This window comes from Achromobacter sp. GD03932, assembly GCF_029839485.1.
GTDB classification, from domain to species: domain Bacteria; phylum Pseudomonadota; class Gammaproteobacteria; order Burkholderiales; family Burkholderiaceae_B; genus Achromobacter; species Achromobacter bronchisepticus_A.
The window spans coordinates 1-56,618 of sequence record NZ_JAOCAT010000036.1 but is presented as its reverse complement, the minus strand read 5'-3'; the positions used below and the strand labels follow the sequence as shown (position 1 = coordinate 56,618).

At 68.1% G+C, this 56,618-nt stretch carries 53 protein-coding genes and 1 pseudogene (1 of these 54 running past the window's edge); 43 read left to right on the top strand and 11 right to left on the bottom strand.

The genetic code is table 11. The features are described from left to right. From N5C88_RS26910 to N5C88_RS26875, 8 genes are all read left to right on the top strand, one after another. Positions 1-151 carry the end of a formate dehydrogenase subunit gamma gene (locus N5C88_RS26910; protein ID WP_059377930.1) on the top strand. It extends 407 nt beyond the left edge of the window, so 151 of the gene's 558 nt are visible here — the last part of the coding sequence; its start codon lies beyond the left edge, outside the window; the stop codon is at positions 149-151. Beyond that, positions 148-1,719 (top strand): NADH-quinone oxidoreductase subunit NuoF, encoded by a 1,572-nt coding sequence (locus tag N5C88_RS26905; RefSeq protein WP_118933771.1) that lies wholly within the window; start codon positions 148-150, stop codon positions 1,717-1,719. The genes N5C88_RS26910 and N5C88_RS26905 overlap by 4 nt, the downstream gene beginning before the upstream one ends. A 13-nt stretch (positions 1,720-1,732) precedes the next feature. Continuing rightward, entirely contained in the window at positions 1,733-4,609 is a 2,877-nt protein-coding gene (fdhF, locus tag N5C88_RS26900; RefSeq protein WP_059377926.1) for a formate dehydrogenase subunit alpha, read from the top strand. A gap of 29 nt (positions 4,610-4,638) precedes the next feature. Next, positions 4,639-5,460, top strand: coding sequence for a formate dehydrogenase accessory sulfurtransferase FdhD (gene fdhD, locus N5C88_RS26895; protein ID WP_280016582.1), 822 nt, complete (start codon positions 4,639-4,641; stop codon positions 5,458-5,460). Positions 5,461-5,478: 18 nt separating this feature from the next. Then, positions 5,479-5,736: a formate dehydrogenase subunit delta gene (locus N5C88_RS26890; protein WP_118933773.1), complete on the top strand. Its 258-nt coding sequence runs from the start codon at positions 5,479-5,481 to the stop codon at positions 5,734-5,736. Positions 5,737-5,846: 110 nt separating this feature from the next. Further along, positions 5,847-7,514, top strand: coding sequence for an OFA family MFS transporter (locus N5C88_RS26885; RefSeq protein ID WP_059377919.1), 1,668 nt, complete (start codon positions 5,847-5,849; stop codon positions 7,512-7,514). 116 nt (positions 7,515-7,630) lie between these two features. Further along, entirely contained in the window at positions 7,631-8,749 is a 1,119-nt protein-coding gene (locus N5C88_RS26880; protein ID WP_251881058.1) for a class I SAM-dependent methyltransferase, read from the top strand. A 179-nt stretch (positions 8,750-8,928) separates the two neighbouring features. Further along, positions 8,929-9,594 carry a DUF1629 domain-containing protein gene (locus N5C88_RS26875; RefSeq protein WP_347881411.1) on the top strand — a complete coding sequence of 222 codons (666 nt, stop codon included), beginning with the start codon at positions 8,929-8,931 and terminating at the stop codon, positions 9,592-9,594. A 152-nt stretch (positions 9,595-9,746) separates the two neighbouring features. Here the strand turns inward: N5C88_RS26875 and N5C88_RS26870 are convergent, their stop codons facing one another. From N5C88_RS26870 to N5C88_RS26860, 3 genes are read right to left on the bottom strand one after another with little or no spacing between them, the layout of a single operon-like run. Then, on the bottom strand, positions 9,747-10,433 hold the full coding sequence (locus N5C88_RS26870) for a DUF1345 domain-containing protein (RefSeq protein WP_118933776.1): 687 nt from the start codon (positions 10,431-10,433) through the stop codon (positions 9,747-9,749). Between the two features lie 33 nt (positions 10,434-10,466). Beyond that, positions 10,467-10,991 (bottom strand): chromate transporter, encoded by a 525-nt coding sequence (locus N5C88_RS26865; RefSeq protein ID WP_059377909.1) that lies wholly within the window; start codon positions 10,989-10,991, stop codon positions 10,467-10,469. Next, positions 10,988-11,563: a chromate transporter gene (locus N5C88_RS26860; protein ID WP_187524047.1), complete on the bottom strand. Its 576-nt coding sequence runs from the start codon at positions 11,561-11,563 to the stop codon at positions 10,988-10,990. Before N5C88_RS26860 ends, N5C88_RS26865 begins: the two co-directional genes overlap by 4 nt. Positions 11,564-11,691: 128 nt before the next feature. On the opposite strand from N5C88_RS26860, the gene N5C88_RS26855 reads away from it, so the two are divergent. From N5C88_RS26855 to N5C88_RS26840, 4 genes are all read left to right on the top strand, one after another. Next, positions 11,692-12,612, top strand: a complete 921-nt coding sequence (locus tag N5C88_RS26855; protein ID WP_251881052.1) for a LysR substrate-binding domain-containing protein — start codon at positions 11,692-11,694, stop codon at positions 12,610-12,612. A gap of 46 nt (positions 12,613-12,658) precedes the next feature. Continuing rightward, complete coding sequence (gene murI, locus N5C88_RS26850) at positions 12,659-13,462, top strand: glutamate racemase (protein ID WP_251881050.1); 804 nt, start codon at positions 12,659-12,661, stop codon at positions 13,460-13,462. A gap of 141 nt (positions 13,463-13,603) precedes the next feature. Beyond that, positions 13,604-14,029 (top strand): universal stress protein, encoded by a 426-nt coding sequence (locus N5C88_RS26845; RefSeq protein ID WP_251881048.1) that lies wholly within the window; start codon positions 13,604-13,606, stop codon positions 14,027-14,029. Between the two features lie 16 nt (positions 14,030-14,045). Next, a complete protein-coding gene (locus N5C88_RS26840; RefSeq protein WP_059377897.1) occupies positions 14,046-14,474 on the top strand; it encodes a universal stress protein in 429 nt (142 codons plus the stop codon). A 16-nt stretch (positions 14,475-14,490) separates the two neighbouring features. Here the strand turns inward: N5C88_RS26840 and N5C88_RS26835 are convergent, their stop codons facing one another. The 3 genes from N5C88_RS26835 to N5C88_RS26825 are packed head-to-tail and all read right to left on the bottom strand — an operon-like array spanning position 14,491 to position 16,819. Continuing rightward, positions 14,491-15,861 (bottom strand): sensor histidine kinase, encoded by a 1,371-nt coding sequence (locus N5C88_RS26835; RefSeq protein ID WP_280016580.1) that lies wholly within the window; start codon positions 15,859-15,861, stop codon positions 14,491-14,493. Next, positions 15,858-16,520, bottom strand: coding sequence for a response regulator transcription factor (locus tag N5C88_RS26830; RefSeq protein WP_059377893.1), 663 nt, complete (start codon positions 16,518-16,520; stop codon positions 15,858-15,860). The genes N5C88_RS26835 and N5C88_RS26830 overlap by 4 nt, the downstream gene beginning before the upstream one ends. Then, a complete protein-coding gene (locus N5C88_RS26825) occupies positions 16,520-16,819 on the bottom strand; it encodes a PepSY domain-containing protein (RefSeq protein ID WP_280016585.1) in 300 nt (99 codons plus the stop codon). Before N5C88_RS26825 ends, N5C88_RS26830 begins: the two co-directional genes overlap by 1 nt. A gap of 220 nt (positions 16,820-17,039) precedes the next feature. On the opposite strand from N5C88_RS26825, the gene N5C88_RS26820 reads away from it, so the two are divergent. The 6 genes from N5C88_RS26820 (at position 17,040) to N5C88_RS26795 (ending at position 23,944) form a co-directional block, all read left to right on the top strand. Next, the gene (locus N5C88_RS26820; protein WP_059377886.1) at positions 17,040-17,351 is read left to right on the top strand and encodes a PepSY domain-containing protein; all 312 of its coding nucleotides are present in this window, start codon (positions 17,040-17,042) and stop codon (positions 17,349-17,351) included. A 74-nt stretch (positions 17,352-17,425) separates the two neighbouring features. Next, positions 17,426-18,769, top strand: a complete 1,344-nt coding sequence (locus N5C88_RS26815; RefSeq protein ID WP_059377883.1) for a ferric reductase-like transmembrane domain-containing protein — start codon at positions 17,426-17,428, stop codon at positions 18,767-18,769. 63 nt (positions 18,770-18,832) lie between these two features. Further along, complete coding sequence (locus N5C88_RS26810; RefSeq protein ID WP_280016579.1) at positions 18,833-20,167, top strand: sorbosone dehydrogenase family protein; 1,335 nt, start codon at positions 18,833-18,835, stop codon at positions 20,165-20,167. Between the two features lie 19 nt (positions 20,168-20,186). Beyond that, a complete protein-coding gene (locus N5C88_RS26805) occupies positions 20,187-20,891 on the top strand; it encodes an SDR family oxidoreductase (protein WP_280016578.1) in 705 nt (234 codons plus the stop codon). Positions 20,892-20,990: 99 nt separating this feature from the next. Next, a complete protein-coding gene (locus tag N5C88_RS26800) occupies positions 20,991-22,556 on the top strand; it encodes a DUF1800 domain-containing protein (RefSeq protein WP_280016577.1) in 1,566 nt (521 codons plus the stop codon). Next, positions 22,553-23,944 (top strand): DUF1501 domain-containing protein, encoded by a 1,392-nt coding sequence (locus tag N5C88_RS26795; protein WP_118933782.1) that lies wholly within the window; start codon positions 22,553-22,555, stop codon positions 23,942-23,944. Before N5C88_RS26800 ends, N5C88_RS26795 begins: the two co-directional genes overlap by 4 nt. Before the next feature lie 22 nt (positions 23,945-23,966). Here the strand turns inward: N5C88_RS26795 and N5C88_RS26790 are convergent, their stop codons facing one another. Then, positions 23,967-25,604: an acyl-CoA synthetase gene (locus tag N5C88_RS26790; protein ID WP_280016576.1), complete on the bottom strand. Its 1,638-nt coding sequence runs from the start codon at positions 25,602-25,604 to the stop codon at positions 23,967-23,969. Between the two features lie 36 nt (positions 25,605-25,640). After that, a complete protein-coding gene (locus N5C88_RS26785) occupies positions 25,641-26,930 on the bottom strand; it encodes a hypothetical protein (protein WP_280016575.1) in 1,290 nt (429 codons plus the stop codon). Between the two features lie 101 nt (positions 26,931-27,031). Here N5C88_RS26785 and N5C88_RS26780 point away from each other — a divergent pair, with 101 nt between their 5' ends. From N5C88_RS26780 to N5C88_RS26700, 17 genes are all read left to right on the top strand, one after another. Then, entirely contained in the window at positions 27,032-27,877 is an 846-nt protein-coding gene (locus N5C88_RS26780) for a GntR family transcriptional regulator (RefSeq protein WP_059377868.1), read from the top strand. Positions 27,878-27,950: 73 nt separating this feature from the next. Then, positions 27,951-29,132: an ABC transporter substrate-binding protein gene (locus N5C88_RS26775; RefSeq protein ID WP_059377866.1), complete on the top strand. Its 1,182-nt coding sequence runs from the start codon at positions 27,951-27,953 to the stop codon at positions 29,130-29,132. A 66-nt stretch (positions 29,133-29,198) separates the two neighbouring features. Next, positions 29,199-30,128, top strand: coding sequence for a ferritin-like domain-containing protein (locus N5C88_RS26770; protein WP_059377863.1), 930 nt, complete (start codon positions 29,199-29,201; stop codon positions 30,126-30,128). A 15-nt stretch (positions 30,129-30,143) separates the two neighbouring features. Continuing rightward, entirely contained in the window at positions 30,144-31,049 is a 906-nt protein-coding gene (locus tag N5C88_RS26765; protein ID WP_280016574.1) for a hypothetical protein, read from the top strand. A 26-nt stretch (positions 31,050-31,075) separates the two neighbouring features. Continuing rightward, positions 31,076-31,954 carry a branched-chain amino acid ABC transporter permease gene (locus N5C88_RS26760; protein WP_251881025.1) on the top strand — a complete coding sequence of 293 codons (879 nt, stop codon included), beginning with the start codon at positions 31,076-31,078 and terminating at the stop codon, positions 31,952-31,954. Between the two features lie 11 nt (positions 31,955-31,965). After that, positions 31,966-32,982: a branched-chain amino acid ABC transporter permease gene (locus N5C88_RS26755; RefSeq protein WP_059377856.1), complete on the top strand. Its 1,017-nt coding sequence runs from the start codon at positions 31,966-31,968 to the stop codon at positions 32,980-32,982. Continuing rightward, positions 32,975-33,754, top strand: a complete 780-nt coding sequence (locus N5C88_RS26750) for an ABC transporter ATP-binding protein (protein ID WP_059377849.1) — start codon at positions 32,975-32,977, stop codon at positions 33,752-33,754. Before N5C88_RS26755 ends, N5C88_RS26750 begins: the two co-directional genes overlap by 8 nt. Beyond that, positions 33,747-34,460 (top strand): ABC transporter ATP-binding protein, encoded by a 714-nt coding sequence (locus N5C88_RS26745; protein ID WP_059377847.1) that lies wholly within the window; start codon positions 33,747-33,749, stop codon positions 34,458-34,460. Before N5C88_RS26750 ends, N5C88_RS26745 begins: the two co-directional genes overlap by 8 nt. Positions 34,461-34,478: 18 nt before the next feature. Further along, positions 34,479-35,348: an alpha/beta hydrolase gene (locus N5C88_RS26740; protein WP_059377845.1), complete on the top strand. Its 870-nt coding sequence runs from the start codon at positions 34,479-34,481 to the stop codon at positions 35,346-35,348. Positions 35,349-35,367: 19 nt separating this feature from the next. Next, positions 35,368-35,760 carry a RidA family protein gene (locus tag N5C88_RS26735; protein ID WP_088142360.1) on the top strand — a complete coding sequence of 131 codons (393 nt, stop codon included), beginning with the start codon at positions 35,368-35,370 and terminating at the stop codon, positions 35,758-35,760. Between the two features lie 34 nt (positions 35,761-35,794). After that, on the top strand, positions 35,795-36,556 hold the full coding sequence (locus N5C88_RS26730) for an SDR family NAD(P)-dependent oxidoreductase (RefSeq protein ID WP_280016573.1): 762 nt from the start codon (positions 35,795-35,797) through the stop codon (positions 36,554-36,556). 14 nt (positions 36,557-36,570) lie between these two features. Further along, complete coding sequence (locus tag N5C88_RS26725) at positions 36,571-37,794, top strand: acyl-CoA dehydrogenase family protein (protein ID WP_118933790.1); 1,224 nt, start codon at positions 36,571-36,573, stop codon at positions 37,792-37,794. Next, on the top strand, positions 37,791-38,834 hold the full coding sequence (locus tag N5C88_RS26720) for a phosphotransferase (RefSeq protein ID WP_280016572.1): 1,044 nt from the start codon (positions 37,791-37,793) through the stop codon (positions 38,832-38,834). The genes N5C88_RS26725 and N5C88_RS26720 overlap by 4 nt, the downstream gene beginning before the upstream one ends. A 165-nt stretch (positions 38,835-38,999) precedes the next feature. Beyond that, positions 39,000-39,464: a GNAT family N-acetyltransferase gene (locus N5C88_RS26715; protein WP_054451612.1), complete on the top strand. Its 465-nt coding sequence runs from the start codon at positions 39,000-39,002 to the stop codon at positions 39,462-39,464. Positions 39,465-39,564: 100 nt separating this feature from the next. Next, a complete protein-coding gene (locus N5C88_RS26710) occupies positions 39,565-39,933 on the top strand; it encodes a hypothetical protein (protein WP_059377825.1) in 369 nt (122 codons plus the stop codon). A gap of 30 nt (positions 39,934-39,963) precedes the next feature. Then, a complete protein-coding gene (locus N5C88_RS26705) occupies positions 39,964-40,476 on the top strand; it encodes an RNA polymerase sigma factor (RefSeq protein ID WP_118933792.1) in 513 nt (170 codons plus the stop codon). Position 40,477: 1 nt separating this feature from the next. Then, the gene (locus N5C88_RS26700; RefSeq protein WP_059377819.1) at positions 40,478-41,293 is read left to right on the top strand and encodes an anti-sigma factor; all 816 of its coding nucleotides are present in this window, start codon (positions 40,478-40,480) and stop codon (positions 41,291-41,293) included. Here the strand turns inward: N5C88_RS26700 and N5C88_RS26695 are convergent. Genes N5C88_RS26695 through atzF form a run of 3 tightly spaced genes read right to left on the bottom strand, consistent with a single transcriptional unit; the run spans position 41,290 to position 47,539 of the window. Further along, a complete protein-coding gene (locus N5C88_RS26695) occupies positions 41,290-42,039 on the bottom strand; it encodes a GntR family transcriptional regulator (RefSeq protein WP_251881016.1) in 750 nt (249 codons plus the stop codon). The genes N5C88_RS26700 and N5C88_RS26695 overlap by 4 nt on opposite strands. 2 nt (positions 42,040-42,041) lie before the next feature. Beyond that, positions 42,042-45,674 carry an urea carboxylase gene (gene uca / locus N5C88_RS26690; protein WP_280016571.1) on the bottom strand — a complete coding sequence of 1,211 codons (3,633 nt, stop codon included), beginning with the start codon at positions 45,672-45,674 and terminating at the stop codon, positions 42,042-42,044. Between the two features lie 44 nt (positions 45,675-45,718). Further along, positions 45,719-47,539, bottom strand: coding sequence for an allophanate hydrolase (gene atzF / locus N5C88_RS26685; RefSeq protein WP_280016570.1), 1,821 nt, complete (start codon positions 47,537-47,539; stop codon positions 45,719-45,721). A gap of 368 nt (positions 47,540-47,907) precedes the next feature. Between atzF and urtA the strand changes: the two genes are divergently transcribed. The 8 genes and pseudogenes from urtA to N5C88_RS26645 all read left to right on the top strand — a co-directional run. Continuing rightward, complete coding sequence (urtA, locus tag N5C88_RS26680; RefSeq protein WP_059377801.1) at positions 47,908-49,161, top strand: urea ABC transporter substrate-binding protein; 1,254 nt, start codon at positions 47,908-47,910, stop codon at positions 49,159-49,161. A gap of 20 nt (positions 49,162-49,181) precedes the next feature. After that, positions 49,182-50,813 (top strand): urea ABC transporter permease subunit UrtB, encoded by a 1,632-nt coding sequence (gene urtB / locus N5C88_RS26675; protein ID WP_059377790.1) that lies wholly within the window; start codon positions 49,182-49,184, stop codon positions 50,811-50,813. Further along, positions 50,810-51,937: an urea ABC transporter permease subunit UrtC gene (gene urtC / locus N5C88_RS26670; RefSeq protein ID WP_118935109.1), complete on the top strand. Its 1,128-nt coding sequence runs from the start codon at positions 50,810-50,812 to the stop codon at positions 51,935-51,937. Before urtB ends, urtC begins: the two co-directional genes overlap by 4 nt. Next, positions 51,934-52,773 (top strand): urea ABC transporter ATP-binding protein UrtD, encoded by an 840-nt coding sequence (urtD, locus tag N5C88_RS26665; RefSeq protein ID WP_059377787.1) that lies wholly within the window; start codon positions 51,934-51,936, stop codon positions 52,771-52,773. The genes urtC and urtD overlap by 4 nt, the downstream gene beginning before the upstream one ends. A 1-nt stretch (position 52,774) precedes the next feature. After that, positions 52,775-53,473, top strand: coding sequence for an urea ABC transporter ATP-binding subunit UrtE (urtE, locus tag N5C88_RS26660; protein ID WP_059377784.1), 699 nt, complete (start codon positions 52,775-52,777; stop codon positions 53,471-53,473). 75 nt (positions 53,474-53,548) lie between these two features. Then, a complete protein-coding gene (locus N5C88_RS26655; protein ID WP_251881010.1) occupies positions 53,549-53,962 on the top strand; it encodes a DUF2946 domain-containing protein in 414 nt (137 codons plus the stop codon). A gap of 187 nt (positions 53,963-54,149) precedes the next feature. Beyond that, on the top strand, positions 54,150-56,351 hold the full coding sequence (locus N5C88_RS26650; RefSeq protein WP_059377781.1) for a TonB-dependent receptor: 2,202 nt from the start codon (positions 54,150-54,152) through the stop codon (positions 56,349-56,351). Positions 56,352-56,374: 23 nt separating this feature from the next. After that, positions 56,375-56,618 (top strand): annotated as a pseudogene (locus N5C88_RS26645) (PepSY domain-containing protein); the annotation flags it as partial.

Sequence of the window (56,618 nt, the reverse complement as noted above, 5' to 3'; positions counted from 1 at the left end):
CAAGAACGGCGATTTCACCCTGGAACCGGTGTATTGCCTGGGCCTGTGCGCCCAGTCGCCGGCGGTGATGATCGACGGCCTGCCCCATGCCCGCGTCACGCCGGAAAAACTGGACCGCCTGCTGGCCCGCACGCTGGAGGGTCAATCATGAGTTCCCCCATCGTCATCTACGTGCCGCGCGACGCCGCGGCGCTGGCCATGGACGCCGACACGGTGGCGCGCGACATCGAACGCGCCGCCGACGCCCGCGGCCTGTCGGTGCAGATCGTGCGCAATGGCTCGCGCGGGCTGCTGTGGCTGGAACCCATGGTCGAAATCACTACCCCGCAGGGCCGCGTCGCCTACGGGCCGGTGCAGCCCGAGGACGTCGCCGCGCTGTTCGACGCCGGCTGGCTAAGTGGCGGCGAGCATCCGCTGCGCCTGGGCCTGACCGAAGAAATCCCCTACCTGAAGCACCAGGAACGCCTGACCTTCGCCCGCGTCGGCGTGACCGATCCGCTGTCCCTGCAGGACTACGCCGCCCATGGCGGCCTGCAGGGTCTGCAACGCGCCCTGGCCATGGAGCCGGGGCAGATCGTCGACGAAATGGTGGCCTCGGGCCTGCGCGGCCGCGGCGGCGCGGCATTCCCGACCGGCATCAAGTGGAAGACGGTGGCAGGCACCCCCGGCGACCAGAAGTACATCGTCTGCAACGCCGACGAGGGCGACTCCGGCACCTTCGCCGACCGCCTGCTGATGGAAGGCGACCCCTATGTGCTGATCGAAGGCATGACCATTGCCGGCCTGGCGGTGGGCGCCACCTACGGCTATATCTACGTCCGCTCGGAATATCCGCAAGCCATCGACACCCTGGAAGCCGCCATCGCGCGGGCGCGCAGCGTGGGCTGGCTGGGCGATGACGTGCACGGCAGCGGCCGCCGCTTCGACATGGAAGTGCGCAAGGGCGCGGGCGCCTACATCTGCGGCGAGGAAACCTCGCTGCTGGAAAGCATCGAGGGCAAGCGCGGCGTGGTCCGCGCCAAGCCGCCGCTGCCGGCGATCTCCGGCCTGTTCGGCAAGCCCACGGTCATCAACAACGTGATTTCGCTGGCCACCGTACCCATCATCCTGGCCAAGGGCGCGGCCTATTACCGCGACTACGGCGTGGGGCGCTCGCACGGCACACTGCCGTTCCAGCTGGCCGGCAACCTCAAGCACGGCGGCCTGGTCGAGAAGGCCTTCGGCCTGAGCCTGCGCGACCTGCTCTACGGCTTCGGCGGCGGCAGCGCTTCCGGCCGGCCGCTGCGCGCGGTGCAGGTGGGCGGCCCGCTGGGCGCCTACCTGCCGGAATCGCAATGGGACGTGCCGCTGGACTACGAAGCCTACATCCAGATATCCGCCATGGTCGGCCACGGCGGGCTGGTGGCCTTCGACGACACCGTGGACATGGCGCGCATGGCGCGTTACGCGATGGAGTTCTGCGCCATCGAATCCTGCGGCAAATGCACGCCCTGCCGCATCGGCTCCACCCGCGGCGTGGAAACCATAGACAAGATCGTCGCGGGCGGCCCCGGCCGCGAGCAGCAGGTGCATCTGCTGCGCGACCTGTGCGACACGATGCTGGGCGGATCGCTGTGCGCGCTGGGGGGCATGGCGCCCTACCCGGTGCTGTCCGCGCTGAACCACTTCCCGCAGGACTTCGGCATCGAGTCCTCCCAGTCTGCCGCGCACGCGGCCTGAACCCGAGACCGACATGCTAGAAACCGTCATCAAGCGCGATCGCGACCTGGGCACGCCGGCGCGCGAGTCCGCCGTAACCGTCACCCTGACCATAGACGGCCAGGAAATCACGGTGCCCGAAGGCACCTCGCTGATGCGCGCGGCCGCCGAGGCCGGCATCAACATTCCCAAGCTGTGCGCCACCGACAGCCTGGAGCCCTTCGGTTCGTGCCGGCTGTGCCTGGTCCAGATCGAAGGCCGCCGCGGCTATCCCGCGTCGTGCACCACCCCGGCCGAGAACGGCATGGTGGTCTACACCGAAACCCCCAAGCTGCACGACCTGCGCCGCGGCGTGATGGAGCTGTACATCTCCGACCACCCGCTGGACTGCCTGACCTGCCCGGCCAACGGCGACTGCGAACTGCAGGACATGGCCGGCGTGGTGGGCCTGCGCAACGTGCGCTACGGCTACGACGGCGCCAACCACCTGAAGAGCGAAAAGGACGAGTCCAATCCGTACTTCACCTATGACGCCTCCAAGTGCATCGTCTGCAACCGCTGCGTGCGTGCCTGCGAGGAAACGCAGGGCACCTTCGCCCTGACGATCTCCGGCAAGGGCTTCGAATCGCGCGTGTCGCCGGGGCAGGACCAGCCCTTCCTGGATAGCGAATGCGTGTCTTGCGGCGCCTGCGTGCAGGCCTGTCCGACCTCCACCCTGCAGGAAAAGACCGTCATCATGATGGGCCAGGCCGAACACTCGGTCGTGACCACCTGCGCCTACTGCGGCGTGGGCTGCGGCTTCAAGGCCGAGATGAAGGGCCAGGAAGTGGTGCGCATGGTGCCCTGGAAGGACGGCCAGGCCAACCGCGGCCATTCCTGCGTCAAGGGCCGCTTCGCCTGGGGCTACGCCACGCACAAGGAACGCGTGCTCAAGCCCATGATCCGCAAGCACATCACCGACTCCTGGAAGGAAGTGTCCTGGGACGAGGCGATCAACTATGCGGCCTCCGAATTCCGCCGCATCCAGGGCCAGTACGGCCGCGATGCGGTCGGCGGCATCACCTCCTCGCGCTGCACCAACGAAGAAACCTGGCTGGTGCAAAAGCTGGTACGCGCCGCCTTCGGCACCAACAACGTCGACACCTGCGCGCGGGTCTGCCACTCGCCCACCGGTTACGGCCTGAAGCAGACGCTGGGCGAATCCGCCGGCACCCAGACCTTCGATTCCGTCATGCACACCGACGTGGTCATCGTGATGGGCGCCAACCCCAGCAGCGGCCATCCGGTGTTCGCCTCGCGCCTGAAGCGCCGCCTGCGCCAGGGCGCGCGCCTGATCGTGATCGATCCGCGCCGCATCGAACTGGTCAGTTCGCCGCACATCAAGGCCGACTTCCACCTGCAGGTGCGCCCCGGCACCAACACCGCCCTGCTGTCCTCGTTGGCTCACGTGATCGCCACCGAAAACCTGATCGCCGAGGACTTCGTGGCCGAGCGCTGCGAAGCCAAGGCCTTCAAGGAATGGCGTGACTTCGTCTCGCTGCCTGAGAACTCGCCGGAAGCCATGGAAGAAATCACCGGCGTGCCGGCGCAGGCCGTGCGCGGCGCGGCGCGCCTGTATGCCACCGGCGGCAACGGCTCGATCTACTACGGCCTGGGCGTGACCGAACACAGCCAGGGCTCCACCACCGTCATGGCCATCGCCAACCTGGCCATGGCCACCGGCAATATCGGCCGCGAAGGCGTGGGCGTGAACCCGCTGCGCGGGCAGAACAACGTGCAGGGCTCGTGCGACATGGGCTCGTTCCCGCATGAGCTGCCGGGTTACCGCCACATTTCCGACAACACGGTGCGCGCGCAGTTCGAGCAGGACTGGGGCGTGACCCTGCAGCCGGAACCCGGCCTGCGCATCCCCAACATGTTCGAGGCCGCGCTGGGCGGTTCGTTCAAGGGCCTGTACTGCCAGGGCGAGGACATCGTGCAGTCGGACCCCAACACGCAGCACGTGGCGGCGTCCCTTGCTGCCATGGAATGCATCGTGGTGCAGGACCTGTTCCTGAACGAAACCGCCAAGTACGCCCACGTGTTCCTGCCCGGCTCCTCGTTCCTGGAAAAAGACGGCACCTTCACCAACGCCGAACGCCGCATCTCGCGCGTGCGCAAGGTGATGGAACCCAAGAACGGCAAGTCCGACTGGGAAGTGACGGTGGCGCTGTCCAACGCGCTGGGCTACCCCATGAATTACAAGCATCCCAGCGAGATCATGGACGAGATCGCGCGCCTGACGCCGACCTTCACCGGCGTCAGCTATGAAAAGCTGGACAAGCAGGGCAGCCTGCAATGGCCCTGCAACGACGAAGCGCCCGATGGCACGCCCATCATGCACATCGACGAATTCGTGCGCGGCAAGGGCAAGTTCATGATCACCAAGTACGTGCCCACGGACGAGCGCAGCACGCGCCGCTTCCCGCTGCTGCTGACCACGGGCCGCATCCTGTCGCAGTACAACGTGGGCGCGCAGACCCGGCGCACGCCCAACGTCATGTGGCATGGCGAGGACGTGCTGGAACTGCATCCGCAGGACGCCGAGGACCGCGGCGTGAAGGATGGCGACTGGGTCGGCATCCAGAGCCGCGCGGGCGAGACCGTGTTGCGGGCCACGCTGACCGACCGGGTGCAGCCGGGCGTGGTATACACCACCTTCCATTTCCCCGAGTCCGGCGCCAACGTCGTCACCACCGACAGCTCCGACTGGGCCACCAACTGCCCCGAGTACAAGGTGACGGCCGTGCAGGTCACGCGCGTGTCCCAGCCTTCGGAGTGGCAGCGCCAGTGGTCGCGCTTTGCAGACATCCAGCAAAAGCTGCTGCGCGAGCGTTCGCGCGAAAGCGAGGCGGCGCTGACCGGGAAATAACCCTCAGCCCGAACCGCCAGGACGCCGCCATGCCCACGCCCCCGCCTTCCCGCCCCGACTGCACGCAGGTACAGGTCACCCGCGTGCGGGGCGGCGCCCTGGTCCCCGGGGTCGAAGCCGACTCCGTGGCCGAGGAAACGCCGGTCGCGCTGGAGTTCAACGGCATCAGCCACGCCACCATGCTGGCCACGCCGGCCGACCTGGAAGACTTCGCGGTGGGCTTCGCGCTGTCCGAGGGTATCATCGACGGCGTCAGCGACGTGCGCGGCATCGACCTGCTGCCGCAATGCGACGGCATCGTGGTCCAGCTGGAAATTTCCACCGCCTGTGAAGTGCGGCTGAAGTCGCGCCGCCGGGCCATGGCCGGGCGCACCGGCTGCGGCCTGTGCGGCGTGGAGACGCTACCCGAAGTGCTGCGGCCGGTGGCGCCCGTCACCAACGGCTCGCCCGTGCGCATCCAGGCCGTGCTGGCCGCCATGCGCGAAATGCGGGCGCGCCAGGCGCTGCACGAAATCACCGGCGCCACCCACGCCGCGGGCTGGGCCGGCGCCGACGGTACGGTCGCGCTGGTGCGCGAGGACGTGGGGCGCCATAATGCTCTGGACAAGCTGGTCGGCGCCCTGGCGCGCCAGGCCATGCATGCCGGCGACGGCATCGTCGTGGTGTCCAGCCGTGCCAGTTTCGAAATGGTGCAGAAAACCGCGGCGGCCGGCGTGGCCGTGCTGGCCTCGGTGTCCGCGCCCACGGCGCTCGCCATCCGCCTGGCCCAGGACGCCAATGTCAGCCTGCTGGGCTTTCTGCGCGGCGACGACGCCACGCTGTACACCCACCCATCACGCATCACCCCCTGAACTGGACCTGACCCAAGCATGGAAATCGGCAATCTGATCCGCATGGCCAACCGCATCGGCCAATTCTTCGAAGCCATGCCCGACCGGCCCGAGGCCCTGGAAGGCGTGGCCAACCATATCCACAAGTTCTGGGAGCCGCGCATGCGCAATGAGCTTCTGAACTTTCTCGAAAGAAGTCCGGACGGCAATGCTGGCGAGGAACGCCTGCACCCGCTGGTGCTGGAAGCGGTCACGCAGAACCGGCAGCGCCTCACGCCGCTCGCCCGTGTGGCGTAACGCCATAGCGCCCGGCAAGACGACAGAAACACCACAAGAGAAAAAGGCGGCGGGACCGGCCGGATGCCGGACCACGCATGCCAATGAGCGGCGCCAAAAGAGGAGACAACATGCAAAGCACTGCCACGCTGGACCTGCCCGGTTCAAAGCCGGGTTTTTTCGATAAGGAACGCACCATCGCCGGCCCGGGCTTCTCGCGCTGGCTGGTTCCCCCTGCCGCCCTTGCCATCCACCTGTGCATCGGCATGGCCTATGGCTTCTCGGTGTTCTGGCTGCCGCTGTCCAAGGTGGTGGGCGGCGCCAAGCCGCTGGCCTGCCCCGCGGACATGAGCCTCGTCGCCGAGCTGTTCGCCACCAATTGCGACTGGAAGATTTCGACCATGGGGTGGATGTACACCCTGTTCTTCGTGCTGCTGGGCTGCTCGGCCGCGCTGTGGGGCGGCTGGCTGGAACGCGCGGGCCCGCGCAAGGCGGGCGTGGTGTCGGCCCTGTGCTGGTGCGGCGGCCTGGTCATCTCCGCCATGGGCGTGTACCTGCACCAGATGTGGATGCTATGGCTGGGCTCGGGCGTCATCGGCGGCATCGGCCTGGGGCTGGGCTACATCTCGCCCGTGAGCACGCTGATCAAGTGGTTCCCCGACCGCCGCGGCATGGCCACGGGCATGGCCATCATGGGCTTTGGCGGTGGCGCCATGATAGGCGCGCCGCTGGCCGACCTGCTGATGCGCCACTTTGCCACGCCTGAATCGCCGGGCGTCTGGCAGACCTTCCTGACCATGGCAGCGGTGTACTTCGTCTTCATGATGTCGGGCGCGCTGGGCTACCGCGTGCCGCCGACCGGCTGGAAGCCCGAGGGCTGGACCGCGCCGGCCAAGCATGCCGGCAACGCCATGATCACCAAGGGCCACGTCCATGTGCAGCGCGTCTGGGGCGTGCCGCAGTTCTGGCTGGTGTGGTGGGCGCTGTGCCTGAACGTCACGGCCGGCATCGGCATCCTGGGCATGGCCTCGCCGCTGCTGCAGGAAGTGTTCGGCGGCGGCCTGATCAACCAGCCTGAGCTGGGTTACTCGCAGCTGGACAAGAACCAGCTGGCGGCCATCGCCGCCATCGCCGCCGGCTTCACCGGCCTGCTTAGCCTGTTCAATATCGGCGGCCGCTTCTTCTGGGCCAGCCTGTCCGACAAGCTGGGCCGCAAGACCACCTACTTCATCTTCTTCGTGCTGGGTTTCGCGCTGTATTCGGCCATCCCCTGGACCGCGCACATCGGCGCGCTGGCTCTGTTCGTGGCCGCTTTCTGCATCATCCTGTCTATGTACGGCGGCGGCTTCTCCACCGTGCCGGCGTACCTGGCCGACCTGTTCGGCACGCAGATGGTGGGCGCCATCCATGGCCGGCTGCTGACGGCCTGGTCGGCGGCGGGCATCTTCGGGCCGGTGCTGGTGAACTACATCCGCGAATACCAGCTGTCCATCGGCGTGCCGCGCGCCCAGGTGTACGACATCACCATGTACATCCTGGCGGGCATGCTGGTGCTGGGTTTCCTGTGCAACCTGGCGATCCGGCCCGTGAATCCCAAGTACTTCATGAATGACGAAGAACTGGCGCGCGAGAAGGCGCTGGCCCACGAACGCGCGGTCGCCACGGAAACGCACGGGGTCGGAACATCCGCGTTCCGCACGCCGGCGGCGCTGGTGGTGTTCGCCTGGGCCTGCGTGGGTATCCCCCTGGCCTGGGGCATCTGGATCACGCTGCAGAAGGCGGTGGTGCTGTTCCACTGAGCCAGGCGGGTGCCGCGACGGGGCGCGAAGCTGCTACATTGGCAGCCCGCGCCCCTTCTTTTTGCTTTCTCCATGACCACCCTGCCCCGCGCGCCCCGCCTTGCTGGAGCGACACGTTGACCGTCCCTGAAATCCGCTGGGAAGAAAACCAGACCCCGCACGCCGCCCGCTGGCGCTCCGAATCCGGCGCCGCGCCGCCCAAGCGCGTGGTGGTGGCGGACGACACCATGACCGCCGACATGGCCTACCGCCAGGCCTGCGAAGGCGTCGGCCTGCTGTGGCGCGGCGATTTCCAGAATGCGCGGCAATTGCTGCAAGCCATCACGCGGCGGGTCGACAAGCGTCCCCGCAAACCCGTGGACAGCCTGCTGGACGCCTTCAACCAGCACCGCCAGATCCAGTCGCAGCGCGCCCGCATCCTGGGCATGCTGCTGATTCCGTTCGACGCCGGTCACGGCATTCCGCTGCGCCGCGCGCCCGACGCGCGCCTGGCCTGCGAGGAAGCCCACGGTCCCGCCGCCGAGCCCTACGTCGCGTCGCTGCGCGAACTGCTGGGCCTGATCGGCGCCTTCGAATGGCGCAAGAAAGGCGTGGAGATTCCCGCACTGAATGCCCGCATCCATCCGCACTACGGCGTGTTCTCGCCGCTGCGCGGCGAGTACGTTGACCTGGTGGCACGCACCCCGATGCCGCGCGGCAGCGTGGCCTTCGACATCGGCACCGGCACCGGCGTGCTGGCTGCCGTGATCGCGCGCCGCGGCGGCAAGCGCGTCATCGCCACCGACATGGATCCGCGCGCGCTGGCCTGCGCCCGTGAAAACCTGGAGCGCCTGGGCCTGTCCAAGCAGGTCGACGTCGAACAGACCGACCTGTTCCCCGAAGGCCGGGTGTCGCTGATCGTCTGCAACCCGCCCTGGCTGCCCGCCCGCCCCAGCTCGCCCGTGGAGCATGCCGTCTACGACCCCGACAGCCGCATGCTGCGCGGCTTCCTGAATGGACTGGCGGCGCATCTGACGCCCAACGGCGAAGGCTGGCTGATCCTGTCGGACCTGGCCGAGCATCTGGGCCTGCGCAGCCGCGAAGCGCTGCTGGAGATGATCAGCCAGGCCGGCTTGCGCGTGATCGAGCGCATCGACACGCGTCCCACTCACGGCCGCGCGCAAGACGCGAGCGACCCGCTGCATGCGGCGCGTTCGAAGGAAGTCACGTCCTTGTGGCGCCTGGGCGCGGCCTGACGCGGCCCGGCCTGACGCAAGACCCAGGGGCGCGGCCCCAGCGCGTGCTATGAACTTTGGAGTAGGTCGGCAGCATTTCCCAGCATCGGCATGCTGAAGACCACTTCGACGGAACTTGTGGCTGCGCCCAAGCCCCGCCAGCATCGGCTCAACCGCATTCCCGTTCTGCCCCCGCATCCGTGATGGAAGCCACCGTGACCGAACCGACCGCCATTGAAGTTTCAGCCGAAGCCGCATCTCATAAGGGCGAATTTTTCCTGATCGACGCCAGCTTCTTGGGAAACGGCAGGGTTCCCGGCATCGAGATCGCCAACGAAGAGAAGCTGATCGATCCGGGGACGAACGTCGTCTCGCGTCCTGATGGAATGCCGGATCAGTATCCGGAGCGTCCCCGCCTGGTTCATGTACCGGAGAAGGGCGGAATGCCACGCGATCTGGAAGAGCTCGCTGGCATATGGATTGTGTCGGAGCCGTTGAAGCAACTGTTTGAGCAGTTGGACGCCGAGGCGTTTGCATTTGTGGCATGCGACTTCAGCCTTGCTGACGGCAGCCCCGCCCCTCAGTACTACCTAGGCAATGTGCTGCGCAGACTCGATGCCCTGGATGAAGCCTCTTCTCGCGTGAGGATCAAGCTCGACCACAATTATCAGACCGGCGAGGGCGAGAAACTTTATAGCCTCGTCGGCGGAGCCAGCTTGGTGTTCAAACAGGATGTTGTGGGAGATGCCCATATCTTCCGCCAGGATCGCATGGGAGCACCTCCCATCTGCGACCGCGCGATGTTTGACGCATTGAGTGCGGCCAACTTCTCCGGCGTACGGCTGCGCGATGTAGCCGATATTTAGAGCGTGTTATGAACTGTGGAGCAGGTTGGCAGCATTTCCCGGCATCAGCATGCTGAAGACCACGAACCGAAGCCCCGCCAGTCTGTTGGCTAAGGGCGGCAGGCTGTCACCCAACTACGGTCGGGCGATCGCGGCAAAGTTCATGACACGCTCTAGGCCCGCCCCGCCGCCACGTTGACGCTGATGGCGATGATGAAGACGTTGAAGAAAAAGGCGATGACGCTGTGCGTCAGCGCCGTGCGGCGCAGGCGCCGGTTCACGATCTGCACGTCCGACACCTGGAACGTCATGCCCAGCACCAGCGCGAAATAGGCGAAGTCCCAGTAGTCCGGATCTTCCGTGCCGGGAAAATCCAGCCCCTTGTGCATGGCGTTGCGATGACCGTAATAGCCATGCGCGTAGTGCAGGGCGAAGATCATGTTCATGTAGAGCCACGACAGGATGATGGTCGCGGCGGCCGCCAGCATGGCCAGCACGCTGCCCACGCCGCTCTCCCCCCGCAGCTCCACCCACAGCGCCATCATCACCATGCAGGACAGCGCCACGCTGCTCCACAGCACGCCGGTGCGCCCCACGTCCTGCTGCTGCGCATGCTGGCGCATGGCCGCCGCGCTGGTTCGGCCGAACACTCGCGCCGTCATCAGCAGGAACACCAGCGCCCCCGCATCGAATCCCAGCAATAGCGCCAGGACCCATGGCACGCCCAGGGCGTACAGCCCGCCCGCCGTGACCAGCAGCAGCGCCGCACACCCGACCAGGCGCCGATGCGCATGGAAGAACGGCAGGGCGGCGCCGGCAGCGGAATCGTCCTCGGGCTCGAAATCCTTGAGCGGCGGCATGCGGCGCTCCTTTTGGTGTGAGCAGCCCTAACGCTAACCGATGCCGAGCAAACCGACCAGTGCGCCGCCGAACAGCAGCCACAGCGGATGGATGCGGGTGAGGCTGCCCAGCAGCGCCACCACAGCGGTAATGACGCCCAGCAGCCAGGTATGCACCGAGGCCTCGGTGATGAGCGCCGCGCTGGCCGCCACCAAGCCCACCGTCATCGGGAAGATGCCCGCCTGAATGACGCCGCGCCAGGGACGGTCCTTGAAGCGTTCCCACAGGCCCAGCGCGATCACGGTAATGATGGACGACGGGCCGAACTTGGCGATGGTGGTGACCAGCATGCCCAGGCCGCCCGCCACATGCCAGCCGACCAGCGTGACCACCATCAGGTTGGGGCCCGGGGCCGCCTGTCCCAGGGCGAACAGCGCGGAGAAATCCGCCGCGCTCATCCAGCCGTGCACTTCCACCACCTGGCGCTGCATCTCGGGCAGGATGGTATTGCCCCCGCCGAACGCCAGCACGGACAGCTCGGAAAAGATCAGGGCCAGGGCGATCAATGTATGGATCATCGACGTTGCCTCCAGACCATCAGGATGCTCAGCGGCGTCAGCACCGCCATGGTGGGCAGAAGCGGAATGCGCAGCACGGCGATGGCGATGAAGCAGGCCGTGGCCACCACGCCGGCCAGCCAGTCGCGGCGCTTGACCACCGGCAACCCGATCTTCACCGCCATGGAAATCAACAAGCCCGCGGCGGCGGCGGCCAGCCCGGCAAACAGGTGCTGGATGTGGGGATCGTTCTGGAAGCGGTCGTACACCATGCCCAGCAGCACCACGATGGCGGACGGCGCCAGGATCAGGCCCATCAGCGCCGCGAACGCGCCGCGCGGGCCGCGGAACTTCATGCCCAGCGCCACCGACAGGTTGATGATATTGCCGCCGGGCAGGAACTGGCACAGGCCCAGCAGGTCGGTGAACTCGGCGCCGCTGAGCCAGCGGTGCTTTTCGACGACCATGCGGCGCGCCAGCGGCAAGGCGCCGCCGAATGCCGTCAGGCCGAGCATCAGGAAGCCATAGAACAATTGCCCGCAAGTGGGCGCGGGCCGCAAATCGGCCTCGGAGATGGAAGGTGCCGCGTTCATCATTTTCATGCCGGCGCCGGGGAAGCGGCGCGGAGTGGGACCGGGGGAAGGACAACGAGATTGCAGCCTACTCTCCGCCTTGGATAATGTCTAATATATGACTAACTATATATTCATATCGGCTGAATATGGCATCCGTAGATTTAAGACTGCTGCGCTACTTCCTGGCCGTGGCCGAGGAATCCCATCTGACCAAGGCCGCGGCGCGGCTGGGCATCCGCCAGCCCCCGCTCAGCCAGCAGATCCGCGTACTGGAGCAGGAGCTGGGGGTGACGCTGTTCCACCGTCTGCCGCGCGGCATGGAGCTGACCGAAAGCGGCCGCGCGCTGCTGGACGACGCGCGCAACATCGTGGCCCTGGTGGACCAGGCCGTGGAAGGCGTGCGGCGCGTGTCGCAGGGCGAGGCTGGACGCCTGACCGTGGGCTTCACCGGATCGGCGGCCTTCCATCCCTTTGTGCCCTCCGTCATCCGACGCTTCCGCGAAGCGGCGCCCAACGTGCGGCTGGTGCTGGAGGAAAGCAGCACCGGCGAACTCATGGAGGGCGTGGCCGCGGGCCGCGTGGACGTCGCCTTCATCCGCGGCCCCTATGGCCTGGACCCCGGCGTGGTGGTGGAAACCGTGCTGGAGGAACCCATGCTGGCTGCGTTTCCGGCCGACCACCCGGCCGTCAAGGGCCGTGCGCGCAAGCGCATTGCGCTGGCCGAACTGGCCGATGAATCCCTGATCCTCTACCGCCGCCACAGCGGGCCGGGCCTGTACGACGCCATCATCGCCGCCTGCGGCGCCGCCGGCTTCAGCCCGCGCGTGGCGCAAGAAGCGCCGCGCATGCTGTCCACCCTGAGCCTGGTCGCGGCCGGCCTGGGCGTGTCGCTGGTGCCGGCGTCGCTACGCCGCGTGAACATCGAAGGCGTGGCCTACGTCAACCTGGCCCATCCGGCGGAACTGCGCGCGCCGCTGAACCTGATCTGGCGCGACGAAGCGCTCTCCGGCGCAGCCCGCAAACTGATCGGCGAGGCGCGGCGGCAGCGCGAGGAATCCCTGGTCTGAGCGCGCGGCGCTACACTGCCCGGCACCCGCACTCCGCATTGCAGCCATGACTCCAGATTCACCCATAGGCATCTACGACTCCGGCGTCGGCGGCCTGAGCGTGCTGCGCGCCATCCGCGACGCCCTGCCCCACGAATCCCTGCTGTACGTAGCCGACTCCGCCCACGTGCCCTATGGCGAAAAAACGCAGGACTACGTCGAGCAGCGCGCCAGCACGATCGCCGATTACTTCGTGTCGCGCCAGGCCAAGGCCATGGTGGTGGCCTGCAATACGGCCACCGCGGCCGCCATCGCCCAGTTGCGCCTACGCCATCCGCAGCTGATCATCATCGGCGTGGAGCCGGCCATCAAGCCCGCCGCGCACCTGACCACGAGCGGCGTGGTCGGCGTGTTCGCCACCACCGGCACCCTGGCCAGCCCCAAATTCGCCGCCCTGGTCCAGCGCGAGGCGCCCGAAGTCCGCATCCTGTTCAGGCCTTGCCCCGAGTGGGTGCGGCTGGTGGAGCAAGGCGTGCTCAGCGGCCCCCAGGCCGAGGCCGCGGTGCGCGCGCCCGTGGCGGAATTGCGCGGGGCCGGCGCCGACGTGCTGGTGCTGGGCTGCACCCACTTTCCCTTCCTGCGCGACGCGATCCAGGCGGCCGCCGGCGCCGATGTGCCGTTGCTGGAAACGGGCGCCCCGGTGGCGCGCCGGCTGCGCCACCAGCTGCAGGAGCGCGGCCTGCTGCGCGCCGGCGGCCCGGGCGGACTGCGGCTGGAGACCAGCGGCTCGGCCGAGGCGCTGGGCGCGCTGGCCGTCCGCCTGCTCGGGCAGGCTGCCGACGCGCACGTCCTGGAGCCGCGCTGGCGCTGACTTTGCGTCGGGTCCGCCGCCCGGCGGCGCGGGCTGATTGCGCCTGGTTTGATCCCGCGCATGACGCCCCTGTCCGAATCGGCGAATAATTCGGATACAGTGGACTACAACGCCGCCCGCGGCGCACACAAGGAGACGCTCATGAAACGCATCCTGATTCCCGTGGACGGCTCGCAGCCCGCCGTCCATGCGGTCCAAGCCCTGCTCGACGCCCGCAGCTACGATCCCGTCGAACGCGTGGAGCTCCTGACGGTCCAGATCCCCCTGAAAGCCGGCAAGATCGGCCGCGGCCTGTCGCAGGCCGAGATCGACGCCTATCACGAGGAAGAAGGCCGCAACGCGCTGCAAGCCGCCAGCGAATTGCTGACCCGGGCCGGCGTGCCCTTCCAGACCCACATCGAAGTAGGCGCCGCCGCCGAGACCATCGTGCGCGTGGCCGACGAATCCGACGCGGATGAAATCTACATGGGCTCGCGCGGGCTGGGCTCGGTGTCGTCCTGGTTCCTGGGCTCGGTCGCGACCCGCGTCCTGCATCTGACGGAGTTGCCCGTCACCCTGGTCAAGTAACCGTCAAGGAGCATCCATGCTGAACATCCTGGTCCCTGTCGACGGCTCCGACAACGCCAACCGCGCCGTCCTGTACGCCCGCCAGCTCGCCCAAGGCGCTGGCGCCGCGCGCATCCATCTGCTCAACGTCCAGACGCCCGTGCAAGGCCGCGCCGGCCTGTCGCGCCTGATCACGCAGGACATGATCGACGAGTTCTACCTGCGCGAAGGCCAGGAAGCCGCGGACGAGGCGCGCAAGCTGCTGGATGTGACCGGCGCCGACTACACCAGCCACGTGGCATTTGGCCATACGGCCACGGAAATCGCCGGATACGCCCACGATCATGGCTGCGTCCGCATCGTCATGGGCACGCGCGGCAATGGCTCGCTGACGAACATCCTGATCGGCTCGGTCGCCAATCAGGTGCTGCAACTGGCCGAAGTGCCGGTCACGCTGGTCAAGTAAGTCCCGGACGCCGGCCTCAGGCGGCCGGCAGCCATAACGACACCCTCAAGCCGCCCAGCGGCGAGCGCTCGGCGCGCGCCTGGCCGCCATAGGTGCTGGCCAGGTCGCGCACGATATCCAGGCCCAGGCCCGATCCGGGACGCTGTTCATCCATGCGCACGCCGCGCAGGAAGATGCGTTCGCGCTCGTCGTCGGCAATGCCGGGGCCGTCATCGTCGATCTGGATGAGCAACTGACCCGGCCCGGCGGCGCTGGCGCTCACCTGCACGTGGCGCTCGGCCCATTTGCAGGCATTGTCCAGCAGGTTGCCGACCATCTCCTGCAGATCCTGTTCTTCGCCGCGGAACACCAGGCCGTCGGCGAACGCCGGCATTTCCAGTTGCAGTCCGCGCTGCGCATACAAGCGCTGCATGACCCGCAGCAGCCCCTCGATGGGCTTGCGCAGCGGCGTGCGGCTGTCTGCCGCGCCGGACGCGGCGGCGGCGCGGGCGCGCGCCAGGTGATAGTCGATCTGGCGGCGCGCCATGCCGACCTGCTCCTGCACCAGCGCCGCCAGCGGCCCTTCCTCGCGCGCCGCGGCATTGCCCAGGATCGTCAGCGGCGTTTTCACCGCGTGCGCCAGATTGCCGGCCTGCGTGCGCGCGCGCTGCACCATGTCGGCATTGACGGCCAGGACGCGGTTGAAGTCGTCGACCAGCGGCTGGATTTCGCTGGGAAAACGGCCTTCGATGCGCACGCTGGCGCCCCCTTGCTGCCCGGCGAGCTGCCGCCTGAGCTTGGCCAGCGGCCGCAACCCGACCAGGACCTGGACCACGGCCGCCAGCGTCAAGCCTGCCGCCAGCGCACCCAGCGAAATCAACAGCATATGGTTGAAACGTTCGATCGGCTCGGCCAACACCTGGCTGTCGGCCGCCACGATCAGGCGCAGCGGCGCTGCCTCGGTCTCGGCCGGTTCCAACGTGCGCGTCAGGGCCGTCAGGCTATGCTTTTCCGGCCCCGCGATTTCATACGCCCCGTCGGCGCTGTCCGCGGCGGGCAGCGCCAGCACCTGGTCCCAGAGCGACCGCGAGCGCGCCGCGCCCACGGCCACCGCGCGGCCCTGTTCGTCGAGCCGGTCGATCTGCCAGTACAGGCCGGACAGCGGCTGTTCCAGCCGCGGGTCGCTCAAGGGCGGCGACACCACCAGGCGGCCATCCGGGCTGGTGTTTACCGCGGCTGTCAGCTGGTTCAGGTGCAGGGTCAGTTCGGCGCGCAATTGTTCGGTGATGTGCTGGCGGAACAGGCTGCCCAGGCCCCATCCGGCCAGCACCACCGTGACCAGGATCCAGGCCAGCGTGCCGGCAAGCAAGCGCCAGCGCAGCGAGCCCGGCGCGCGCTGCGGCATCATGCGCCGCCGGCCAGGCGGTAGCCCAGGCCGCGCACGGTTTCGATGGTGTCGGGCGGCAGTTTCTTGCGCAGCCGCGCGATGAACACATCGATGGTGTTGGAATCGCGGTCGTGGTCCTGGGCGTAGACATGCTCGGTCAGCTCGCTGCGCGAAATCACTTCGCCCGCGCGCTGCATCAGCACGGCCAGCACTTTGAATTCATGGCTGGTAAGGGACAGCGCCTGCCCGTCCACCGTGACCTTGGCCAGGCGCGTGTCCAGCATCAGCGGGCCGCAGCGCCATTGCGCGCTGGCGTGGCTGCTGGAGCGGCGCAAGAGCGCCCGCACCCGCGCCAGCAGCTCTTCCATGTGGAAGGGCTTGGTCAGGTAATCGTCCGCGCCGGCATCGATGCCGGCAACCTTCTCGTGCCAGTTATCGCGCGCCGTGAGGATCAGCACCGGCATGCCCTGGCCGCCGGCTCGCCACTGCTTGAGCACCGTCAGGCCGTCCATCACCGGCAGGCCCAGGTCCAGCACCACCACGTCGTAGGCCTCGACCGCGCCCATGTACTGGGCCGTTCCGCCGTCCGCGGCGGTGTCGACGGTATAGCCGGCCTGGCGCAAGGCGTCGGCCAGTTGCGTCGCCAGCGTCGGTTCGTCTTCCACCACGAGTATGCGCATCAGTGCTTGTCCCGGAATTGGATGTCGCGCCCCTTCACGCCCAGCACCTTGCCGTCGCGCGCGTCGATCTTCAGCTTGACCAGCCGGCCGCCGCTCTGCAGCAGCCGGATCTCGTAGATGAACTCGCCGTCGTCCTCTTCGAATTCGACCTTGACCACCTGCCCCGGATAATCGCGCTCGACGATGTCCAGCACCGAGCGCAGGGGCAGCACCTTGCCGGCCTGCAAGGCCTGGCGCGCCTGTTCATGGTCGCTTTCATCGGCCAGCCCCACGTTGGGGCCCGCGGCCAGCGCCAGCATCAGCGCGCCGCAGGACAGCCAGATTCGGGTACGCGTTGCTCGGGTCATGTTTCCTTTCGCAATTCGGAGTTCGCCATGAGCGGCGATTGTCCGCCCATTTATAGCGCCTGGAAAATGAACGGCACGTGAACGGCAGCTTCAGAATTGGTTCATCCGCACACCCGAATAATGCGGTCATGGTCGCCATTCCGGCAACCCGCAACAACCTAGGAGCCATTCCATGACCGCAATCCGCAACACTCTGGCCGCCCTGGCGCTTGGCGCCGCAACCCTGACCGGCGCCGCCGCCGTGCACGCCCAGACGCCCGCCCCGGCGCCGGTCCAGCCCGCCGCCACGGCGCCCGCCAACGCGACGCTGACCGTGCGCCAGATCTACGACACGCTGACCGCCGCCGGCTATCGCAACATCACGGAGATCGAGCTCGAGCACGGCCGCTACGACGTCAAGGCCGACAACGCCCAAGGCCAGCGCGTGAAGCTGCGGGTCGATGCCCAGAGCGGTGCCGTCCTGCGCAGCCGCATCAAGGACTGAAGCGCCGGCGCCCGCGCGCCTTCCCACGCTCCGCCCGCATCCGGCGGGCCGAGCGCCCCAACACGGATGCCATCATGAAACCGATAGGAACCGGCGCCGCCGTAGGCGGCTTCTTGCTAGTCCTCACCCTGGCCTGGGGCCTGGACGCGTTCATCCTGCAGCCGCCGGCCGCCGGCGCCTGGTACTGGGTGGCGCGCCAGCAAGGCCTCTACCTCACCGGCGTCTGGTCCATCGGCCTGATGGCCTTGATCATGCTGCTGGCGCTGCGGCCCGCGTGGCTGGAGCGTCCGCTGGGCGGCATGGACAAGATCTACCGGCTGCATAAATGGGCCGGCATCCTCGCCGTGTCAGCAGGCGCCGCGCATTGGTTGCTGAAGCTGGCCAGCGGCCCGTTGAAAAGCCTGGCGGACGCGGGCAACCGCCCCGCCCGCGACGTCGTGCTGACGCTCTTTGAAAGCTCGCGCGGCCTGGCCAAGGACCTGGGCGAATGGTCGATCTACCTGCTGCTCGCGATGCTCGCAATCACCTTGTGGCGGCGCTTTCCCTACCGCGGATGGCGTCTCCTGCACCGCGCAATGCCTGTGCTGTTCCTGGCGTTGGCGTTCCACACGGCGGCGCTGGCGCCCGCGCGCTACTGGAGCGGCCCCGTCGGCCTGCTGCTGATTCCGCTGCTGGTCGCCGGTTCCTACGCCGCGCTGGTGGCGCTGCTGGGACGCGTGGGCAGCGGCCGCCGCGCGCAAGGCAGGATCGTGTCGCTGACGCACCAGCCAGGCGGCATCCTGGAGGTCAGCTGCGAACTCGACGGCAATTGGCAGCCGCACCAGGCGGGACAGTTCGCCTTCGTCACGTTCGACCGCAAGGAAGGCGCCCATCCCTACACCATCGCCAGCGCCCCGCATCAGGGCGAACGCCGCGTCACGTTCCAGATCAAGGCGCTGGGCGATTACACCCGCAGCCTGGCGCGCACGCTGCGCATCGGCCAGCCGGTAACTGTCGAAGGCCCATACGGGCGCTTTCAATTGACCCCGGACGCGGCCTCGACGTCGCAGGTCTGGGTGGCGGGCGGTATCGGTGTCACGCCGTTTCTCGCATGGTTGGAGGCGCTGCAGGACCGGCAGGCCCCGACGCCGCGCGTGTGGCTGCACTACTGCGTGCGCGACGCTGCAACCGATCCCTTCGTGCCGTTGCTCAAGGAACGCTGCGCAGCGCTGGACGGTGTGACGCTCGCCATCCACAGCGGGCGCGACGGCGACACGCTGACGGCCGGTACGCTGGCGCAGGGCGAGGTGGCCGCGGGCCGCGTCGCCGACGTCTGGTTCTGCGGGCCCGCCGGCCTGGCCGACGCGCTCAGGCGCGGCCTGCGCAAGCTGGGCGCCCAGCCCGTGCGCTGGCATCAGGAAGCGTTCCAGATGCGCTGATCGCCCCAGGGTCCGCGGAGGTCCAAGCGTATGATGGACCTCACCGCCCCCGGAACATGCATCATGCCCACACCCCGCATCCTGCTGGCCGCCGTGATGGCCGCCGCCACGCTCAACGCCTGCGGCGAAATGGCCACGCTGCCGGTCGAAGCCGGCATGGGTCCGTCGCCCCAGCTGCCCGCCCCCAATCCCACCGCCATCCCCACCGTGAAGACCGCCAAGGCCGTCGGCTGGCCCGCGGGTGCGCATCCGGTGGCCGCCAGCGGCCTGGCGGTGACGCAGTTCGCCAGCGGCCTGGACCACCCACGCTGGCTGTACGTGCTGCCCAACGGCGACGTGCTGGTGGCCGAGACCAACGCGCCGCCCAAGCCCGAATCGGCTTCCGGCGGCTTCAAGGCCTGGGTCGCCGGCCTGGTGATGAAACGCGCCGGCGCCCGGACCCCGAGCGCAAACCGCATCACCCTGCTGCGCGATGCCGACCACGACGGCGTCGCCGAAACGCGCAGCGTCTTGCTCGACGGCCTGAACTCGCCCTTCGGCATGGCCTTGATCGGCAACCAGCTGTATGTCGCCAATGCCGACGCCGTGCTGCGCTTTCCCTACGAAAACGGCCAAGAACGCATCAGCGCCCCCGGCGTCAAGGTCACCGACCTGCCGGCGGGCCTGAATCATCACTGGACCAAGAACCTGCTGGCCAGCCCCGACGGCCGCAAACTGTATGTGTCCGTGGGATCCAACAGCAATGTTGGCGAAAACGGCATGGACATCGAAGAGGGCCGCGCCGCCATCTGGGAAATCGACGTGGCCAGCGGCAACAAGCGCCTGTACGCCACCGGTCTGCGCAACCCCGTGGGCATGGCCTGGGCGCCCGACGGCAAGACGCTGTGGACGGCCGTCAACGAGCGCGACGAACTGGGCAGCGACCTGGTGCCCGACTACATGACCTCGGTGCGGGACGGCGGCTTCTACGGCTGGCCCTACAGCTATTTCGGCCAACACGTCGACACCCGGGTCCAGCCGCCGCGCCCCGACCTGGTGGCGCGCGCCATCGTGCCCGACTACGCGCTGGGTCCGCACACCGCCTCGCTGGGGCTGGCCTGGTCGGGCGGGTCGCGCCTGCCCGCGCCCTACACGGACGGCATGTTCGTGGGCCAGCACGGCTCATGGAACCGCGATCCGCGCAGCGGCTACAAGGTCATCTTCGTGCCCTTTCGCGACGGCAAGCCCGACGGGCCGGCGCGCGACGTGCTGACGGGCTTTCTGAACGAAAGCGGCGAAGCCCAGGGCCGGCCGGTAGGGGTGGCGATAGACCGCCAGGGTGGCCTGCTGACCGCCGACGACGTCGGCAATGTGGTGTGGCGGGTCGCTCCCGCTTCTACAATGGCCGCTCCCAAATAATTCAAGACCAGGAGTGAGCATGAGCACGGAAAAAGTGGCGATCGTCACCGCCGGCGGCAGCGGCATGGGCGCGGCGGCGGCGCGCAAACTGGCGGCCGACGGCTGGCGCGTGGCCATCCTGTCCTCCTCCGGCAAGGGCGCAGCCCTGGCGCAGGAACTGGGCGGCCTGGGCGTCACGGGGTCCAACCGCTCGCCCGAGGACCTGGCGCGGCTGGTGGACGCCACCCAGCAGAAATGGGGCAGGATCGATGCCGTGGTCAACAGCGCCGGCCACGGCCCCAAGGGCCCGCTGCTGGAGATCAGCGACGAGGACTGGCACCTGGGCATGGAGTTCTATCTGCTGAACGTGGTGCGCATCACGCGCCTGGTCGCGCCGGTGATGAAACAGCAGAAGTCCGGCGCCATCGTCAATATTTCGACCTACGCCACCTTCGAACCCGAAGCGCTGTTCCCGACGTCGGGCGTGTTCCGCGCCGGGCTGGCCGCCTTCACCAAGGTGTTCGCCGACGAGTACGCCGCACACAATGTGCGGATGAACAACGTGCTGCCCGGCTTCATCGACAGCCTGCCGGAAAAGGAAGACCGCCGCGCGCGTATTCCGATGGGCCGCTACGGCACCGCCGAAGAAGTCGCCGACCTGATCGCGTTCCTCGCTTCCGACGCTTCTTCCTACATCACCGGCCAGAACATCCGCATCGACGGCGGCATCACGCGTTCGGTCTGAAGCTCATGCTTTAGGACTAGTCTCTCGTCCGAATGACGGTATTGAAGCCCGCCCGGGGCTTCAGTACCGTAGGTTTTCGCATTCGACGAGGTGCCGCGCATGTCCGCTACGCCGTCAGCGGCTGCGCCGCAGTCCGCCGATACTTCCCCTGCAAAACCGACCCCGGGCCAGGCTTCCCGCTTCCTGGCGCAGGCCACGTTCGGCCCCACGCCCGCCGACATCGACGCCGTGGTGCGCGACGGCTACGCGGCCTGGCTGGACGCGCAGCTGGCCATGCCGCCGTCGCAGACCCATTTCGACTGGCTGCTGCAGCAGCGCAAGAACACCGAGGAATTCAAGGGCAACGGCATCAACGCGCCGCTGGAATCCACGCTGTGGCGCAAGTTCATCTCCGCCCCGGATCAGGTCCGCACGCGGGTGGCGTTCGCGCTGTCGGAGATCTTCGTGGTGGGCGTATCGTCCATCACCGCGTCCTGGCCGCTGTTCGGCGCCGCGGGTTTCATGGACCTGCTGGCGGAACATGCCCTGGGCAATTACCGGCAGCTACTGACGGCCGTCACCCAAAACCTGTCGATGGGCTGCATGCTGACCTATCGCGGCAACCGCAAGGAAGATCCCAAGACCGGCCGTCATCCGGACGAGAACTACGCCCGCGAGGTCATGCAGTTGTTCAGCATCGGCCTGTTGGAGCTGGAGGCGGACGGGTCCGTCCGGATGGTCAACGGCGCACCCGTCGAGACCTACACCAACGCCGACGTGCAGGGACTGGCCAAGGTGTTCACCGGCTGGGACATCAACGGCCCGGAAACCGACGTCGAATTCCACCGGCGCCCCATGGCCCTGAACAACGCGCTGCACTCGCTGGCTGAAAAGCGCTTTCTGGGCGCGGTGGTGCCGGCGGGGACCGACGGCCACCTGTCGCTCAAGCGCGCCATGGAGGTGATCTGCGCCCATCCCAACGTGGGGCCCTTCATCGGCACGCAGTTGATCCAGCGGCTGGTCACCAGCAATCCCAGCCGCGCCTATGTCGCGCGCGTGTCGGCCGCCTTCGACGACGACGGCAGCGGCACGCGCGGCAACCTGAAAGCCGTGGTGCGCGCCGTCCTGCTGGACCCCGAGGCGCGCAATCCGGACCTGGCCGCGCCCGGCTGGGGCAAGGTGCGCGAGCCCATCGTGCGCTTCGCGGCCTGGGCGCGCGCCTTCGGCGCCACCTCCAACAGCGGCGCCTGGGCCATGCCGGACACCACCGACAACACGATCCGGCTGGCCCAGAGCCCGATGCGGTCGGCCAGCGTCTTCAATTTCTTCCGCCCGCGCTACGTGCCGCCGGTGACCGAGCTGGCGCGCCGGCATCTGGTCGCGCCGGAACTGCAGATCACCGACGAAACCAGCATTGCCGGCTACCTGAATTTCCTGGCCATCTATGTGGACCGGGGCTGGGAGGATCTGCAGACGCCCTACGCCGCCGAGATCGCGCTGGCGCAGGATCCGGCCGCCCTGGTGGCGCGGGTGGCGCTGCTGCTGGCGGGCGATGCCTATTCCGCCGAGACCGCCGGCAGCATCGCGCGCGCCGTGGCCACGATACCCGCGGGCCGGCCGCGCGACCGCGTGCGCGCCGCCATCATGCTGGTGGCCGCCAGCCCCGAATACCTGGTGCAGAAATGAAGAATTCCCGCCACGACGCGCAAACCAGCCGCCGCGAATTCCTGCTGCGCGCCTGCGCGCTGGGCGCCACGGGCGCCGCCGCACCGCTGGCGCTGAACCTGGCGGCCCTGGGCGCGGCCGCGGCGCAATCGGCGCCGGCCTCCTCGTACAAGGCGCTGGTCTGCGTGTTCCTGTACGGCGGCAACGACCCCTACAACTCGCTGGTGCCCTATGACACGGCCGCCTACAAGGCCTACGCCCAGGCGCGCACCGACATCGCCTTGCCGCGCAACACCCTGCAGGCCACGGCGCTGCGCGGCAAGGAGCCCGCGCCCGGCGGCGCCCAGTTCGCGCTGGCGCCATCGCTGGCGCCGCTCAAGCCCTTGTATGAAAGCGGCGACATGGCGGTGCTGCTGAACATAGGCCCGCTGGTTGTACCCACATCCAAGCAGGAATACATAGGCGCGCGTGTCCCCCTGCCGCCCAAGCTGTTCTCGCACAACGACCAGCAGTCGTACTGGCAGGCGCTGGCGCCGGAAGGCGCGGCGTCGGGCTGGGCCGGAAGGCTGACCGATCTGTTCGCCGACGCCAACGCGCAGCGCACCTTCACGGGCATCACCGCGGGCGGCAGCAGCGTGCTGCTGGCCGGACGCAAGATCGCCGGATACCGCGTAGGCATCCACGGCTCCACGCAGATAGACCTGCTGGGCCGCGACATGTATGGATCCAGCGCCTGCACGGCCTTGCTGCGCCAGCTGATCACGCAGCCGCGCGAACACCTGATGGAGCGCGAGATGTCGCGCATCGCCGCCCAGTCGATCGACGCCGACGGCCGCCTGCGCGCAGCGCTCGCGGACGTGGCCGTGCCGGGCGACTTCTCGTCGCCCCTGGCGCAACAGCTGAAGATCGTCGCCCGCATCATCGCGGCCAGGCAGGCGCTGGGCGCGCGCCGCCAGGTTTTCTTCGTCTCGCAAAATGGCTACGACAACCACTCCGGCCTGAACGACACCCACCCGGCGTTGCTGAAGGAACTGGGCCAGGCACTGGCCGCGTTCCAGCAGGCCTTGTCCGCGATAGGAGTGGCGGACCAGGTGACCACCTTCACCGCCTCCGAGTTCGGCCGCACCCTGGGTTCCAACGGCAACGGCTCCGACCATGGCTGGGGCTCGCACCACTTCGTGCTGGGCGGGGCGGTCAAGGGCGGACGCTACTACGGCAACCACCCCGAAATCGCCCTGGACGGCCCCGGCTTCGTCGACAACGGCCGCCTCTTGCCGACCCTGGCCGTGGATCAGCTCGGCGCGTCACTGGGCGGCTGGTTCGGCGCCAGCCGCGAGGACCTGGGGCTGGTGTTCCCGAACCTGCGGCGCTTTGATGCGCATGCGCTGGATTTGCTGCAGCGCGCGTAAAGCCGCGCCGGCGGCGACGAATTCACAGCTGTCGCGCCTGTTCGCGCAGCAGATACTTCTGGATCTTGCCCGTGGCGGTCTTGGGCAACGGGCCGAACACGAAAGTGCGCGGCACCTTGAAGCCGGCCAGGCGGCCCCGGCAGAAACTGGCCAGCTCCTCCGCCGTCGCGGCGCCGCCCTCCTTCAGCGTGACGAAGGCGCAAGGCGTCTCGCCCCACTTGGCATCCGGCCGCGCCACCACGGCGGCTTCCAGTACGGCGGGATGCGCGTACAACGCATCCTCGACCTCGACGGTCGATATGTTCTCGCCGCCTGATATCACGATGTCCTTGGCGCGGTCCTTGATCTGCATGTAGCCGTCGGGGTGCACCACGCCCAGATCGCCGGTGTGAAACCAGCCGCCCTCGAAGGCCTCGGCCGTGGCCTGCGGATTCTTCAGATAGCCCTTCATGAGCGTATTGCCGCGCATCATGATCTCGCCCACGGTAACGCCGTCCGGCGGCACCGGTTCCATCGTGGCGGGATCCAGCACGCGGACCTGTTCCATCGTGTGCTTGCGCACGCCGATGCGGGCCTTGAGCGCCGCCTGTTCATCCAGCGGCAGGTCGCTCCAGGCTTCATGCCAGGCGCAACTGATCGACGGACCGTAGCTCTCCGTGAGGCCGTACAGGTGCGTGACGTCTATGCCCAGTTCGTCCATCGCCGCGATGACGGCGGCCGGAGGCGGAGAGCCGCCGGTGAGCACCTGCACCGGCCGGATCGCGCGCCGCTTGATTTCGGGCGGGCTGTTGATGAGCATGCCCAGCACCACCGGCGCCGCGCAGAAATAATCGACCCCATGCGCCTGGATGGCGTCGAAGATGGCGCCGGCCTCGACCCGCCGCAGGCAGACATTGGTTCCCGCCAGCAGCGCGATGGTCCAGGGAAAGCTCCAGCCGTTGCAGTGGAACATCGGCAGGGTCCAGAGGTACACGGCATGCTGGCGCATATCGCAGGCCAAGGCGTTGCCCATCGCATTCAGATAGGCGCCGCGATGGTGGTACAGCACGCCCTTGGGGCTGCCAGTGGTGCCGGAGGTGTAGTTCAGGCACAGCGATTGCCATTCGTCCTCCGGCCACGCAAATTCGGCCGCCGCGTCGCCCATCTCCAGCAGCGCTTCGTAGTTCATTTCGCCGATCGGCTCGCCCGGCCCGCCGTATTCGGGATCGTCGATATCCACCACGCGGATCCGCCTGCGGGTCTTGGCCAGCGCCTGCGCCATGACGGGCGCGTACTCGCGGTCCGTCAGCAGCACCGCCGCCGCGCCATGCTCCAGGATGAAGGACAGCGTCTCCGCGTCCAGCCGGGTGTTCAGGGCGTTGAGCACCGCGCCCGCCATGGCGACGCCGAAATGGGCCTCGTACAGCGCCGGGATGTTGGGCGCCATCACGGCCACCGTATCGCCGGGCCGCACGCCCAGGCGCGCCAGCCCGCTGGCCAGGCGGCGGCAGCGCGCATAGGTTTCGCGCCAGCTCTGGCGCAGCGCGCCGTGGACGATGGCGGTGCGTTCCGGATAGACCTTCGCCGCGCGCTCGATGAAGGTCAGCGGCGAAAGCGCCAGATGGTTGGCGCTGTTGCGTTCGATATCCTGCGCATGATGGTCGTGGGTGTCGGCGGGCATCGGAGTCTCACAGAAGCGAAACGCTCACCGCGCCCTTCAGGCGTCGGCTAGCGGGGTCAGGCCGCGCAGCGTCGCGCGCAGCAGGGAATCGCTCAGGTCCGCGTCCGCCTGCATCAAGCGCTGCAGCAGGCGGTCGGGACTGTCGCCGGAAGTTTCCAGATGCCAGCCATACAGGTGCAGCCCGTTCAGCACATAGGCATCGTCCAGGCCCTCCAGCACGGCATGCCGGCGCGGCGCGCGCGCGGACGGCGGCAAGGCGTTGTCGGCGCAGTCCGCGACCAGGATGGACGTGGGCCGGGAAAAGTAATCCGCCACCCGCACGCGGGCTTCTTCCAGCCGGCGCAGCGCCGCGGCGTCCAGCGGCTCGTCCGCCAGGCGCACTTTGAGCAGCAGGTTGCGCTGGTCGAGTTCGACGATGTGCAGGTCTTTCTCTACCCAGTCCGCATGCACTGGCGCGCTCTTGCGGCGGAAGACTTCCGCTGCCGCCAGCCCCGCTCCCAGGCCTTCGCCGGCAAGCAGCTGCTTGAAGAAGTCCCGTTCGGCCATGGCGCGGTCCAGTTCCTGCAATTCCAGGTCGAGCGCATGGCGCTCGCGCAGGCATTGCGCGCGGCGGGCGTGCAATTGCTCGTCTGCCGGGCCGCGCTGCAGGTCCAGCCACCCCGCCAGACGCACGCCGCTGCGCTGGCCCAGGCGTTCGATGCAGCGGCGCAACTCCTGCAGGAACAGCGCCGAGCCGGCCTCGTCCTGCGCCAGATCCGGGGCCAGCGCCGGGAGCAGCAGCAGGCGGCCAGGCGGTTCGCTGGCATAGCTCGCCAGCGTCATGCCCTGGCCATCCTCGAGGATGCTTGCGCCCGGCGCCTCGGCCAGTGTCGCGCAGGGCTGGAAACAGCGCGCGGCTTCGGTGAAGAGCGTGCGGAAAGGCTCGCCCGCCTGCCGCGGCAGCGCATCGCCATCTATCGGCTGGCTGCGCACCGTCCGCGGCCAGAGCGGATCGGACCAGTCGTAGGAAAGGATGTCCTGCAAGGTGTGCACGCCCACCGTGCGCGGCGCGGGCACCAGCACCGCCAGCGTGCCGCCCGCGGCCAGCAGGCGCTTGAATTGCTCGCGCCAGTGGCGGCTGGTGGCCAGCAGCCATTCCGACGCGCCCACGCCCAGCACCGGCGGATCGGCGCGTTCGCAGGCCGCCTCCAGCACGGGGTACAGGCCGGCGGGATTCCATATGAGCACGTCCGCCCGGTCCAGCGAGGCGGGCTGATCAAAGGACAGAACGGCATCCAGGCTATGCGGCGCAAGCGCCAGCGCAAGGTCGAGCGTAGAAATATTCATATCGCTAATCCGTACTTGACTTTCGAAATCAATATATCATAAAGTCTAGTTAACTAGACAAATATACAAATCCTATATACATATTCCGGAAACCAGCTGTCATGTCCACTCTTACGAACGTCCGCAGCGAGTCCCCCGTCTCCAGCAGCCCCGTGGCGCTGGACCGCGACTCCCCTCTGCCGCTCTATGTGCAGATCAAGCGGCGCGTGCTGATGATGATCCTGAACTGGCAGCAGGAAAGCGACCGCTTCCACACCGATCACGAACTGAGCGAACAATTCAACGTCAGCCGCATGACGGTGCGCCAGGCGATCCAGGAACTGGTGGACGAAGGCTATCTGCGGCGGGTGCGCGGCTCCGGCACCTTTGTCTGCGCCCCCAAGATCGACGAGCAGTTCAGCCCGGCCATGGATTTCATCGACCAATGGTCCGCCCATGGCCGCCCCCTCAGCCTGCGGGTGCTGCATTGCGCGCAGGAACCTGCCTCGGCCGCCGTGGCGCGCGAACTGGACGTGGCGCCCGGCACGCCGGTCTGGAGCATCCTGCGCCTGCGCACGGTCCAGCAGGTGCCGATCTCGATCGACTACCGCTATGTGCGCACCGACCGCATCCCGCACATCGACGCCCGCCAGGCCGAAGCCGGCTCCCTGCTGGAGCTGATCGGCCGTCAGGTCGAGCTGGCCTACGGCAACCTCAAGATCGAGGGCGGCGCGGTGCAGGCCGAACATGCCGATTACCTCAGTCTCTTGCCCGGCGATCCGGTCCTGACGCGGCACCTGGTGTATTTCGATAAACAGGACCGGCCGGTCATGTCCGGCCTGTCGCATTACCGCGCGGACCAGGTCCGGTACTCGGTGCGCGTGCCGCTGCTGAACGGCGCAGGCAAGACGGACCAGGTGTCGGACTCGCTCGAGTTCCGCAATCCACCCGGCGCGACGGAGAACTAGACCGCCGACGTTTTCGCTGTTCGTGGAAGTTGCTGCACCCCTCTAATCCCGCATCAGGCACAGGAGTAGCACCATGACTTGCATTAAGACGTTTCTGGAGTTCTCGCGCCGCGCGGCCATTGCGCTGCCGGCCGCCGCGCTGATGCTGGGCATGCACGCCGCCAGCGCGCAGGATACGGTGCGGATAGGATCCATCCTGTCCGTGACCGGTCCCGCCGCCTTTTTGGGCGAAGACATGAAGGCCGGCATGGAAATGGCCATCGACGATATCAACGCCGCCGGCGGCATCGGCGGCAAGAAGGTCGAATGGGTGTTCTACGACGCCGAAAGCCAGACCGCCAAGGCCATCAACGCCACCAAGCGGCTGCTGTCCCAGGACAAGGTGGACATCATCGTCGGCGGCGGCAACATGAGCGGCATCGCCATGGCCATGGTGCCGATGGTGGACAAGGCCGCCACGCCCTTCATCTCCACCGAAGGCTCGATGCAGATCGTGATGCCGGTGGCGGAACGCAAGTATGTGTTCAAGAGCACCGTGGACGACGACCAGGTCATCGACCGGGTGCTGGACTACTTCGACAAAAAGGGCATCAAGCGCGCCGCCCTGCTGGCCGACAACAGCGGCTTCGGCCAGAGCGCCGTCGAACAGATGAAGCGGCTTGCCGCCAAGCGCGGCATCGACATCACGTATGAATCCTTCAACCCCGCCGACACCGACCTGACCCCGCAGCTCACGCGCATCAAGAATGCATCGGTGCAGGCCATCATCTGCTGGACCGTCACCCCGGCTGGCGTGGTGTTCATCAAGCAGGCGCAGCAGCTGGGCCTGGACAAGCTCACGCTGGTGCACAGCTACGGCTTCGTCGACCAGCGCTACATGAAGCTGGCCGGCGACTCGGTCAAGGACCTGCTGCTGGTCAGCGTCAAGTTCCCGGTGGGCCAGGACCTGCCCGACGCCGATCCGATCAAGACGCGCATCATGGATCTCAGCAAGCGCTTCGAGGCCCGCTACAAGCGCAAGCCCAACCAGTTCGTGGCCCAGACCTACGACGCCATCATGCTGGCGCGCGCCGCCCTGGACAAGAGCGGCGGCGACAAGGAAAAGACCCGCGAACAGCTGACCGCCATCACCGGCTACCAGGGCGTGGGCGGGGTCTTCAATTTCTCGCCCCAGCGCCACTCGGGCCTGGATAAGGACGACATCGTCATGCTCGGCTACCGGGACGGGCAGTTCCGGCTGGCCGACTACAAGTAAAGCAGTTCCATCTCCGCAACCTCCACTCACGCGCGCCGCGGGCGCTGCAAACCAGGGAGTGCAGTCATGAACGTAGCAAGCGCCGAGCCGCGTACGATCCTCGACGATCCAGAGAGCATCTTTCCGCTGGATCTGGACACCCGGATCCCCAAGATCCGCGACCTCTACCACCTGGCAACGGTCAAGCAGTGGGACCCGCGCACCGACATCGACTGGCATCTGTTCGACGCTACGCAGTACACGCCCGAGCAACGCTACGCGGCCCGCCAGTACTGGAGCCGCCGCGCCTGGAGCGAATACGGCGCCATCTCGGAAAGCCCGGCCCTGCAGATCCGCTTTTGCCACGACAAGTGCGAACCCGACCTGCGGCTGTTCTTCACCATCCGCTCGCAAGAGGAAAGCCGCCACGCCGAAGCCTGCTACCGCATGGCCGAAGCGCTGGGCGGCTACATGGAGCAGCCTGCCCAAGCCGCATACCAAGGGTCCGTCGCCACTCATGGCGTGCGCAAGATGGCGCTGGACCCCGAAGTGTCGGTCGAGGCGATCCTTGCCGCGCTGGTCTGCGCCGCCGAGGAAATCGCGTTCGACGTCTTCCGCCACCTGGTCGAGATCACCCGCGACCCCGTCGCCAAGCAGATCTGCGCCCGCATCATGCGCGACGAGGTGCGGCACTGCGCGTTCGGCTGGCGCTTTCTCGACCACCGCATTCCGCAAATGTCCGCCGCCGAAATCAAGGTGGTGGAAAACGCGGTGATCAACATGATGGAAAAGGTCGAGCTCAACGGCTATCACAGCGCCTGGCTGGCGCCCGACAACCCGGCCTCCCGCGCCGAGATGGAAGTGGACCGGCTCACCTGGGAAGCCGGCCTCGGCTCCACGGTCGAAGAACTGGAAAAACCCCTGTTCGTTGAAACGGTGCAGCGCGTGCGCCGCCAGATGGAGCCCTGGGGCGTGCACCTGCCCCTGCTGCACCACCCGAAGATCGGCGAATTCTGAATCCGAGGACCCGTCATGAACGCAGCTACGACCAGAATTCCCGTTGAGCGCCGCTTCCCGCTGACGCTCAAGCAGTCCATTACCTCGATCCGCGAACTGTACGAAACCGGCAAGCAGCAGCGCTGGGCGCCGGAGACCGATATTCCCTGGGCCAGCCTGGACCTCGGCGCGCTCGATGCGCGGGTTCGCGACGCGGCCCGCCTGACCTGGAGCCGCCGCGCCTGGGTGGAATACGCGGGCCTGAGCGAAACGCCGGCACTCCTGGTGCGCCTGTGCCTGGAGAGCGGCCGCGAGTCCGACCCCAAGTACTTCCTCACCGTGCGCAACACCGAGGAAGCCTGGCAGATCGAGTGCTTCCACCGCTACGCCACGCTACTGGGCGGCTACCTGAACCGCCCGCCCAGTCCGCAGCAGGAAGCCATCTTCAACCAGTGCCGGCATCGCCAGGTGCTGGATGCCGCCTGCAATGCCGACGCCTTCTTCGCCACGCACGCCGCGGTGGAAGACGGCTTGGAACTGGAACTGTTCCGGGCCTACCTGGAGAACGCCCGGGAACCGGTTGCGCGCCGCATCCTGGAACAGTGCGTCCAGGCGAAGGAGCGCCATGCCACCTTCGGCTGGCTCTATGTGGCCGAACGCGCGGCAGCCTGGTCAGACGCTGACCGCGCCGCCGTGGCCCAGGCCGTGTCGGGCTATCTGAACGATATCGAACTGCGTGGCTATCACTGCCCCTGGCTGGCGGAACCCGACGGCCCCGAAAGCCAAGCCAACGCGCTGACGGCCGAGGCCGGCCTGGGCGCCGCGTCCGCCGACCGGGAGTACGAGGTCCTGTGGTCGTATCTGGAGACGGTGACGCGGCGCCTGGCCGAGTTCGGCGTCGAACTGCCGGGCATCGCGCTTTCCAAGCGCCGTCCCAACTGAGCCGGCGCCGGGGCCTTGCCATGGACATGTCCGCGCAAATCATCCAACTGCTGGTCGCCGGAATCACCACCGGCAGCATCTACGCCATCGTGGCGGTGGGATTCAACGTCATCTTCAAGAGCACCGACGCCATCAACTTCGCCCAGGGCGAATGGGTCATGATGGGCGGCATGGTGGCGGCGGCCTGTTACGCGGTCGCCGAGCTGCCGCTCTGGCTGTCCTGTCTGGCAGCCGTGGCCCTGGTGGCCTTGGCGGGCGGCCTGTCCGAACGCCTGGTGATCCATCCGCTGAAGAAACCCGCGCCCCTGCTGGTGACGCTGCTCAGCATCGGCCTGGCCATCTGTACCAAAAGCCTGGTGATGTTGGGGCTGGGCAAGACCCCCATGGGCTATCCCGCATTTTCCGGCGACGCTCCGGTGCCGCTGGCCGGCGCGCAGATTCCGCCGCAGAGTTTCTGGGTGATGGGGGTGGCGCTGCTCTTCATGCTGGGCACGCACTTCTTCTTCGAGCGCACGCTGCTGGGGAAGACCCTGCGCGCCACGGCCATCGACCGCGATGCAGCCGCCCTGGTCGGCATCAACGTGCGGCGCTCGGTGACGGTGGCCTTCGTGCTGGCGGCGTTGGCCGGCGGCATCGCGGGCGTGATTATCGCGCCGCTGACCTTCACGTCCTATGACCACGGCACCATGCTCGGCTTCAAGGGTTTCAGCGCGGCGATGCTGGGCGGCCTGGGCAGCCTGCAAGGCGCCTTGCTGGGCGGCGTGCTGCTGGGCGTGATCGAAGCGCTGGGCGGCGGCCTGATTTCCTCGCAGTACAAGGACGCGCTGTCTTTCATCGTGCTGCTTCTGGTGCTGTTCTACCGTCCCCAGGGCTTGCTGGGCAAAGCCGAAATCAACAAGGTCTGAAGGGGGTGACGATGAAATCCGAAATCCATCCGCCCGGGGACGGCGCGCGCCACGATCTGCGCATCCTGCTGGCGCTGTGGGGCCTGTTCCTGCTGTTTCCGCTGGTGGCGCCGAACAGCTATGCCGTGGGCCTGGCGGTGACGTTCAGCATCAACCTGATGCTGATCGCCAGCCTCAACCTGTTGATGGGCTACTGCGGACAAATCTCCATGTGCCAGGCCGGCTTCTTCGGCCTGGGCGCCTATGTCAGCGGCGCCTTGTCGGCCAAGTACGGCCTTCCCGCGCTCGCCTCCATCCCGGCCGCGCTGGCGATCGCAAGCACGGCGGCGCTGTTGATCGCCCTGCCCGTGCTGCGGCTGCGGGGGCACTACCTGGCAATGGCAACGCTGGGATTCAACGCTATCCTGTCCGTGCTGTTCGTCGAACTGGTGGACTTCACGGGCGGCCCCAACGGCCTGTCGGGGGTTGAGCCCATCACCATCGCGGGCTATGCCTTCGATACCGACCGGCGCTTCTTCTATCTGGCCTGGGCCGCGGGCCTCTTGCTGATGTGGGGCTTCCTCAACCTGACCCGCTCGCGCATCGGCCGCGCCATGATCAGCGTGGCCGGCAGCGAGGTCGGCGCGGCCAGCCTGGGCATCAACACCTATGCGCTCAAGGTGGCGGTATTCGTGCTCTGCGCCGCGGTCGCGGCCCTGGCGGGCACGTTTTATGTCCACTTCAACCAGTTCGCGTCGCCGGAAACCTTCAGTTTCTCCGCGTCGGTGCTGCTGCTGGTCATGGTCGCGGTCGGAGGCTGGGGCAAGTACTGGGGACCGCTGTTCGGCGCGCTGGTCTACACCGCGGTGCCGGAACTGCTGCGCGCCTTCCACGACGTGGAGCTGCTGCTGTTCGGGCTGGGCATGATCCTGGTCCTGATGTTCTTCCCGGGCGGGCTGGCGGGGCTGGCGCAGCGGCTGTGCCGGCGCTCCGCAAGCCTGCCGGCTTCCCCTGTTGCGGCAACGAAGGGAAAGGTGCGCCATGGCTGATCACGATTTCCTGTCGGTGCGGGACCTGGGCATCAATTTCGGCGGACTGGCCGCGCTTGCCGACCTGTCCTTCGACCTGAAACAAGGGCAGATCAAGGGCCTCATCGGCCCCAATGGCGCGGGCAAGAGCACCTTGTTCAACATCGTCGCGGGCCTGCTGCTGCCGGGGAGCGGCGACGTACGCTTTCGCGGCCGCTCGGTGCGGGGCCTGCCGCCGCACCAGCGCGTCAGGCTGGGCATCGCCCGCACTTTCCAGAACCTGCAGATCTTCAAGGACTTGACGGTGCTGGAGAACGTCATGGTGGGCTGCCATGCGCGCTTCGGCTCCGGCCTGTGGGCCTGCATGCTGCGCACGCCGCGCCAGCGCCGCGACGAACGGCAGATGCGCGACATCGCGATGCAGCGGCTGGAACAGCTGCATCTGGCCCGCCACGCCGATGTACTGGCCGCGGACCTGAGCTTCGGCCAGGCCAAGATCCTGGAAATCGCCCGCGCCCTGGCCGCCGATCCCACCTTGCTGCTGCTGGACGAACCTGTCGCGGGCGTGCCGCATGCCGAAGTGGCGCAGGTGGCCCAGGTCATACGCGAAGTGAACGCCAGCGGGGTGACCGTGCTGCTGGTCGAGCACAACATGAGCTTCGTCATGCAGCTGTGCGACGACATCCTGGTCCTGAACTACGGCCGCAAGATCGCCGAAGGCCAGGCCGACGCGGTGCGCGTCGATCCCCTGGTCCTGAAGGCCTATCTCGGGGAGGACATGCCCGATGCTTGAAATCACCAACCTGTGCGCCTCGTATGGCGCCGGCGACGTCTTGCGGGAAACCAGCCTGGAGATTCCCGCCGGACAGATAGGCTGCCTGCTCGGCGCCAACGGCGCCGGCAAGACCACCGTCATGCGCAGCCTGAGCGGCCTGCTGCGCCCCCTGCGCGGCAGTGTGCGCTTCGAAGGCGAAGCGATAGAGACGCTGTCGGCGGACCGCATCGTCGACCGCGGCATCGTCCTGGTGCCCGAAGGCCGGCGCGTGTTCGCGCCGCTGTCGGTCAGCGAAAACCTGGAAATGGGCGGCTACAAGCTGCTGAAGCAACGCCGTCAGTCGGAATTCCGCCGCAATCTGGACTTCGTCCTGGACCTGTTCCCGCGGCTGTCCGAACGCGCCCGCCAGGCTGCGGGAACGCTGTCCGGCGGCGAGCAGCAGATGGTCGCGATCGGCCGGGCCCTGATGAGCAGCCCGCGCCTGCTGATGCTGGACGAACCTTCCATGGGCCTGGCGCCCCTGGTCGTGAAGGACATCTTCCTGTCGTTGCGGCGGCTCAAGCAGGAAGGGCTGACGCTGTTCATCGCCGAACAGAACGCCAGGCTGACCTTGAGCGCCGCGGACTACGGCTACGTGCTGCAGGAAGGCCGGGTGGCGTATTCGGGCAGCGCCCAGGCGCTGCGCGACGATACACGGGTACAGGCTGCCTATCTGGGCGCCTGACAGGAGACAGGTGAAGCGATGACATGTTCTTCCCAGGAGCAGGCGATCGATCCGGAGCAGGAAGCGCAGTACAACCTGCGCGCCCGGCATCCCGAACGCGAGGAGATCTACTTTACCTATGCGCGCCGCAGCGCGGACACGCGCCGCCGGCGCGAGGCGCGCCTGGACCTGCGCTTCGGCGAACGGCCCTCGAGCGTGCTGGACCTGTTCGTTCCCGACGTGCCGGCGCCGCCGCTGCTGGTCTTCATCCACGGCGGCTATTGGCGCGCCCTGGACAAGCACGGCTTTTCATTCATCGCCGACGAGTACCTGGCGCGCGGCGTCGCGGTGGCGCTGCCCAACTACACCCTGGCGCCGCACGCGAGCGTCTCCGCGATCGTCGACGAAGCCTGTACCGCCGTCTCCTGGCTGACCGCGCAGGGCGAACGCCACGGCTACGACGCCAGCCGCATCGTGCTGTCCGGCCACTCCGCGGGCGGGCACATGGCCGCCCGCGCGCTGTGCCGCGACCTGGTTCCCGCCCTGGCGGGCAGGATACGCGGCTATGTGGGCCTGAGCGGCCTGTTCGATCTTGAGCCGCTGCTGCGCACTTCCATCAACCGCGATCTCCACATGAGCGCGGCCGAAGCCCGCAGCCTTGGGCTGTACCAGCGCGCCGCGCTGTACGAAGTGCCCATGGTGTTCGCGGCTGGCGCCCTGGAAACCGAGGGCTTTCGCGGGCAAAGCCGGGACTTCTCGCAGCATTGCGCCAGCCATGGCTACGCGGTCGAAAACCTGGTGGTGCCGCAGCGCAACCATTTCGATCTGCTGACCGATTTCGCGGGCGGAAGCTATCCGCTGTTCAACAAGACGCTCGATCTGCTGCTGCCCGGCGCGGGCCGGGCCTGATCTTTCACGAGGAGTCCTTATGGCAGGCCAACCACTCAATCCCGCGGGCGTCTGCGCCCCGCTGGGCCCCTATAGCCAGGGCGTGCTGACCGAAGGCGCCGGACGCTGGCTGCACATTGCCGGCCAGGTGGGAGTATCGTCCGAAGGCGCGCTCGCCCAGGGCTTCGAAGCCCAGGCCCATGCCGCCTGGCGCAACATCCAGGCCATGCTGGAGGCCGCGGGAATGCATGCGGGCGATCTCGTCAAGGTCGTGACCTACATCACGGACGAGAGCCAGCTGCCGCTGCTCGGCCCCGTCAGGCTGGCCTATCTGGGCGAGGCCCGCCCCGCCGCGACGCTGGTCGTGGTGCGCGCCCTGGCCCGGCCCGAGTGGCTGATCGAAGTGGAAGCGTCGGCGTACAAGCCTGCCTGACCCGCGCGGCGGCATCGCCCGAAGGAGAACAAGCATGTTCGAGGACCTACGCAACAAGCGGGCCCTGGTGACCGGCGCCTTCGGCGGCCTGGGCGCGGAGTTCGCGCGCACCCTGTCCGCGGCGGGCGCGCACGTGGCCCTGGCTGGACGCAGGCTGCAGGCCGGCGAGCAGCTGGCCGCGGAGCTGGCCGCCCCCGACCGGCGGGCATGCGCCATCGCGTTGGACGTGACCCAGCCCGACAGCATCGCGGGCCTGTTCGATGCCGCATCCGAGCGCCTGGGCGGCGCCATCGACATCCTGGTCAACAACGCCGGCGTCACGGCCACACGGCCGGCGCTGGAACACACCGAAGCCGATTGGATGGACGTGATCGACGTCAATCTCAACGGCACCTGGCGCGTGGCGCAGGCAGCCGGGCGCCACATGCAGGCGCACGGCGGCGGCAGCATCATCAACATCGCCTCCATCCTCGGGCTGCGGGTGGCCCAGCAGGTGCCCGCCTACGCCGCCTCCAAGGCCGCCCTGATCCAGCTGACGCAGGCCCTGGCGCTGGAATGGGCGCGCCACGGCATCCGCGTCAATGCGCTGGCGCCGGGCTACATCGAAACCGACCTGAACCGCGAATTCTTCGCCAGCGACGCGGGGCAGGCGCTGATCCGGCGCGTGCCGCAGCGCCGGCTCGGGCACGCGCGGGAGCTGTCGGCTCCCCTGCTGCTGCTGGCTTCCGACGCCTCTTCCTTCATGACCGGGTCGATCCTGGTGGTGGACGGCGGACATCTCATTTCCACGCTTTGACTCCGGGACGCAACATGGACTTCAGCCTCACGCCAGAAATCGAAAGCTATCGCCGGCGCATCAAGGACTTTGTCGAGACGCATATCCTGCCGGTGGAGGCGGACCCGTCCTCCTACGACGAACACGAGAACATCCGCGAGGAAGTCTTGCAGCCGCTGCGCCGCCGCGCGCGCGAAGCTGGGCTGTGGGCCCTGCAGATGCCGCGCGAACGCGGCGGCCAGGGTCTGTCGCGCGTCGGCATGGCGGCCTGCTATGAAGAAATGAACGTGTCGATCTTCGGGCCGGTGGTGTTCAATAGCGCAGCGCCCGACGACGGCAACATGATGGTGCTGGAAAAAGTCGCCACCGAGGCGCAGAAGGCGCGCTGGCTGCAGCCCATCGTGGACGGCAAGGTGCGCTCCTCGTTCGCCATGACCGAACCGCATCCGGGCAGCGGCTCCGACCCGTCCATGATGCGCACCACCGCCACCCTGCAGGACGGCAAGTGGCGGGTGCATGGCAAGAAGTGGTTCATCACCGGCGCGGGCGTGGCGCAACACTTCATCCTGATGGCCAAGACCTCGGACGATCCGCGCAAGGGCCTGACGGCCTTTCTCTTCGACGCGGACCAGCCCGGCTGGCGCATCGAACGGCGCATCCCCATCATGGGTCCGGAGGAACACGGCGGCCATTGCGAACTGGTGTTCGACGGGCTGGAGATCCCCGACGAGAACCGCCTGCTCGGCGTGGGCGACGGCCTGAAGGTCACGCAGATCCGGCTGGGGCCCGCGCGACTGACGCATTGCATGCGCTGGCTGGGGCTGGCCCGCCGCTCCCTCGCGATCGCGCGCGACTACGTCGCAACCCGCCAGAGCTTCGGCACCGCGCTGGCCGAACGCGAAGGCGTGCAATGGATGCTGGGCGAATGCGCCATGGCGATCGAGATCGGCCGCCTGCTGACGATGCGCGCCGCGGTCGCCTTGGACCAGGGCAGCTACGCGCGCAAGGAGGTCTCGATGGCGAAGATCGTCGTCTCCGAAACGCTGCACAAGGCGGTCGACACCGCCATCCAGCTGACCGGCGCGCGCGGCTATTCGCGCGATACGGCCCTGGCCTGGATCTACCGCTACGCGCGCCAGGCACGGCTGGTCGACGGCGCCTCGGAAGTGCACAAGATGGTGCTGGCGCGGTTCCTGATGGACGAAGGCGACGACTTCTGGCATTGGCAGGCGCAGGACCCGGCCGGGGCGCAATCGTGACGGGCGCGGCAGCGGACGTCCTCGACGGCCAGGACGCGCTGGCCGCCTACCTGGTGCGTGCGGGGTATGCGGGGCGGGCGGAGGAAGTGGCGTTGCGCCGCCTGGCCGGCGGCCAGTCGAATCCGACCTACGTCGTAACCACAGGCGGCGGCCAGTACGTGTTGCGCAAGCAGCCCGCAGGCAAGCTGCTGCCCTCGGCGCACGCCATCGACCGCGAGTTCCAGGTCATGCGGGCGCTGGCGCGCAGCGAGGTGCCCGTGCCGCGCATGCTGGACTATTGCGCCGACGGCAGCCTGCTCGGCACGCCGTTTTACCTGATGGACTACGTGCAGGGCCGCAGCTTCGTCGACCCGAGCCTGCCGGGGCTGGACCGGGCCGAACGCGGCGCCATCTACGCGGAAACCAGCCGCGTGCTCGCCTCCCTGCACGAGCTGGACTACGCGGCGCTGGGCCTCGAAAGCTATGGCCGTCCCGGTAACTATTACGCCCGCCAGATCTCGCGCTGGACGCGGCAATACCGCGAAAGCCGGCCGGCGGCCGACCTGCCCGCCATGGAATCGCTGATCGACTGGTTGCCCCGCAACATTCCCGCCAGCGACGAGACCCGCCTGGTGCATGGCGATTTCCGGCTGGACAACCTGATCTTCCATCCCACCGAGCCCCGCGCGCTGGCCCTGCTGGACTGGGAGCTTTCCACCCTGGGACACCCGCTGGCGGACCTGGCCTATTACTGCATGTGCTGGCGCGTATCGCCGCAGCTATGGCGCGGCGTGGCCGGATCCGATCTCGGCGCGCTGGGCATCCCCACCGAAAGCGAGGCCGTGGCCGCGTATTGCCAGGCGCGCGGGCTGGCGGGCGTGTCCGACTGGGGCTTCTACCTGGGCTACAGTTTCTTCCGCATGGCCGCCATCCTGCAGGGCGTTGCCGCGCGCGCCTCGGGCGGCAACGCCGCGGCCGACGACGCCCAGAGCATGGGCGCCAAGGTGGAACCGCTGGCCGAGCTGGGGTGGGAGTGCGCGCGCAACGGCGGCGCGGCCTGAAGGGCCGGTTCAAAGGGCTGGCTTGAAGGACCAGCTTGAAGGACCGGGTCGAGGGGCCTGGTCAACGCGGCGGGCGCCAGCGGGCTGGCGTCCGCCGCGCAACCGCTCTATAACCTGATAATCGCGTCGGCGCGGCAGCCGGACGCCCCTACCTCCTCCGCTTCCATGACCCAGACCTGCTCCCTGGCGTTGCAACCCGCCACCGAAGACGACCTGCCCTTCCTGCTTACCCTGCGCAAGACCACCATGCAGGAACACCTGCAGCGCGCGGGCGCGCCGCTGGATGACGACCACCACCTGGCCCGCATCCGTTACCGCTTCGAGGACGCCCGCATCGTCTGGCTGGACGGCCGGCCCGCCGGTCTGTTCAAGCACGGCCGCGACCCGGCCGGCTGGCGCATCGTGCAGATCCAGATCGACCCCGCCTTCCAGGGCCGCGGGCTGGGCCGCCGCCTGCTGGAAGGCGTGCTGGACGAAGCCGACGCCGAAGGCGTCCCCGTCACCCTGAGCGTGCTCAAGGGCAACCCTGCCCGGCGTCTCTACGAAGCGCTGGGCTTCATCCCCGTGGAGGAGACCGACCTGGAATATGAAATGCGTCACGAGCCCGGCGCGGTCCGGCCGGCCGGCTGACCCTTTGCAACTTCTTTCAGCCCGGCTGGAATAAAGCCGGGACCGGCAGCGTCTGTAGGGGGCAGTCTCCCAATTTCCCTATCTACGTACGAGGCACACCATGCGCAAACACATCGCCGCAGCCCTGGCCATCTCCGCCGCCGCCCTGTTTTCGGCCGGCGCCCAGGCCCAGGCCGTCAAGACCCAGGACGGCGTGCTGGTCAACAGCGCCGGCATGACGCTTTACACCTTCGACAAGGATGCCGGCGGCAAGAGCGCCTGCAATGACCAGTGCGCCAAGATCTGGCCGCCCGTCATGGCCAGCGCCGACGCCAAGCCCATGGGCGACCTGACCATCATCACCCGCGACGACGGCACCAAGCAGTGGGCCAGCAAGGGCAAGCCGCTGTACACGTTCTCCAAGGACGCCAAGGCGGGCGACAAGACGGGCGACAACTTCAAGGAAATCTGGCACGCCGCCAAGCCCTGATCCGGTGTCCGCCATCCAACGCAGCAATCCATGCGCGCCGAAGACGAAGCCCTGATCCTGGCCTGCATCCCCAGCCTGCGGCGTTACGCCCGCGGGCTGACGGGCGACCCCCATCGGGCCGACGACCTGGTCCAGGACACGCTGGAGCGCGCATGGAGCCGCTATTCGCGATGGCAGCGGCGCGGCGAGCTGCGCGCCTGGATGTTCGGCATCATGCATAACCATTTCATCGACGGCGTGCGCGCCAGCAGCCGGCGGCCCGAACAGACCGCCCCGGGCGAACTGCCCGACGCCCCGGTGCGCGCCACGCAGACCGACCACCTGGAGGTGCGCGACCTGGACCGCTGCCTGCAAGCCCTGCCCGCCGAACAGCGGGAAGTGCTGTTGCTGATATGCGTGGAAGACCTGTCCTATCAGGAAACCGCCCGGATACTGGACGTGCCGATGGGCACGGTCATGTCGCGCCTGTCGCGCGCGCGCGAGAAGCTGGGCGCGCAGATGCAGGCGCGCGACACCGTCAGCAGGCTCCATCGCGTGAAATGACATGAACGAGAAACGCCTCCATGCGGTGCCCGGCGCGGGCACCCCGATTACCGAAGCCGACCTGCATGCCTATGCGGACGGCCAGTTGCCGCCCACGCGCCATGCCGAGGTCGAGGCCTTCCTGGCCGCGCATCCGCAAGACCAGGCCCGCGTCGACGAATGGCGCGAGCAACGGCGCCTGCTGCACGCCATGCTGGACCCGGTGCTGGACGAACCTCTGCCGCTGCGCCTGCCCCTGGCGCGGCCCGCGAACCCCTGGCCCTGGCGCGCCCTGGCCGCCGGCGTGGCCATCGCCGCCGTCAGCGCCAGCGCCGCCTGGATCACCCGCGGCGCCATGGACGCCCGCCAACTGCAGGCGACGCTTGCGACTGCCGCGCCCGAGCGCATCGCGGGCGGCTATGCCCAGCGCGCCGCCATCGCCCACGCGGTCTACGCGCCCGATATGGGCCGGCCCGTGGAAGTCGGCGCCGACAACGAAAAAGGCCTGGTCACCTGGCTGACCAAGCGCATGGGCGCGACCATGCGCCCGCCGTCGCTGTCGCAGGCCGGCTATGAGCTGGTGGGCGGCCGCCTGCTGCCCGGCGGCGCGGGACCTGTCGCGCTCTTCATGTACGGCGCGGCCGACGGCCAGCGCCTGACGCTGTACGTCACCCGCGAAGCCGCGGGCGGGCAGACGGCATTCCAGTTCACCCAGGAAGGCCCGGTGCGGGTGTTCTACTGGGTCGAAGGACAGTTCGGCTACGCGCTGTCCGGCGCGGTCAGCCGCGACGAGCTGCTGCGCGTGTCGCAGGAGGTCTACCAGCAGTTGCAGGGCTAGTCCGGCGACGCCACGCCTTGCCCGCCAGCGTGCTCGCGCGCCTGGTGCAGCATGTGCAGCGTGATCTTGCGGACCTCGGCGCGGCTCATGCCGATGTGCGAACGCAGCATGCGCGCCGCCTCGTCGGCGCGGCGGGCCAGCACGGCCCGCAGGATGGCCGCGTGTTCGTCGTAGGTGGCGTCCACGCGGAAATCCTTGGTGAAGTCCAGCCGCCGCACGATGCGTATCTTCTCGGTCACGTCGCGATGGATCTGCGCCAGCTCCGGGTTCCCGGCCGCCGCCACCAGCGAACAATGAAAGGCCTCGTCCAGCTGCGCCACCAGCCGGCCGTCCAGGATCCGCTGCCGCGGCGGCGTCAGCCACACGTCTTTCAGCGCGCCCAGGATGCCGGCCTGGTCCATGTGCTCGCGCGCGCACAGCCGTTCCACGGCAGCCTCTTCCAGCACCACGCGCACGTCGTACAGCGCCTCGAAGCGTTCGAAGTCGAAGGGCCGCGCCTGCCAGCCGCTGCGCGGACGCGGCAGCACGTAACCTTCGCGCTCCAGCCGCGCCAGCCCCAACCGCACCGGCGTGCGGCTGACGCCCAGCCGCGCCGCCACCTCGGCCTCGGTGAAGCGCTCGCCCGGCAGCAGGCGGAAGTCGAACAAGTCGTCTTTCAGGCGCTGATAAACCTGATCGGCCAGCGAGCCGGCCAGGGCCGGCGCCTGGCGGATGGCCGGAGCGGCCTGTGCGGATTCCAGGCGCATGCTCAGGCCACGGGGCAGGTCGCGTCTTCGGCCAGCACGATGAGCGGATCGCCCGCGTTCACCGGTTTGCCGGGCATGCAGCGGATCGCAACCACCGTCCCCGAGGCCGGCGCGATGACGGACAGCTCCATCTTCATGGCCTCGACCACCACCAGCGTGTCCCCGGCCGATACGCTCTGGCCCACCTGCACCGGGATCTTCCAGATGTTGCCGCACATGTCGGCGCTGACCAGGCTTTCGCCTTCGCGCAACGCCGCCTCGGCTTCGGGTTCGGGCCCAGCGGCCGCTTGCTCCACCGCCGCGTCCTCGCTTTTCCACAAGGCCACCTCGGCGTCGAAGGCGCTCTTCTGGCGCGTCTGGAACGCGGCGATGCTGTCGGCCTCTTCATCCAGGAAACGCTGGTGCGCAGCGAAATCGAACACCTCTTCCTCGATGCGGACCGTGGCCCGGCCTTCGCGGAAGTCCTCGCGCAGCACATCGAGTTCGGCTTCCGTCACCGGATAGAAGCGCACCTGATCGAAAAAGCGCAGCAGCCAGGGCTTGCCGTCCTGGAACACCGGATTCTTCAGGAATTTGTTCCAGATGGGCAAGGTGCGTCCAACCAGCTGATAGCCGCCGGGCGAATCCATGCCGTAGATGCACATGTAGACCCCGCCTATGCCTACCGTGCCTTCCGCCGTGTAGGTGCGCGCCGGGTTGTACTTGGAGGTCAGCAGGCGGTGGCGCGGATCTATCGGCACCGCGCAGGGCGCGCCCAGATACACGTCGCCCAGCCCCATGATCAGATAGCTGGCGTCGAACACGATGTCGCGGACCTGCTTGCGGCTGGCCAGGCCGTTGATGCGCTGGATGAAGTCCACATTGTTCGGCAGCCACGGCGCGCTGGCGCGCACGGTTTCCTGGTAGCGCTGCACCGCGCCCAGCGTGGCCGAGTCCTCGAATGCCATGGGCAGATGGACCACGCGCGTAGGCACCTTGAGCGTGGCCACGTCGGCCAGGCCCGCCTCGATCCGCAACAGCCGTTCTATCAGCGCGCCCTGCAGGATGACGCGGCTGTCGTAGCGGATCTGCAGCGACCGCACGCCGGGGGACAGCTCCAGCACGCCGGCGATGGGATCGGCGTCGAGCGCACCCATCAGCAGATGGATGCGCATGCGCAGCGCCAGGTCCAGCACGTTGTCGCCGTATTCCAGCAGCAGGTAGCCGTCGCCCGCCTGGCGGTACGAGACCGCGGGCCGCGCGCCCTGCGCCGGCAGCGCCGCCACGATGGGTTCCGCCACAGCGGCTGGCGCCGCGGCTTGCGCGGGCTGCGCGGGCGCCGCCAGTTCGGCCACGCAACGGTCCTGCGCCGCCTCCAGCGCCACCGCCTGCTGATAATCGATGCGCACGAAGCGGATCCGGTCGCCCGGCTTGACCTGCCCGACCTTCCACAATTCCGCGCGGGCGATGGTGACGGGGCAGACGAAGCCGCCCAGGCTGGGACCGTCGCGCGTCAGGATGACGGGGCTGTCGCCGGTGAAGTTGATGCTGCCGATGGCGTATTCGCAATCGTGGATGTTGGACGGATGCAGGCCGGCCTCGCCGCCGTCCTCGCGCGCCCAGGTGGGCTTGGGGCCGATCAGGCGCACGCCCAGCCGGTTGGAGTTGTAGTGCACTTCCCAGTCCGCGGCGAAGAAGGCTTCGATGGCTTCGGGCCGGAAGAAGTCCGGCGCGCCATGCGGGCCGTAGAGCACGCCGATTTCCCAGGTGTTGCCGTAGGCTGGAACCAGCGCGGCGGGCGCCGCCTGCGGCTCGGACACGGGCGCGGCGGCGTCATCGGCAAGCTCGGGCCGGATCAACGGCAGCATGTCGCCCACGCGCAGCGTGCGGCCCGCATGGCCGCCGAACTGGCCCAGCGCGAAGGTGGAACGGCTGCCCAGGTAGACCGGCACGTCCAGGCCGTGGCGCACCGCCAGGTAGCTGCGGCAGCCCGACAGCGCGCGGCCGGTGGCCAGCACCTGGCCCGAACGCACCGCCACCGGCGTCCACATGGGCACGGGTTCTCCGTCCAGCGTGGCGGCGCAGGTCGCGCCCGTCAGCGCCACGACGGCATCGCCATGAAAGCGCAAGGTCGGGCCGACCAGCGTGGCCTCGATGCCCGCGGCGTCGGACGCGTTGCCGACGATGCGGTTGGCCATGCGGAAGGCATAGTCGTCCATCGGCCCCGAGGGCGGCACGCCGATGTCCCAGTAGCCCACCCGCCCCGGATAGTCCTGCACGCTGGTGTAGGTGCCGGCGGCCAGCACCTCGATCGCCGCGGGCCGGTAGGCGAAACTCTCCAGGAAGCGCGTAGACAGGTCGCCTGCGCGAAAACGCGCGTCATCCACGATCTGCCGCAGATAGTCCAGGTTGGTGGCAATGCCGTGCAGGCGCGTGCGGGCCAGCGCGTGCGCCAGCTTGTCCAGCGCGGCCTCGCGCGTACCCGCATGCACGATCAGCTTGGCCAGCATGGGGTCGTAGAACGCCGGCACCTCGGTGCCGGTCGCGACCCAGCCGTCCACCCTCACCCCTTCCGGAAAGAACACCTCGGTCAGCGCGCCCGGCGAAGGTTGGAACTGGCGCAACGGATCCTCGGCATACAGGCGCACCTCGATCGAAGCGCCTTGCGGCGCGCGCGACATCGCGGCGTAGTCCAGCGGTGCGCCCGCGGCCACGCGCAGCATGCACTCCACCAGATCCAGGCCGGTGACGGCTTCCGTCACGGGGTGCTCGACCTGCAGGCGGGTATTGACCTCCAGGAAATAAAAGCTGTCGCGCGCCGGGTCGTAAATGAATTCCACCGTGCCAGCCGAACGGTAGTTGACCGACTCGCCCAGCCGCACGGCGGCGGCGTGCAGCGCCTGGCGCGTGGCGGCGGGCAGCAGCGGCGCGGGCGTCTCTTCGATGACCTTCTGGTTGCGGCGCTGCACCGAGCAATCGCGCTCGCCCAAGGCCAGCACGCGGCCGGCGCCATCGCCGAAGATCTGCACCTCGACGTGGCGCGCGTTGTCGACGTAGCGCTCGATAAAGGCGCCGCCGTCGCTGAAGAAATGCTCGCCCATGCGCTGCACGCTATCGAAGGCCGCGGTCAGCTCGGCCTCGTTGTCGCAGCGCGAAAGTCCGATGCCGCCGCCGCCCGCCGTGCTCTTCAGCATCACCGGATAGCCGATGCGTTCGGCCTGCGAGAGCGCGGCGCCCAGGCTGTCCAGCAGGCCGGTGCCGGGCGTCATCGGCACGCCGGCCTCGGCCGCCAGTTCGCGCGAACGGTGCTTCAGGCCGAACTCGCGGATCTGCAGGGGCGTGGGGCCGACGAACGCGATGCCGGCGTCCTCGCAGGCCTGCGCGAACTCGGCGCTTTCGGACAGGAAGCCGTAGCCGGGATAGATGGCCTGCGCGCCATGCTTGCGGGCGGCCGCCAGCAACAAGTCCATGCGCAGGTAGCTGTCGGCGGCCTTTTCGCCGCCCAGCGCAACGGCCACGTCGGCCGCGCGCACGTGCGCGGCATTGCGGTCCGGGTCGGAGTAAACGGCCACGCTGCGGATGCCCAGCCGCTTGAGGGTGCGGATGGCGCGGACGGCGATCTCGCCGCGGTTGGCAATCAGAACGGTATCGAACACGGTGCGACTCCCTGGTGTCTTGCGGGGGTTATCGAAAGCGGAGATCAAGCCAGGCTGGCCAGATAGGCGCGCCAGCCGCCAAACTCCGTGATGTCGCGCGCGCCCTCCAGCCCGCGCGGCTCGCAAATGAAGCCCTTGACCTGGCGGCCATCCGCCAGCTCCAGCGTGCCGATGCCCAGCGGCGCGGGGATCTCGGCCACGAAGGCGCCGAAGGCGGCCAGCGGCACATCCCAGAGTTCGACCTCGATGGGCGCGCCGCTCGCGGACTTCACCAGGCCGGGCTTGGGCGGCGTGGTATTGGCCAGGGCATACAGGCGGTAGTCGTCCGAGGTGCGCGCCGCCTCGACGAACACGGCGCGGCGCGAGGTCAGTTGGTGGTTCAACGGCATGCCGCGCAAGTGCGCGCCCACCACCGACACCCGCACCGTGTCGCGCGCGGGCGGGGCCGCATGCCCGGCCGCGGGCAGCGGCGCGCCGGTGGCGCCCAGCGGCAGCGCCAGGCGCGCCTGCCACTGGCGCCCGAACTGCGCCAGCGCGTGGTCCTGCCAGGCCATGCCGATCAGCGTGATGCCTGCGGGCAGGCCGTCGCCGCGCATGCCCGCAGGCAGCGCCAGCGCCGACAGGTCGGCCAGGTTGGTGAAGTTGGTGTAGGTCCCCAGCCGCGAATTCAGCGTCACCGGATCGGCTTCGAGCTGGGCGATGGTGTAGATCGAAGGCGTAGTCGGCACGACCAGCGCATCAAAGCCCGCCAGCGCCTGATGGATGCTGCGCGTCAGCTCGGCGCGCCGGTACTCGGCCTTGAACGCGTCCAGCGCGCTGTAGTTGGCGGCCTGTTCGACGATGCCGCGCACCACCGGATGGATGGCGTCAGGGCTCTGCTTCCACAACGCTTCCACGGCGGCAAAGCGCTCGGCCACCCAAGGCCCTTGATACAGCAGCGCCGCCAGCTCGTTGAACGGCGTGAAGTCGATGGGTTCGACCGTTGCGCCGCCCGCCTTGAGGTCGCTCACGGCCTGGTCGAACGCCGCCGCTGCCTGCGCATCGCCAAAGAACTCCAGCTGCGCGGGAATCGCCAGCCTGGGTTGCGCCGGCCAGGGATGGCCGCTGCCCACAGGCTGGGCGCGCGAATAGGGATCGCGCGCATCCCAGCCTGCCGCAATGTCGGCCACCAGTTCGGCGTCGTCCACCGTCAACGCGAACACCGACACGCAGTCCTGCGTGCGGCAGGCCGGCACCACGCCTGCCGCGCTGAGCCTGCCCTTGGTGGGTTTGAGGCCGACGATGTTGTTGAAGCCTGCCGGCACGCGGCCCGAGCCCGCCGTGTCGGTGCCCAAGGAGAAAGCGGCCAGGCCGCGCGCCACCACGGATGCGGAGCCCGAACTGGAGCCGCCGCTGACGTAGTCCGGATTGAACGTATTGGGCACCGCGCCCAGCGGCGAACGCGTACCCACCAGTCCGGTGGCGAACTGGTCCAGGTTGGTCTTGCCCACCAGGATGGCGCCGGCCGCGCGCAGGCGGCGGACCACGGTCGCATCTTCCTCGGGCGTATACGCGAACTCAGGGCAGGCCGCCGTGGTGGGCCAGCCGGCGGCGTCGATGTTGTCCTTGATGGCGAACGGCACGCCATACAGCGGCAGCCGCGTCAGGTCGCCGTTGGCCGCTTCCAGCAGCCCATGCAGGGCATCGAGCTGCCGCGCCAGCATGGCGCCGTCCACGCGCTTGATCCAGGCCGTGTCCGGCGGGCTGCCGCGTTCGGCCCAGGCCGCCAACAAGGTCTCGGGCGTGGCGCCCTCGTTGCGATAGGCGGCCTGCCACTGCGCGATCGTCCAGGCGACGGGGCCTTTGTGCGTTGCTACGGCGTTCATGCTGGAATCCTTTCTTGTATACAAGTACGGATTCCCAAGCAATCGGCGTGCCATGTTGGCCGCCGCTGCGCGCACGCCCCTGTTCCCTGCGGCAACGCGCCGCTTGCGGCCTGAAGCCATCACGGCGGCGCGGCACGCGCGCACCGCCAGCGGGCGGCGCCCGCACCCATGTTGTGCATACGGCACCAGATCGGCCCCAGCCCGCTCCCGCGCTGTTATCGCCGGCGTCCGTCTTGTTTTCCCCCCTTCATATAGCGAACCGCGCGTAGGCGCGCAGCTGGCATGCCTTTTGCTTTTAGGTCTTCGTTGTCGTGTGTTTTCAGATCGTTCTCGCCGGCACGGCCGGCCCATTCCATTCAGGAGTCACCATGAAACGCAGACTAGCCCTTAAGCAACTGACCGCCGTGAGCCTGTTGGCCATGTCCGGATGGATGCCGCAGGTATACGCCGCCGAGGACACCATCAAGGTCGGCATCCTGCATTCGCTGTCGGGCACGATGGCGATCTCGGAAACGTCGCTCAAGGACGTGGCCCTGATGACCATCGACGAAATCAACGCCAATGGCGGCGTGATGGGCAAGAAGCTCGAAGCCGTGGTGGTGGACCCCGCGTCGAACTGGCCGCTGTTTGCCGAGAAGTCGCGCCAGCTGCTGTCCCAGGACAAGGTGGCGGTTGTCTTCGGCTGCTGGACCTCGGTGTCGCGCAAGTCCGTGCTGCCGGTGTTCAAGGAACTCAACGGCCTGCTCTTCTACCCCGTGCAATACGAGGGCGAGGAACTGGAGAAGAACGTGTTCTATACCGGCGCCGCGCCCAACCAGCAGGCCATACCCGCCGTCGAATACCTGATGAGCGAAGACGGCGGCGGCGCCAAGCGCTTCGTGCTGCTGGGCACCGACTATGTCTACCCGCGCACCACCAACAAGATCCTGCGCGCCTTCCTGCATTCCAAGGGCGTCAAGGACAGCGACATCGACGAGGTCTATACGCCCTTCGGCCATTCCGACTACCAGACCATCGTCGCCAACATCAAGAAGTTCGCCACCGGCGGCAAGACCGCCGTCATCTCCACCATCAACGGCGACTCCAACGTGCCCTTCTACAAGGAGCTGGGCAATGCCGGCCTGAAGGCCACCGACGTACCGGTGGTGGCATTCTCGGTGGGCGAAGAGGAACTGCGCGGCGTGGACGCCAAGCCGCTGGTGGGCCACCTGGCGGCGTGGAACTACTTCCAGTCGGTCAAGAACCCCGTCAACGACGCCTTCATCCAGAAATGGAAGGCCTATGCCAAGGCCAAGAACCTGCCCAACGCGAATACGGTGGTGACCAACGACCCGATGGAAGCCACCTACATCGGCATCCACATGTGGAAGCAGGCGGTGGAACAGGCCAAGACCACGGACGTGGACAAGGTGATCGCAGCCATGGGCGGCCAGAAATTCAACGCGCCCGACGGCTACACCATCGAAATGGACAAGACCAACCACCACCTGCACAAGCCGGTCTACATCGGCGAGATCAAGGCGGACGGCCAGTTCAGCGTGGTGTGGAAGAGCAAGGGTCCGATCCGCGCCCAGCCCTGGAGCCCGTACATCCCGGGCAACGAAGGCAAGCAAGGTCTCTAACGCACCGGGAACAAGCAGCCATGCGCATCGCGGCATTCGCACTCTACTTGCGTCGTTTCCTGCTGGCATGGCTGGTGTCCCTGCCGCTCGCGGCCGCCCCGGCGGCGGCAAGCGGCGTGGACCCAGCCCTGCTGGCGCCGCTGGCCGGCGACGACACGGACGCCAAGCTCCAGGCGATTGCCGCGCTGGGCCAGTTGCCCGAACCCGAAGCGGCAGCGGTGCTGCAGGCGCTGGGCGAGGACCGGCTCTATGCCGCCAATGACGGCCGCGTGCTGATCGGCAACGGCGGCACGCGCGCCATCGATGCGGCGACGGGCGCCGCCGCCGAGCTGCCCGCGGACGCGGGCGCCATCGGCATCAACAACCGCCTGCGCCGCGCCATCGAGGCCGCGCTGGCGGGTTCGCGCCTGTATTCCGAGCAGCCCGCCGAGCGCCTGGCTGCGGCGCGCCGCCTGCAGCAGACCGGCGACCCGGCGCGCCTGCCCATGCTGGAAAAGGCATTGGCATCGGAAAGGAACGAAGCCGTGCGCGACGCGTTGCTGATCGCGCAGGCCAACCTGGAGTTGAAAAGCAGCGATCCCGCCAAGCGCCGCCATGCGGTCGAGGTGCTGGGCGCCACCCGCAACGCCGCGTTTCGTCCCACCCTGGCCGCGCTGGCCGAGGCGCGCGACGGCGTTTACGCCGAACCCGATGCCGGCGTGCGTGAAGCTGCCGGCCGCGCGCTCAAGCAGATCGACCGCCACCTGGCCACCATCGAATGGGCCGGCAATCTGTTCTACGGCATCAGCCTGGGCAGCGTGCTGCTGCTGGCGGCGCTGGGCCTGGCCATCACCTTCGGCCTGATGGGCGTCATCAACATGGCGCATGGCGAACTGCTGATGATAGGCGCCTACGTGACCTACGTCGTGCAGACGGCGTTCCGCGCCTGGCTGCCGGGCTGGCTGGACTGGTATGTGCTGGCGGCGCTGCCGCTGGCCTTTGCCGTGACGGCGCTGGTCGGCATGGCGCTGGAGCGCACCGTCATACGCTGGCTCTATGGCCGGCCGCTGGAAACGCTGCTGGCCACCTGGGGCATCAGCCTGATCCTGATGCAGGGCGTGCGCACGCTGTTCGGCGCGCAGAACGTGGAGGTGGGCAATCCCGGCTGGATGTCCGGCGGTGTCACGGTGCTGGGCGGACTGGTGCTGAGCTACAACCGCCTCGTCATCATCGGCTTCGCCTTCTTCGTGGTGTTCCTGGTCTGGGCGCTGCTGAACCATACCCGCCTGGGCCTGTTCGTGCGCGCCATCACGCAGAACCGCCGCATGGCCGACTGCGTGGGCGTGCCCACCGGCCGCGTCGATATGCTGGCCTTCGGCCTGGGCTCCGGCATCGCCGGGTTGGCCGGGGTGGCGCTGTCCCAGCTGGGCAATGTGGGGCCGGACCTGGGCCGCGGCTACATCGTCGATTCATTCATGGTGGTGGTGCTGGGCGGCGTGGGCCAGTTGGCCGGCACCGTCATCGCCGCGCTGGGCCTGGGCGGCGTCAACAAATTCCTGGAGCCTTACGCGGGAGCCGTCATGGCCAAGATCACCATCCTCGCGCTCATCGTGCTGTTCGTCCAAAAGCGGCCGCAAGGCCTGTTCGCCCCCCGCGGCCGGAGCGTCGAATGAAACAGAACGCGCTGACTGACCTGAATCTGCTGACCCGCCGCCCGCTGTACTCGGGCCGGGTCTGGGCGGCCCTGGCCGCGGCCGTGGCGCTGCTGGCGCTGCTGCCCCTGCTGAATCTCGCTTTCCCGCCCGGCCATGCGCTGCATGTGTCGGCCTATGCCGTGGCGCTGCTGGGCAAGTTCATGTGCTACGCCATGGCGGCGCTGGCGCTGGACCTGGTGTGGGGCTATGCCGGCATCCTGTCGCTGGGACACGGCCTGTTCTTCGCGCTGGGCGGCTATGCGCACGGCATGTACCTGATGCGCGCCATCGGCCGCGACGGCGTCTACCAGAGCGACCTGCCCGACTTCATGGTGTTCCTGGACTGGAAGAGCTACCCCTGGTACTGGTCCTTTACCGAGCACTTCTGGTACGCCATGCTGCTGGTCGTGCTGGCGCCTGGCGTGCTGGCCTTCGTGTTCGGCTACTTCGCCTTCCGCTCGCGCATCAAGGGCGTGTACTTTTCCATCATCACGCAGGCGCTGACCTTCGCCGCGATGCTGCTGTTCTTCCGCAACGACACCGGTTTTGGCGGCAACAACGGCTTCACCGACTTCAAGCGCATCCTGGGCTTCGACATTACCGCGCCCGGCACGCGCGCGGCGCTGTACTGGATCACGCTGGCCGCGCTGGCGGGCGCGCTGGTCCTGGCGCGCGCGGTCACGCAGAGCAAGCTGGGCCGCGTGCTCACCGCCGTGCGCGACGCCGAGAGCCGGCTGCGCTTCATCGGCTACGACCCGCTGGGCTTCAAGCTCTTCGTCTGGACCCTGTCCGCGGTGCTCTGCGGCATCGCCGGCGCGCTCTACGTGCCGCAGGTCGGCATCATCAACCCCAGCGAGATGTCCACCGAGACCTCGATTGAAATGGTGATCTGGGTCGCCACCGGCGGACGCGGCACGCTGGTCGGCCCCATCATCGGCGCGGGCGCCGTCAACGGCCTGAAGACCTGGTTCACCAGCGTGCTGCCGGAATTCTGGCTGTACGCGCTGGGCCTCATCTTCGTGCTGGTGACGCTGTTCCTGCCCACCGGCATCGTCGGCCTGGCGCGCCGCATCTCCGCCCGCATCCAGGGGAACAAGGAATGAGCAGCACGCACATCGAATCCGCCGCGCTCGACGGCGGCCCCAGCGGCGATGCCGGCTACGGCCGCGTCAGCCCCAAGGGCCTGGACACCAGCCACGGCGCCATCCTCTACCTGGAAGGCATCACCGTCAGCTTCGACGGCTTCAAGGCCTTGAACGACCTGACGCTGGACATAGGCGTGGGCGAGCTGCGCTGCATCATCGGCCCCAATGGCGCGGGCAAGACCACGATGATGGACGTCATCACCGGCAAGACCCGGCCCACGGCGGGAACCGCCTACTTCGGCCAGAGCATAGATCTCACCACCCTGAACGAAGCCCAGATCGCGCATGCCGGCATCGGCCGCAAGTTCCAGCGGCCCACGGTGTTCGAGCAGCACAGCGTGTTCGAAAACCTGGAGCTGGCGATGAAGACCGACAAGCGCGTGCGGCCCACGCTGTTCGCGCGGTTGAGCGGCGAACAGATCGACAAGATCGGCGAGACGCTGGACCTGATCCGGCTGCGGCCCGAGGCGGCGTTGCCCGCCGGGCTGCTGTCACACGGACAGAAACAGTGGCTGGAGATCGGCATGCTGCTGATGCAGGAGCCGCAACTGTTGCTGCTGGACGAGCCGGTGGCGGGCATGACCGACGCCGAGACCGAACGCACCGGCGAGCTGCTCAACGAACTGCGCGGACGCCATTCGCTGATGGTGGTGGAACACGACATGGACTTCGTCAACCAGATCGCGGGCGACGGCAAGGTCACGGTGCTGCACGAAGGCTCGGTGCTGGCCGAAGGACCAATGAGCAAGGTGCAGGCCGATCCGCGTGTCATCGAAGTCTATCTGGGGCGCTGAAATGCTGGACGTGAACGCGATCGACCAATACTACGGCGGCAGCCACACGCTGCGCGGCGTCTCGCTGTCCTTGCGCCAGGGCGAATGCCTGGCGCTCTTGGGGCGCAACGGCGTGGGCAAGACCACCCTGCTCAAATGCGTGATGGGCGTGCTGCCGGTGGCGCACGGCAACATTGCCTTCGACGGCGCGGACGTCACGCGCCTGGCGCCGCACCAGCGCGCCGCGCGCGGCATGGCCTATGTGCCGCAGGGCCGCGACATCTTCGCCCGGCTGACGGTGGAAGAGAACATCCTGATGGGCATGGCGACCAAGCCGGCGGCGCGCGCCCGCCGCATCAAGGAAGAGGTGTACGAACTGTTCCCGGTGCTGCGGACCATGCTGTCGCGCCGCGGCGGCGACCTGTCCGGCGGCCAGCAGCAACAGCTGGCCATCGCCCGCGCCCTGGTGGCCGAGCCCAAGCTCATCATCCTGGACGAGCCCACGGAAGGCATACAGCCGTCCATCATCAAGGACATCGCCCGCGTCATCCACATGCTGCGCCAGCGCGGCGACATCGCCATCCTGCTGTGCGAGCAGTACTTCGACTTCGCGCGCGAACTGGCGGACCATTTCGTGGTGCTGTCGCGTGGCGTCGTGGTGGCGCGTGGAGACCGCGCCGCCATCGACGGCGAGGACGTGCGGCGACATCTGTCGGTCTAGGACGGATACGAAATCGCATTTTTCACCGAGGGGCTCTGGACGGCGGCCCCAACTGCTCCGATATAATCGGGCGCCATGTGCTCCGCTGCCTACCTGACCCGCCCCGCCGTGTGGATCGCGCTCGTCGCGATCCTGTGGGCGTCGTTGGCGCCGTCGCTGGCGAATGCGCTGAGCCTGTCTCCGGCCAGCCACAACGCCCATCGCATCAGCGTCGACTTCTGCACCAGCGAAGGCGCGGGGCAAGCCTCCCTGACCCTGGAGGTGCCGGGCGGCAACGATAACGGCACCCAGGCGGACAGTCACGGCGACAGCCATCACTGCCCGCTGTGCCGCAACCCCAATGCCGACGTGGGCATACTGCCCACGCCTGTTCCCGTCGTGCCTGCTCCTCTAGGGCGCGCCATCACCTATCCGCCGCTGTTCTTCCTTGCGGCGCATCCTCTTCATGCCTGGAGCGCGGCCCAGCCGCGCGCACCGCCAGCGGTTTGAGCCTGCGCGCCCCGTCGCCTGATGGCGATCGCTGCGCGCCGGTACGCCGTCACCCCATCGCCACGTTGCGTCCGCGCCTCCCGCGCGTGCGCACGCGTGCCGCCATTCAGGCTCATGCGCTCCGGCCAGTCCCGTCCGTTCCAGGCGGGGACTTCCTGGCGCGCGGGCCGGACCACCGGTTCCAGACATGAAGAAAACCACGACCTACACCCTGCTGCTGGGCGCGCTCGCCAGCGGCTCCGCCCAGGCCCTGACCACGGAACCCGCCGTGCCCACCCTGGCGCCCACCACGGTGCACGGCGCCGCCGCCGAAGAGCCCGCGCCCAACGGCCCCATCGACCTGAACGTACGCGACAGCACCGGCAGCCGCCTGGGCCTGACCCTGCGTGAAACGCCGGCCAGCGTCACCGTGATCTCGCGCGAACAAATCGAGGCGCGCGGATCCTTGAACACGCAGGAGATCGCCCGTGGCATCCCAGGCGTGGACAATGCCTCGCCGCCCGGCAACGCGGGCGCGGTCAGCTACCGCGGCTTCGCTGGCGGCCAGGTCTCGCAGCTGTTCAACGGCATTTCCGTGCAGTACGACTCCATCGCCGCGCGGCCGGTGGACAGCTGGATCTACGACCGGGTCGAAGCCATCGGCGGCCCCTCTACCTTCCTGTTCGGCGCGGGCGCGGTGGGCGGCGCCATCAACTACGTCACCAAGCTGCCCGAGCGCGACACCTTCTACGACGGCCAGCTGCGGGTGGGATCGTTCGACAGCCGCCAACTGTCGGTGGGGCTGAACCAGCAACTGGCGGGCGAACCCGGCGGCCGCGGCCACTATCTGCGCATCGACGCCAACACCGGTTCCAGCCACGGCTGGGTCGATGGCAACCATTCCCGCGCCAGCCAGGTCGCCGCCTCGCTGCTGTCCGACCTGGGCGCGGACGTGACCCAGACCTTCGCCTTCGAGTACCAGCGCGAACAGGTCGACCGCCCCTACTGGGGCACGCCGCTGAAAACCGACGCCAACGGCGTGGTGCAGGGCACGGGCCGCATCCTCGATGGCACGCGCTTCAAGAACTACAACGTCAACGACGGCCTGTACGAGCAGTCGGTGCTGTGGGCGCGGTCGCTGACCGAATGGCGCGCCGGCTCCAATCTGACCTTCAAGAACACGCTCTACTACTACCGCGCCGAACGCGATTACCGCAACCTGGAAAACTACCGGCTGAACGCCGGCAACAGCCTGGTGCTGCGGTCCGGGGCGCTGTTGCAGCGCCACGAACAAAGCCTGATCGGCAACCGCGTGGAAGGCCTGTACCGCTCCACCCTGGCCGGCCTGCCCAGCGACTGGTCCTTCGGCGTGGACGTCAGCCAGAACAAGATCACGCGCTATCCCACCAGCCTGCCCGGCCAGGTCGACGCGGTCGATCCCTACGACTTTTCGCCCGGCGATTTCTACGACATCCCCGGCATGAAGCGGGGCCACGTCGCCGACCGCGACAACCGCATCCGCACGCTGGCGCTGACCATGGAAAACCGCACCACGGTGCTGCCGGGCGTGGCCATCGTATCGGCATTGCGCAAGGACTTCATCGACCTGGACCTGACCAATCGCCGCGCCGTCACCGCGGCCTCGCCCGCCAGCGCGCAGCGCAGCTACTCGCCGCTGACCGGGCGGCTGGGCGTGAACTGGGAGCTGAGCCCGGAGGCCTCGCTGTATGCGCAGTACGCCACCGCGGCCGATCCCCCCTCGGGCATCCTGGCCACCGCCTCGTTCGCCGACGTGCTGAACAATGACAAACTCACCACCGGCAGGCAGGCGGAAGTCGGCGGTAAGTTCAACTTCTGGGACGGCCGCGGTTCGGCCACGGTGGCGCTCTACGAGATCAAGCGCAAGAACATGGCGACCTCGGACCCGAACAACCCCGGCGTGAGCGTGCCCGTGGGCGCGCAATCGGCGCGCGGCATCGAATTGGCCGGCGGCCTGCAGCTGACGTCCCAGCTGTCCTTGCAGGGCAACGTCGCCTTCGTCGATCCCAAGTACGACGATTTCTCGCAATCCGTGGGCGGCGTGGCGGTCTCGCGCAACGGCAACGTGCCCACCAATACACCGCGCCGCCTGGCCAACGTCTGGCTGGACTATGCCTTCCTGCCCGACTGGACCGCCAGCATGGCCGCGCGCTACGTGGGCCGCATGTACGCCGACGCCGCCAACAGCGTCTGGACGCCGTCCTACACCGTGTTCGACGCGGCGCTGTCGCACCGCATCAACCGCAACCTCAGCGTAACGGCCCGCGTGCGCAACCTGACCGACAAGGTCTACGCCGCGAACGCGACGCCGACCATGTACTACCTGGGCGCGCCCCGCTCGTTCGAGCTCACCTTGCAGGCCCGCTTCTGAGCGGCGTGCCAGGACAGACCGCCATGAACACGACGCTCCCCCCCTCGACCCGCCATCGCGCCGGGCCGCCGCTGTCGGCGCGCGCCAAGCGCTGGCTGTACCTGATCCATCGCTGGGCAGGCATCGTGCTGTGCCTGTTCTTTGCCATGTGGTTCATCTCTGGCGTGGTGATGATGTACGTGGGCTATCCCAAGCTCACGCCGCAGGAACGCCTGGCGCACCTGCCCGCGCTGGATTCCGCGGCAATCACCGTCACGCCCGCGCAGG

Excerpts from the sequence above, each read along its gene's own strand:
- N5C88_RS26905 (WP_118933771.1), top strand. The coding sequence starts at position 148 with ATGAGTTCCCCCATCGTCATCTACGTGCCGCGCGACGCCGCGGCGCTG.
- fdhF (WP_059377926.1), top strand. The coding sequence starts at position 1,733 with ATGCTAGAAACCGTCATCAAGCGCGATCGCGACCTGGGCACGCCGGCG.
- fdhD (WP_280016582.1), top strand. The coding sequence starts at position 4,639 with ATGCCCACGCCCCCGCCTTCCCGCCCCGACTGCACGCAGGTACAGGTC.
- N5C88_RS26890 (WP_118933773.1), top strand. The coding sequence starts at position 5,479 with ATGGAAATCGGCAATCTGATCCGCATGGCCAACCGCATCGGCCAATTC.
- N5C88_RS26885 (WP_059377919.1), top strand. The coding sequence starts at position 5,847 with ATGCAAAGCACTGCCACGCTGGACCTGCCCGGTTCAAAGCCGGGTTTT.
- N5C88_RS26870 (WP_118933776.1), bottom strand. The coding sequence starts at position 10,433 with ATGCCGCCGCTCAAGGATTTCGAGCCCGAGGACGATTCCGCTGCCGGC.
- N5C88_RS26865 (WP_059377909.1), bottom strand. The coding sequence starts at position 10,991 with ATGATCCATACATTGATCGCCCTGGCCCTGATCTTTTCCGAGCTGTCC.
- N5C88_RS26860 (WP_187524047.1), bottom strand. The coding sequence starts at position 11,563 with ATGAACGCGGCACCTTCCATCTCCGAGGCCGATTTGCGGCCCGCGCCC.
- N5C88_RS26855 (WP_251881052.1), top strand. The coding sequence starts at position 11,692 with ATGGCATCCGTAGATTTAAGACTGCTGCGCTACTTCCTGGCCGTGGCC.
- murI (WP_251881050.1), top strand. The coding sequence starts at position 12,659 with ATGACTCCAGATTCACCCATAGGCATCTACGACTCCGGCGTCGGCGGC.
- N5C88_RS26845 (WP_251881048.1), top strand. The coding sequence starts at position 13,604 with ATGAAACGCATCCTGATTCCCGTGGACGGCTCGCAGCCCGCCGTCCAT.
- N5C88_RS26840 (WP_059377897.1), top strand. The coding sequence starts at position 14,046 with ATGCTGAACATCCTGGTCCCTGTCGACGGCTCCGACAACGCCAACCGC.
- N5C88_RS26835 (WP_280016580.1), bottom strand. The coding sequence starts at position 15,861 with ATGATGCCGCAGCGCGCGCCGGGCTCGCTGCGCTGGCGCTTGCTTGCC.
- N5C88_RS26830 (WP_059377893.1), bottom strand. The coding sequence starts at position 16,520 with ATGCGCATACTCGTGGTGGAAGACGAACCGACGCTGGCGACGCAACTG.
- N5C88_RS26825 (WP_280016585.1), bottom strand. The coding sequence starts at position 16,819 with ATGCTGGCGCTGGCCGCGGGCCCCAACGTGGGGCTGGCCGATGAAAGC.
- N5C88_RS26820 (WP_059377886.1), top strand. The coding sequence starts at position 17,040 with ATGACCGCAATCCGCAACACTCTGGCCGCCCTGGCGCTTGGCGCCGCA.
- N5C88_RS26815 (WP_059377883.1), top strand. The coding sequence starts at position 17,426 with ATGAAACCGATAGGAACCGGCGCCGCCGTAGGCGGCTTCTTGCTAGTC.
- N5C88_RS26810 (WP_280016579.1), top strand. The coding sequence starts at position 18,833 with ATGCCCACACCCCGCATCCTGCTGGCCGCCGTGATGGCCGCCGCCACG.
- N5C88_RS26805 (WP_280016578.1), top strand. The coding sequence starts at position 20,187 with ATGAGCACGGAAAAAGTGGCGATCGTCACCGCCGGCGGCAGCGGCATG.
- N5C88_RS26800 (WP_280016577.1), top strand. The coding sequence starts at position 20,991 with ATGTCCGCTACGCCGTCAGCGGCTGCGCCGCAGTCCGCCGATACTTCC.
- N5C88_RS26795 (WP_118933782.1), top strand. The coding sequence starts at position 22,553 with ATGAAGAATTCCCGCCACGACGCGCAAACCAGCCGCCGCGAATTCCTG.
- N5C88_RS26790 (WP_280016576.1), bottom strand. The coding sequence starts at position 25,604 with ATGCCCGCCGACACCCACGACCATCATGCGCAGGATATCGAACGCAAC.
- N5C88_RS26785 (WP_280016575.1), bottom strand. The coding sequence starts at position 26,930 with ATGAATATTTCTACGCTCGACCTTGCGCTGGCGCTTGCGCCGCATAGC.
- N5C88_RS26780 (WP_059377868.1), top strand. The coding sequence starts at position 27,032 with ATGTCCACTCTTACGAACGTCCGCAGCGAGTCCCCCGTCTCCAGCAGC.
- N5C88_RS26775 (WP_059377866.1), top strand. The coding sequence starts at position 27,951 with ATGACTTGCATTAAGACGTTTCTGGAGTTCTCGCGCCGCGCGGCCATT.
- N5C88_RS26770 (WP_059377863.1), top strand. The coding sequence starts at position 29,199 with ATGAACGTAGCAAGCGCCGAGCCGCGTACGATCCTCGACGATCCAGAG.
- N5C88_RS26765 (WP_280016574.1), top strand. The coding sequence starts at position 30,144 with ATGAACGCAGCTACGACCAGAATTCCCGTTGAGCGCCGCTTCCCGCTG.
- N5C88_RS26760 (WP_251881025.1), top strand. The coding sequence starts at position 31,076 with ATGTCCGCGCAAATCATCCAACTGCTGGTCGCCGGAATCACCACCGGC.
- N5C88_RS26755 (WP_059377856.1), top strand. The coding sequence starts at position 31,966 with ATGAAATCCGAAATCCATCCGCCCGGGGACGGCGCGCGCCACGATCTG.
- N5C88_RS26750 (WP_059377849.1), top strand. The coding sequence starts at position 32,975 with ATGGCTGATCACGATTTCCTGTCGGTGCGGGACCTGGGCATCAATTTC.
- N5C88_RS26745 (WP_059377847.1), top strand. The coding sequence starts at position 33,747 with ATGCTTGAAATCACCAACCTGTGCGCCTCGTATGGCGCCGGCGACGTC.
- N5C88_RS26740 (WP_059377845.1), top strand. The coding sequence starts at position 34,479 with ATGACATGTTCTTCCCAGGAGCAGGCGATCGATCCGGAGCAGGAAGCG.
- N5C88_RS26735 (WP_088142360.1), top strand. The coding sequence starts at position 35,368 with ATGGCAGGCCAACCACTCAATCCCGCGGGCGTCTGCGCCCCGCTGGGC.
- N5C88_RS26730 (WP_280016573.1), top strand. The coding sequence starts at position 35,795 with ATGTTCGAGGACCTACGCAACAAGCGGGCCCTGGTGACCGGCGCCTTC.
- N5C88_RS26725 (WP_118933790.1), top strand. The coding sequence starts at position 36,571 with ATGGACTTCAGCCTCACGCCAGAAATCGAAAGCTATCGCCGGCGCATC.
- N5C88_RS26715 (WP_054451612.1), top strand. The coding sequence starts at position 39,000 with ATGACCCAGACCTGCTCCCTGGCGTTGCAACCCGCCACCGAAGACGAC.
- N5C88_RS26710 (WP_059377825.1), top strand. The coding sequence starts at position 39,565 with ATGCGCAAACACATCGCCGCAGCCCTGGCCATCTCCGCCGCCGCCCTG.
- N5C88_RS26705 (WP_118933792.1), top strand. The coding sequence starts at position 39,964 with ATGCGCGCCGAAGACGAAGCCCTGATCCTGGCCTGCATCCCCAGCCTG.
- N5C88_RS26700 (WP_059377819.1), top strand. The coding sequence starts at position 40,478 with ATGAACGAGAAACGCCTCCATGCGGTGCCCGGCGCGGGCACCCCGATT.
- N5C88_RS26695 (WP_251881016.1), bottom strand. The coding sequence starts at position 42,039 with ATGCGCCTGGAATCCGCACAGGCCGCTCCGGCCATCCGCCAGGCGCCG.
- atzF (WP_280016570.1), bottom strand. The coding sequence starts at position 47,539 with ATGAACGCCGTAGCAACGCACAAAGGCCCCGTCGCCTGGACGATCGCG.
- urtA (WP_059377801.1), top strand. The coding sequence starts at position 47,908 with ATGAAACGCAGACTAGCCCTTAAGCAACTGACCGCCGTGAGCCTGTTG.
- urtB (WP_059377790.1), top strand. The coding sequence starts at position 49,182 with ATGCGCATCGCGGCATTCGCACTCTACTTGCGTCGTTTCCTGCTGGCA.
- urtC (WP_118935109.1), top strand. The coding sequence starts at position 50,810 with ATGAAACAGAACGCGCTGACTGACCTGAATCTGCTGACCCGCCGCCCG.
- urtD (WP_059377787.1), top strand. The coding sequence starts at position 51,934 with ATGAGCAGCACGCACATCGAATCCGCCGCGCTCGACGGCGGCCCCAGC.
- urtE (WP_059377784.1), top strand. The coding sequence starts at position 52,775 with ATGCTGGACGTGAACGCGATCGACCAATACTACGGCGGCAGCCACACG.
- N5C88_RS26655 (WP_251881010.1), top strand. The coding sequence starts at position 53,549 with ATGTGCTCCGCTGCCTACCTGACCCGCCCCGCCGTGTGGATCGCGCTC.
- N5C88_RS26650 (WP_059377781.1), top strand. The coding sequence starts at position 54,150 with ATGAAGAAAACCACGACCTACACCCTGCTGCTGGGCGCGCTCGCCAGC.